55 protein-coding genes (2 of these 55 running past the window's edge) are annotated in these 56,567 nt (G+C 62.7%); 26 read left to right on the top strand and 29 right to left on the bottom strand.

What is annotated here, in order from left to right:
- The 3 genes in view from VIL88_RS17345 to VIL88_RS17335 are tightly spaced (at most 20 nt apart) and all read left to right on the top strand, a layout consistent with a single transcriptional unit that may run on beyond the window.
- Positions 1–739, top strand: the 3' portion of a protein-coding gene (locus VIL88_RS17345; protein WP_331990871.1) for a carbohydrate ABC transporter permease. Its footprint begins 164 nt before the window's first position; only the last 739 of its 903 coding nucleotides appear in the window; its start codon lies off the left edge, out of view; its stop codon occupies positions 737–739.
- Positions 740–754: 15 nt separating this feature from the next.
- Positions 755–1,831, top strand: a complete 1,077-nt coding sequence (locus VIL88_RS17340) for a sn-glycerol-3-phosphate ABC transporter ATP-binding protein UgpC (protein ID WP_331990870.1) — start codon at positions 755–757, stop codon at positions 1,829–1,831.
- 20 nt (positions 1,832–1,851) lie between these two features.
- Positions 1,852–2,580 carry a ThuA domain-containing protein gene (locus VIL88_RS17335; RefSeq protein ID WP_331990869.1) on the top strand — a complete coding sequence of 243 codons (729 nt, stop codon included), beginning with the start codon at positions 1,852–1,854 and terminating at the stop codon, positions 2,578–2,580.
- A 5-nt stretch (positions 2,581–2,585) separates the two neighbouring features.
- Here the strand turns inward: VIL88_RS17335 and VIL88_RS17330 are convergent, their stop codons facing one another.
- The 3 genes from VIL88_RS17330 to VIL88_RS17320 form a co-directional block, all read right to left on the bottom strand.
- Positions 2,586–2,903: a hypothetical protein gene (locus tag VIL88_RS17330; RefSeq protein WP_331990868.1), complete on the bottom strand. Its 318-nt coding sequence runs from the start codon at positions 2,901–2,903 to the stop codon at positions 2,586–2,588.
- On the bottom strand, positions 2,900–3,394 hold the full coding sequence (locus VIL88_RS17325) for a YidB family protein (RefSeq protein WP_331990867.1): 495 nt from the start codon (positions 3,392–3,394) through the stop codon (positions 2,900–2,902). Before VIL88_RS17325 ends, VIL88_RS17330 begins: the two co-directional genes overlap by 4 nt.
- A 62-nt stretch (positions 3,395–3,456) precedes the next feature.
- Positions 3,457–3,855, bottom strand: coding sequence for a VanZ family protein (locus VIL88_RS17320; protein ID WP_331990866.1), 399 nt, complete (start codon positions 3,853–3,855; stop codon positions 3,457–3,459).
- A 187-nt stretch (positions 3,856–4,042) separates the two neighbouring features.
- Between VIL88_RS17320 and VIL88_RS17315 the strand changes: the two genes are divergently transcribed.
- Both VIL88_RS17315 and VIL88_RS17310 read left to right on the top strand, forming a co-directional pair.
- The gene (locus VIL88_RS17315) at positions 4,043–5,464 is read left to right on the top strand and encodes an exopolysaccharide biosynthesis polyprenyl glycosylphosphotransferase (RefSeq protein WP_331990865.1); all 1,422 of its coding nucleotides are present in this window, start codon (positions 4,043–4,045) and stop codon (positions 5,462–5,464) included.
- Between the two features lie 42 nt (positions 5,465–5,506).
- Positions 5,507–6,388: a DUF72 domain-containing protein gene (locus VIL88_RS17310; RefSeq protein WP_331990864.1), complete on the top strand. Its 882-nt coding sequence runs from the start codon at positions 5,507–5,509 to the stop codon at positions 6,386–6,388.
- 3 nt (positions 6,389–6,391) lie between these two features.
- On the opposite strand, the gene cysW is transcribed toward VIL88_RS17310, so the two are convergent.
- The 4 genes from cysW to VIL88_RS17290 all read right to left on the bottom strand — a co-directional run bounded on the left by cysW (position 6,392) and on the right by VIL88_RS17290 (position 9,615).
- Entirely contained in the window at positions 6,392–7,258 is an 867-nt protein-coding gene (gene cysW, locus VIL88_RS17305; RefSeq protein ID WP_414650161.1) for a sulfate ABC transporter permease subunit CysW, read from the bottom strand.
- Positions 7,242–8,087: a sulfate ABC transporter permease subunit CysT gene (gene cysT / locus VIL88_RS17300; protein ID WP_331990862.1), complete on the bottom strand. Its 846-nt coding sequence runs from the start codon at positions 8,085–8,087 to the stop codon at positions 7,242–7,244. Before cysT ends, cysW begins: the two co-directional genes overlap by 17 nt.
- A gap of 214 nt (positions 8,088–8,301) precedes the next feature.
- Positions 8,302–8,532, bottom strand: coding sequence for a hypothetical protein (locus VIL88_RS17295; RefSeq protein WP_331990861.1), 231 nt, complete (start codon positions 8,530–8,532; stop codon positions 8,302–8,304).
- 54 nt (positions 8,533–8,586) lie between these two features.
- Positions 8,587–9,615 carry a sulfate ABC transporter substrate-binding protein gene (locus VIL88_RS17290; RefSeq protein WP_331990860.1) on the bottom strand — a complete coding sequence of 343 codons (1,029 nt, stop codon included), beginning with the start codon at positions 9,613–9,615 and terminating at the stop codon, positions 8,587–8,589.
- Positions 9,616–9,981: 366 nt separating this feature from the next.
- Here VIL88_RS17290 and VIL88_RS17285 point away from each other — a divergent pair, with 366 nt between their 5' ends.
- The 4 genes from VIL88_RS17285 to VIL88_RS17270 are packed head-to-tail and all read left to right on the top strand — an operon-like array spanning position 9,982 to position 15,286.
- Positions 9,982–11,139: a glycosyl transferase family 1 gene (locus VIL88_RS17285; protein WP_331990859.1), complete on the top strand. Its 1,158-nt coding sequence runs from the start codon at positions 9,982–9,984 to the stop codon at positions 11,137–11,139.
- Positions 11,136–12,134, top strand: a complete 999-nt coding sequence (locus VIL88_RS17280) for a glycosyltransferase family 2 protein (RefSeq protein WP_331990858.1) — start codon at positions 11,136–11,138, stop codon at positions 12,132–12,134. The genes VIL88_RS17285 and VIL88_RS17280 overlap by 4 nt, the downstream gene beginning before the upstream one ends.
- Before the next feature lie 5 nt (positions 12,135–12,139).
- On the top strand, positions 12,140–13,030 hold the full coding sequence (locus VIL88_RS17275; RefSeq protein ID WP_331990857.1) for a glycosyltransferase family 2 protein: 891 nt from the start codon (positions 12,140–12,142) through the stop codon (positions 13,028–13,030).
- Between the two features lie 33 nt (positions 13,031–13,063).
- Entirely contained in the window at positions 13,064–15,286 is a 2,223-nt protein-coding gene (locus VIL88_RS17270; RefSeq protein WP_331990856.1) for a Wzz/FepE/Etk N-terminal domain-containing protein, read from the top strand.
- Between the two features lie 16 nt (positions 15,287–15,302).
- Here the strand turns inward: VIL88_RS17270 and galU are convergent, their stop codons facing one another.
- Positions 15,303–16,214: a UTP--glucose-1-phosphate uridylyltransferase GalU gene (gene galU, locus VIL88_RS17265; RefSeq protein ID WP_331990855.1), complete on the bottom strand. Its 912-nt coding sequence runs from the start codon at positions 16,212–16,214 to the stop codon at positions 15,303–15,305.
- Between the two features lie 438 nt (positions 16,215–16,652).
- Between galU and VIL88_RS17260 the strand changes: the two genes are divergently transcribed.
- The 7 genes from VIL88_RS17260 to VIL88_RS17230 all read left to right on the top strand — a co-directional run bounded on the left by VIL88_RS17260 (position 16,653) and on the right by VIL88_RS17230 (position 23,239).
- Positions 16,653–16,835 (top strand): hypothetical protein, encoded by a 183-nt coding sequence (locus tag VIL88_RS17260; RefSeq protein WP_331990854.1) that lies wholly within the window; start codon positions 16,653–16,655, stop codon positions 16,833–16,835.
- A gap of 423 nt (positions 16,836–17,258) precedes the next feature.
- A complete protein-coding gene (locus VIL88_RS17255; protein WP_331990853.1) occupies positions 17,259–17,924 on the top strand; it encodes a sugar transferase in 666 nt (221 codons plus the stop codon).
- Positions 17,925–17,936: 12 nt separating this feature from the next.
- Entirely contained in the window at positions 17,937–18,320 is a 384-nt protein-coding gene (locus VIL88_RS17250) for a hypothetical protein (protein WP_331990852.1), read from the top strand.
- A 24-nt stretch (positions 18,321–18,344) separates the two neighbouring features.
- Entirely contained in the window at positions 18,345–19,538 is a 1,194-nt protein-coding gene (locus VIL88_RS17245; RefSeq protein ID WP_331990851.1) for a glycosyltransferase family 2 protein, read from the top strand.
- A complete protein-coding gene (locus VIL88_RS17240; RefSeq protein ID WP_331990850.1) occupies positions 19,535–20,812 on the top strand; it encodes an O-antigen ligase family protein in 1,278 nt (425 codons plus the stop codon). The genes VIL88_RS17245 and VIL88_RS17240 overlap by 4 nt, the downstream gene beginning before the upstream one ends.
- Positions 20,763–21,764 carry a glycosyltransferase family 2 protein gene (locus VIL88_RS17235; protein WP_331990849.1) on the top strand — a complete coding sequence of 334 codons (1,002 nt, stop codon included), beginning with the start codon at positions 20,763–20,765 and terminating at the stop codon, positions 21,762–21,764. Before VIL88_RS17240 ends, VIL88_RS17235 begins: the two co-directional genes overlap by 50 nt.
- Positions 21,761–23,239, top strand: coding sequence for a lipopolysaccharide biosynthesis protein (locus tag VIL88_RS17230; RefSeq protein ID WP_331990848.1), 1,479 nt, complete (start codon positions 21,761–21,763; stop codon positions 23,237–23,239). Before VIL88_RS17235 ends, VIL88_RS17230 begins: the two co-directional genes overlap by 4 nt.
- Here the strand turns inward: VIL88_RS17230 and VIL88_RS17225 are convergent.
- The 8 genes from VIL88_RS17225 to VIL88_RS17190 form a co-directional block, all read right to left on the bottom strand.
- A complete protein-coding gene (locus VIL88_RS17225) occupies positions 23,236–24,129 on the bottom strand; it encodes a polysaccharide pyruvyl transferase family protein (protein ID WP_331990847.1) in 894 nt (297 codons plus the stop codon). The genes VIL88_RS17230 and VIL88_RS17225 overlap by 4 nt on opposite strands.
- Positions 24,130–24,141: 12 nt before the next feature.
- Positions 24,142–24,915 carry a family 16 glycosylhydrolase gene (locus VIL88_RS17220; protein WP_331990846.1) on the bottom strand — a complete coding sequence of 258 codons (774 nt, stop codon included), beginning with the start codon at positions 24,913–24,915 and terminating at the stop codon, positions 24,142–24,144.
- Positions 24,912–26,141 carry a polysaccharide biosynthesis/export family protein gene (locus VIL88_RS17215; RefSeq protein WP_331990845.1) on the bottom strand — a complete coding sequence of 410 codons (1,230 nt, stop codon included), beginning with the start codon at positions 26,139–26,141 and terminating at the stop codon, positions 24,912–24,914. Before VIL88_RS17215 ends, VIL88_RS17220 begins: the two co-directional genes overlap by 4 nt.
- A gap of 126 nt (positions 26,142–26,267) precedes the next feature.
- The gene (locus VIL88_RS17210; RefSeq protein WP_331990844.1) at positions 26,268–26,969 is read right to left on the bottom strand and encodes a hypothetical protein; all 702 of its coding nucleotides are present in this window, start codon (positions 26,967–26,969) and stop codon (positions 26,268–26,270) included.
- A 219-nt stretch (positions 26,970–27,188) separates the two neighbouring features.
- Positions 27,189–27,476, bottom strand: a complete 288-nt coding sequence (locus VIL88_RS17205; RefSeq protein WP_331990843.1) for a hypothetical protein — start codon at positions 27,474–27,476, stop codon at positions 27,189–27,191.
- 120 nt (positions 27,477–27,596) lie between these two features.
- Positions 27,597–29,132, bottom strand: a complete 1,536-nt coding sequence (locus tag VIL88_RS17200; RefSeq protein WP_331990842.1) for a hypothetical protein — start codon at positions 29,130–29,132, stop codon at positions 27,597–27,599.
- Positions 29,129–30,076, bottom strand: a complete 948-nt coding sequence (locus tag VIL88_RS17195; protein ID WP_331990841.1) for a glycoside hydrolase family 5 protein — start codon at positions 30,074–30,076, stop codon at positions 29,129–29,131. The genes VIL88_RS17200 and VIL88_RS17195 overlap by 4 nt, the downstream gene beginning before the upstream one ends.
- Before the next feature lie 191 nt (positions 30,077–30,267).
- Complete coding sequence (locus tag VIL88_RS17190; protein WP_331990840.1) at positions 30,268–31,734, bottom strand: GumC family protein; 1,467 nt, start codon at positions 31,732–31,734, stop codon at positions 30,268–30,270.
- Positions 31,735–31,935: 201 nt separating this feature from the next.
- On the opposite strand from VIL88_RS17190, the gene VIL88_RS17185 reads away from it, so the two are divergent.
- Complete coding sequence (locus VIL88_RS17185; protein ID WP_331990839.1) at positions 31,936–33,030, top strand: glycosyltransferase family 4 protein; 1,095 nt, start codon at positions 31,936–31,938, stop codon at positions 33,028–33,030.
- A gap of 44 nt (positions 33,031–33,074) precedes the next feature.
- On the opposite strand, the gene VIL88_RS17180 is transcribed toward VIL88_RS17185, so the two are convergent.
- The 5 genes from VIL88_RS17180 to VIL88_RS17160 form a co-directional block, all read right to left on the bottom strand.
- Positions 33,075–34,523, bottom strand: coding sequence for a glucosamine inositolphosphorylceramide transferase family protein (locus VIL88_RS17180; RefSeq protein WP_331990838.1), 1,449 nt, complete (start codon positions 34,521–34,523; stop codon positions 33,075–33,077).
- Positions 34,524–34,530: 7 nt separating this feature from the next.
- Positions 34,531–35,871 carry a hypothetical protein gene (locus VIL88_RS17175; RefSeq protein WP_331990837.1) on the bottom strand — a complete coding sequence of 447 codons (1,341 nt, stop codon included), beginning with the start codon at positions 35,869–35,871 and terminating at the stop codon, positions 34,531–34,533.
- Between the two features lie 8 nt (positions 35,872–35,879).
- The gene (locus VIL88_RS17170; RefSeq protein ID WP_331990836.1) at positions 35,880–37,031 is read right to left on the bottom strand and encodes a GNAT family N-acetyltransferase; all 1,152 of its coding nucleotides are present in this window, start codon (positions 37,029–37,031) and stop codon (positions 35,880–35,882) included.
- 6 nt (positions 37,032–37,037) lie between these two features.
- Positions 37,038–37,868, bottom strand: a complete 831-nt coding sequence (locus VIL88_RS17165) for a WecB/TagA/CpsF family glycosyltransferase (RefSeq protein WP_414650160.1) — start codon at positions 37,866–37,868, stop codon at positions 37,038–37,040.
- 188 nt (positions 37,869–38,056) lie between these two features.
- Positions 38,057–39,715 carry a Na/Pi cotransporter family protein gene (locus VIL88_RS17160; RefSeq protein WP_331990835.1) on the bottom strand — a complete coding sequence of 553 codons (1,659 nt, stop codon included), beginning with the start codon at positions 39,713–39,715 and terminating at the stop codon, positions 38,057–38,059.
- A 221-nt stretch (positions 39,716–39,936) separates the two neighbouring features.
- On the opposite strand from VIL88_RS17160, the gene ugpB reads away from it, so the two are divergent.
- The 7 genes from ugpB to VIL88_RS17125 all read left to right on the top strand — a co-directional run bounded on the left by ugpB (position 39,937) and on the right by VIL88_RS17125 (position 46,706).
- The gene (ugpB, locus tag VIL88_RS17155) at positions 39,937–41,262 is read left to right on the top strand and encodes a sn-glycerol-3-phosphate ABC transporter substrate-binding protein UgpB (protein WP_331990834.1); all 1,326 of its coding nucleotides are present in this window, start codon (positions 39,937–39,939) and stop codon (positions 41,260–41,262) included.
- A gap of 65 nt (positions 41,263–41,327) precedes the next feature.
- Positions 41,328–42,212, top strand: coding sequence for a sn-glycerol-3-phosphate ABC transporter permease UgpA (gene ugpA / locus VIL88_RS17150; protein WP_331990833.1), 885 nt, complete (start codon positions 41,328–41,330; stop codon positions 42,210–42,212).
- Positions 42,213–42,222: 10 nt separating this feature from the next.
- The gene (gene ugpE / locus VIL88_RS17145) at positions 42,223–43,071 is read left to right on the top strand and encodes a sn-glycerol-3-phosphate ABC transporter permease UgpE (protein ID WP_331990832.1); all 849 of its coding nucleotides are present in this window, start codon (positions 42,223–42,225) and stop codon (positions 43,069–43,071) included.
- Positions 43,072–43,073: 2 nt separating this feature from the next.
- A complete protein-coding gene (locus VIL88_RS17140) occupies positions 43,074–44,132 on the top strand; it encodes a sn-glycerol-3-phosphate import ATP-binding protein UgpC (RefSeq protein ID WP_331990831.1) in 1,059 nt (352 codons plus the stop codon).
- Positions 44,133–44,169: 37 nt separating this feature from the next.
- Positions 44,170–44,916, top strand: a complete 747-nt coding sequence (locus tag VIL88_RS17135; RefSeq protein ID WP_331990830.1) for a glycerophosphodiester phosphodiesterase family protein — start codon at positions 44,170–44,172, stop codon at positions 44,914–44,916.
- 7 nt (positions 44,917–44,923) lie between these two features.
- Positions 44,924–45,706, top strand: coding sequence for a DeoR/GlpR family DNA-binding transcription regulator (locus VIL88_RS17130; RefSeq protein ID WP_331990829.1), 783 nt, complete (start codon positions 44,924–44,926; stop codon positions 45,704–45,706).
- 70 nt (positions 45,707–45,776) lie between these two features.
- Positions 45,777–46,706, top strand: a complete 930-nt coding sequence (locus VIL88_RS17125; RefSeq protein WP_331990828.1) for a dihydrodipicolinate synthase family protein — start codon at positions 45,777–45,779, stop codon at positions 46,704–46,706.
- Here VIL88_RS17125 and VIL88_RS17120 read toward each other — a convergent pair.
- Positions 46,703–47,233, bottom strand: coding sequence for an AAA family ATPase (locus tag VIL88_RS17120; protein WP_331990827.1), 531 nt, complete (start codon positions 47,231–47,233; stop codon positions 46,703–46,705). The genes VIL88_RS17125 and VIL88_RS17120 overlap by 4 nt on opposite strands.
- Positions 47,230–48,060 carry a hypothetical protein gene (locus tag VIL88_RS17115; protein WP_331990826.1) on the bottom strand — a complete coding sequence of 277 codons (831 nt, stop codon included), beginning with the start codon at positions 48,058–48,060 and terminating at the stop codon, positions 47,230–47,232. Before VIL88_RS17115 ends, VIL88_RS17120 begins: the two co-directional genes overlap by 4 nt.
- Positions 48,061–48,203: 143 nt before the next feature.
- Here VIL88_RS17115 and VIL88_RS17110 point away from each other — a divergent pair, with 143 nt between their 5' ends.
- Positions 48,204–51,152: a PAS domain-containing protein gene (locus VIL88_RS17110; protein ID WP_331990825.1), complete on the top strand. Its 2,949-nt coding sequence runs from the start codon at positions 48,204–48,206 to the stop codon at positions 51,150–51,152.
- A gap of 7 nt (positions 51,153–51,159) precedes the next feature.
- Here the strand turns inward: VIL88_RS17110 and VIL88_RS17105 are convergent, their stop codons facing one another.
- Positions 51,160–51,414, bottom strand: coding sequence for a hypothetical protein (locus VIL88_RS17105; RefSeq protein WP_331990824.1), 255 nt, complete (start codon positions 51,412–51,414; stop codon positions 51,160–51,162).
- 148 nt (positions 51,415–51,562) lie between these two features.
- On the opposite strand from VIL88_RS17105, the gene VIL88_RS17100 reads away from it, so the two are divergent.
- Complete coding sequence (locus tag VIL88_RS17100; protein ID WP_331990823.1) at positions 51,563–51,718, top strand: hypothetical protein; 156 nt, start codon at positions 51,563–51,565, stop codon at positions 51,716–51,718.
- On the opposite strand, the gene VIL88_RS17095 is transcribed toward VIL88_RS17100, so the two are convergent.
- The 5 genes in view from VIL88_RS17095 to VIL88_RS17075 are tightly spaced (at most 9 nt apart) and all read right to left on the bottom strand, a layout consistent with a single transcriptional unit that may run on beyond the window.
- The gene (locus VIL88_RS17095) at positions 51,715–52,950 is read right to left on the bottom strand and encodes a Gfo/Idh/MocA family oxidoreductase (protein ID WP_331990822.1); all 1,236 of its coding nucleotides are present in this window, start codon (positions 52,948–52,950) and stop codon (positions 51,715–51,717) included. The genes VIL88_RS17100 and VIL88_RS17095 overlap by 4 nt on opposite strands.
- Positions 52,947–53,972 carry a LacI family DNA-binding transcriptional regulator gene (locus VIL88_RS17090; RefSeq protein WP_331990821.1) on the bottom strand — a complete coding sequence of 342 codons (1,026 nt, stop codon included), beginning with the start codon at positions 53,970–53,972 and terminating at the stop codon, positions 52,947–52,949. Before VIL88_RS17090 ends, VIL88_RS17095 begins: the two co-directional genes overlap by 4 nt.
- Before the next feature lie 3 nt (positions 53,973–53,975).
- On the bottom strand, positions 53,976–54,932 hold the full coding sequence (locus VIL88_RS17085; protein ID WP_331990820.1) for an ABC transporter permease: 957 nt from the start codon (positions 54,930–54,932) through the stop codon (positions 53,976–53,978).
- 9 nt (positions 54,933–54,941) lie between these two features.
- On the bottom strand, positions 54,942–55,877 hold the full coding sequence (locus VIL88_RS17080; RefSeq protein ID WP_331990819.1) for an ABC transporter permease: 936 nt from the start codon (positions 55,875–55,877) through the stop codon (positions 54,942–54,944).
- On the bottom strand, positions 55,874–56,567 hold the end of the coding sequence (locus tag VIL88_RS17075) for a sugar ABC transporter ATP-binding protein (protein ID WP_331990818.1). It continues 806 nt past the right edge of the window; 694 of the gene's 1,500 nt are visible here — the last part of the coding sequence; the start codon falls outside the window, past its right edge — the gene reads right to left on this strand; it ends in the stop codon at positions 55,874–55,876. Before VIL88_RS17075 ends, VIL88_RS17080 begins: the two co-directional genes overlap by 4 nt.

The following is a 56,567-nucleotide window of genomic DNA, read 5'->3' as shown; positions in this document are numbered from 1 at the left end:
CGATCACTACATCAAGGTGTTTGCCGAAGAGAACGGCGTCCGCTGGTTCGCCAATTCGCTCTTTACGGTACTCAGCGCCACCATCCTCGTGATGATCATTTCGGGCCTCGGCGGATATGCGCTGTCGCGCTCCAAGGCCTGGTGGAAGCAGCCCTTCCTTTACGCCATCCTCCTGATCCGCGTCCTGCCGTCCACGGCGCTCCTTGTGCCGCTCTACAAGATCCTGCTCACCGCCAACAACGGCATGGGCAACATGCTGCGTCCGCTGGTCGGGGAAAACTACCGCAGCTTCATGCAGATCTTTGGCTTCATTGACGGCTATCTCGGGCTCATTGTTGTCCTTGCCACCGGCCAACTGCCGCTGGCGCTCTGGATCATGAAGGTCTTCTTCGACGGCGTGCCCAAGGACTATGAAGAGGCAGCGATCCTTGATGGCGCAACGCTGGTGCAGCGCATCCGGCGTGTCCTGATCCCCCTGGCGCTGCCGGGCCTGGCAGCCGCCGGCCTCTTCACCTTCATGTCGGCCTGGGGCGATTTCCTCCTGCCGCTGATCCTCCTTTCCTCGCCGGAACTGCAGACCCTACCCATCGGTCTCTTCCGCGCCTTTTTGCGCGTCAACGAGATCGACTACGGCCTGCTGGCGGCCCTCGCCACCATCTATCTCATTCCCGCCGTCATCGCCTTCAGCTTCGCGCGGCGGTTCCTTGTTCAAACCTTCTCCGGCGGCGTCAAAGGCTAAGCAATGACCACTCCCATGATTAAGCTGTCCGGCGTGCGCAAAAGCTTTGGCGCGGTCGAGGTGATCCAAGGCGTCGACATCGAGGTGGAAGACGGCGAATTCACCGTCTTTGTCGGCCCCAGCGGCTGCGGCAAGTCCACGCTCCTGCGCATGATCGCCGGCCTTGAATCCATCGACGGCGGCGACCTCATCCTCAACGGCAAGCGCATCAACGACGTCCCGCCTGACCAGCGCGGGATCGCCATGGTGTTTCAGTCCTATGCGCTCTACCCGCATATGACGGTCGGCCAGAACATCGGCTTCTCCCTCGATCTCAAGAAAGTGCCGAAGGCAGAGATCGCGCGGGAGGTCGGTCGCGTTGCCGAACTGCTGCAGCTTTCCGATCTTCTTGATCGCCGCCCGGCGGAGCTCTCCGGCGGCCAGCGGCAGCGCGTCGCCATCGGCCGCGCCATCATCAAGCGCCCGCGCGTCATCCTGTTCGACGAACCGCTGTCCAACCTCGACGCCGCCCTGCGCGTGCAGATGCGGGCCGAACTGCAGAACCTCCATCAGGAACTGCGCCCAACCATCGTCTATGTGACGCATGATCAGATCGAGGCCATGACCATGGCCACGCGCATCGTCGTGCTCAACAAGGGCAAGGTCGAGCAATGGGACACGCCCATCGCCCTCTACACTGATCCGGTGAATACATTTGTGGCGAGCTTCATCGGCTCGCCGCGCATGAACCTGGTCTCCGGCAGCATCGCCGGTGACACGGCCGGGCAGGTCTTCAAGGCCGATGCCGGCTGGACGGCGCGGCTGGATGGCCATTCGGTCGCCGGCGCCATCGGGCAACGCGCAACGCTTGGCATTCGTCCAGAAGACATCCGGCCAGTGGACGATGTCGCTCAAGCCGATCTCAGCGGTGCCATCGCCATTGTCGAGCGCCTTGGCGCGGAAACCTACCTCAACGTGCGCGACGGTCAGGACACGCTGCTGGTGCGAGCACAGGGAGACCTTGCCCTCAGCCCCGGCGCCCCCGTGCAGCTGGCGCTTAACCACAGTGCCTTTCATCTTTTCGACCAGTCGGGCCGCGTCATCGCCGCCTGACCTCAGCTACGGAGCAGATTGTGACTATCCGCCTCACCATGTGGAATGAAGGCCGCCACGAAAAGAACGACCCGCCGGTCGCCAAGATCTATCCCGACGGCATGGACGGGGCCCTGGCCGCTGGATTCAAGAACCGCGACTTCACCATCGAGCGCCGCACCATCGACGATCCGGAACAGGGACTGACGCAGGAACTGCTCGACCGCACCGATGTGCTGACCTGGTGGGGCCATGTGGCCCATGACGAGGTCAAGGACGAATATATCGATCGCGTGCAGCAGCGCATCCTCGCCGGCATGGGCCTGGTGGTGCTCCATTCGGGCCACCATTCCAAGATGTTCCGCCGCATGATGGGGACCAACTGCAACCTGTCCTGGCGCGAACTGCCCGAAGGCGACCTCGAGCGCGTCTGGGTTACCAATCCCAACCATCCGATCGCCGAGGGCGTGCCGCCCTTCTTCCAAATCCCCCAGTCAGAGATGTATGGCGAGCCCTTCGACATCCCGGCCGCCGACGAGATCATCTTCATGAGCTGGTACAAGGGCGGCGAAGTGTTTCGCTCCGGCCTGACCTTCTACCGTGGCCTCGGCCGCATTTTCTACTTCTCGCCCGGTCACGAAGCCTTTCCGATCTACCACAATCCCATGGTGCAGCACGTTATCGGCAATGGCATCGAATGGGCCATGCGTCCGCACAGCACTGCCCGCAAGCTGGATAACTGGCATCGTAAGGATCCTATCCACCGCTGAACCGGCTACTTGGCCGCTGACATCGCCTCCACGGCGGAGCCAAGATCGCGCTCGAGCAGGGATAACTCGTTGAGCGCGACTTCCACTCCGCGGGCAAGGTCGTCATCGACGACCTTTGCCTCGTCCACCGAGGCCGTGAACGCCTCGCGTTCCGCGACGACGGAACGAAGCGTCCGCTCGGCCGCCGCCAGGTCATCATGGTTGGGCGTACCGGTCTGCCGGACTTCGCTGGCGGCGCCCACGAAATGTGCAGTGTCGGCAGTCCATCCCGCGATGGACTGCCGCACCAGTTCAAAACGCAGCTTGAGTTCGTCGGGAGTCAAGCGCGGGCCCAGCCGTCGGTTTCGTCTGTCGTCGGCAGGCGTCCTTCGGGCGTCAGGCGATTCACGGCCTGCGGCAGGTTGGTGCTGAGGCGCTGCATCAGTTCGCTGCGCGACAGGCCGGTCTGCTGCTGCAGGTGCTCGATCACGTCTTCGCCCAAGGCCGCCTCCAGGTGAGCAGGCTGCACCGGCTTGTTAGGCCCGGTCTGCACCCACGAATCGGCCTCATCGCCATGGCCGGTCTGCTTGAAGCGATCCAGCAAACCACCAAGGCCTTCGTTGATCACGCTGCCGCCCTGGCGGCCACTCAGCATGTCACCAAGACCGCCGAGCATGCCGCCCAAGCCGCCCGCACCCGCTGCACCGGACGTCCCGCCCCTGTTGGCGGACATGTCGCCAAGCATGCGGCCGATCTCGTCCTTGTGCTGAAAACCTTTGACTGCCAACAGGCCCAAAAGGGCAATGCCAGCCGAACCCATGTTCAATCCAGCCATGTGTCGTCTCCTCTTTCACTGGAGGAGAAAGGGCTCGGATCGTCGTTAGTTCCCCACGCAGGCTAGCCGCGATTCACACTTTGGGGAGGGAGTATGGCGCGCCCGAGAATGGCTCCGGCCACCACGCCCGCCGAGCCGCCGACCAGCTTTGCGGCCAGGTCGATGATCCGTCCGTGGCGGCTGGGGGTGATCAGTTGGAGTGCCTCGAGCGAGATGGCGCTGACGAAAATCACTGCCAGGACCAGCACGATGTGCCGCGGATAGGCGGCAGCCAAAAGAAAGCCGCAAAGGGCGAAAGCCATTAGCCGCTCCCACTGCACTGGCAGTGGGGAATGGGGGCGGAACTCGATCGGGGAAAGAGTGGCGAGCAGCACGATGGCAAGCGCAGTCCAGGCAGCAACGCGAAGAATCGTCTTGGCCGGCCGGCGCCACTCGGGGCGTATCTGAAGGCTGAGGTTCATGACAATTCCATAACGGAAACGTCGCGCCCTGCCAAAGCGCAAAGTGCTAACAGTCTGAGCACCAAATGACAGCATTTTAGCCATTAACTGCGTTTGGCCGCAGCCGATGCGGAGGTGCAAAGCCGATGCTAGGTGTTAACCCGTCATTAAGCTTATCCTCCCGAATCCGGGTTGGCGGAGGCGTGCCATGCTGCAAGATAGCATCAGCTACCCCTATCGCGACGCCAGAAGGCGGCGCCGGTATGCCTTTGCCAGTCGCACTGTTCTCGCCTGTGCGCTCTCCGCTATCGAGGGCATTGCCTGCGCCGGCATGCTGGTCATCACGGCCTGGCTCTTCCGCTCCGGCACCCTCGCCTGGACCGATCAGCTCGTCGCAGCGGGCATTGCGGGCCTGGTCTATGCCGTGCTGGCATTCGGGACGAACCGGCAGGCACTGAGCTATCCCGGCATCCCGCGCTACGCTTCGGCAAGGGCTGTCCTGGGCCTGTTGATGTCCGTAGCCACTGCCGATCTTCTGTACCTGGCCTCTCCCGGCGCCTTGGCAAACCAGATGCCGCTGCACTGGGGGGAACTCGCCCTGAGCGCCCTTGTACTTGTGCCCTTGCGGTTGGCGCTTTATCGCCGGCTTTCGGACATGATGTTGGCTGGCCAGTTGCAGATCGAGCGAATCGCCCTGGTTGGCCGGGCTGAAGCCCTGCAGAGCTTCCAGAGCGGCTATCCGGTCTGGCAGCGCGGCGCGCAGGTCGTCGCCATGCAAGCCGTCAGGGAAGGCGCCGAGACCGTTCCTGCGGATTTTGTGCGCACGTGCATAAAGCGGGGCTGCGACTCGGTGCTTTTCGTCGGCGACCCGGCCGATTTGCGCGAAGTTTCGGCAGTTCTGGCGGAATGCAGGCACTATGCCATCAACGTCATGTTTGCGCCCATCGCTGAGGAACTCGGGCGGTTGCCGACCTTGCTGGATATCCTGCCCTTCGGACCCGCTAACTCCGTCCGGGTGCTGAGCAAGCCGCTGGATGACCTCGACCGCTCCGTCAAGCGGCTGTTCGACCTGGCACTCGGAAGTGTGATGCTGGTCGCTCTCCTGCCCCTGCTCCTCATCACCGCGCTTGTGGTGAAGCTGACCAGTTCTGGGCCGGTTTTCTACCGCCAGGAACGCCGCGGCTTCAACGGCGAAGTGTTCTGGATTCTGAAATTCCGCTCGATGTCGGTGCTGGAAGACGGACGCGCCATGACGCCGGCCCGGGCCAATGATCCGCGGATCACCCCGTTCGGCCGGTTCCTGCGCCGGACCAGCATCGACGAGCTTCCGCAATTGCTGAACGTTTTGCGCGGCGACATGAGCCTGGTCGGGCCTCGCCCCCATGCACTCTCGGATGACGCGGCGCTGGCCAAGCGCTTCGCCGTCTATGCCGGCCGCCAGCGGATCAAGCCAGGTATTACCGGCTGGGCGCAGGTGAACGGCTATCGCGGCGATACGTCCACGCGCGAGAGTCTCGAAGGACGTACCCTCCACGACCTCCACTATGTGGACCACTGGTCGCTTGGCTTTGACGTCCGCATCCTGTTTTTGACCGTGTTCTCCCGGCACACCCGGCAGAACGCGCGCTGACCATGTCGCTGAACCATTGACGCGCAGCAGTGTTGTTTCCGCATGGCCGGAGCGACACTGACACTCGAAGAACGCCGCGCACGCAAGGCGCAGCGGCGCATCAAGCAGCGTGAAATCACCATCCTGCGCGCCAGCAAGATGCACAAGGCACGCCTCCTGGCTGAGGAGAGCGGTGTACCGCCGCAAGCATTCGAGCCGCCGGCACTCAACATCGGCTGCTCGGGCTGGTTTTACTGGCACCTCAAGGGCAGTTTCTACCCCACGCAGATGCCGACCAAGGAGTGGTTCGCCCACTATGCCGAGCACTTCAGCACGGTGGAGCTCAACGCCCCATTCTATTCCTGGCCGACCATCAACACCGTCCTTACCTGGCGCAAACAGGCCGAGGGACGGCAGATGATTTATACGGTCAAAGCGTCCGAACTCATCACCCACATCAACAAGTTCGAAGGCACCGAGGGGCTGGTGCAGGACTTCGGCTATATCGCCGATCTGCTGGGTCCGCTCATGGGCTGCTTCCTCTTCCAGCTGCCGCCCAGCGTGCACTATTCGCCCGAGCTGCTGACCGCGATCCTCGCGCAGCTGGACCCGCGGCATCGCAACGTCGTGGAGTTCCGCCACCCCAGCTGGTGGAACGACCAAGTCTACGCAGCTTTCCGTGAAGCGGGAGCTATCTTCTGCTCCTGCAGCGGTCCCCGCCTGCCCGACGAGTTGGTCAAGACAGCCGGGGACATCTACATCCGCTTCCATGGTGTGGAGCGGTGGTATCGCCATGACTATAGCGAGGCGGAGCTGACGGTGTGGGCCGACCGCATTCGGCAAGCCGAGGCCAAGCGCGTCTGGATTTACTTCAACAACGACTTCGACGGCTACGCCATCAAGAACGCCACCATGCTGGCCGAGATGCTCAAGGACTTGGCCTGAGCGCTAATGCCCCCGTCCGGTGGCCGCGAGTTCGTCGCCGAAGCGCCATTCGAGTGCGGTCTTGAGCACCAGCGTCACCAGGGCCAGCAGGGCCAGGAGCGAGGCCAGCGCGAAGGCCGCGGCGCCCTGATATTCGTTGTAGAACATCTCCACCTGCAGCGGCATGGTCGTGGTTTGGCCGCGGATCTTGCCCGAGACGACGGCGACAGCCCCGAACTCGCCCATCGCGCGGGCATTGCAGAGCAGGACGCCGTAGAGCAGGCCCCACTTGATGTTGGGAAGCGTGACGCGCCAAAAGGTCTGCCAGCCGGAAGCGCCGAGGGACAAGGCGGCTTCCTCGTCGCCTGTCCCCTGATCCTGCATCAGCGGGATCAGCTCGCGGGCAACAAAGGGAAAGGTCACGAAAATCGTCGCCAGCACAATCCCGGGCACGGCGAAGAGGATTTCGATGCCGTAAGATTTGAGCCAGGGTCCCAAAAGGCTGCCCGATCCAAACAGCAGCACATAGACGAGGCCCGAGATCACCGGAGAGACCGAAAACGGCAAGTCGATCAGGGTGGTCAGGAACGCCTTTCCCTTGAACTCGAACTTGGCGATCGTCCACGACGCCGCGACGCCGAACACCACGTTGAGCGGCACGGCAATGGCCGCAACCAACAGCGTCAGCCGGATCGCCGACTGCGCATCAGGCTGCTGCAGGGATTGCCAATAGGCGCCGATCCCCTGGCGGAGCGCCTCGGAAAAGACGGCAACCAGCGGCAGGACGATGAAAAGCGCCATGAAGGCTACGCCAAGGAGGATCAGCGCCCAACGGACCGCCAGGGGCTCGCTGGTCGGCGAGGAGCGGCGCACACTAGCTGCCATAGCCATACCTCTTGCGGCTCCACGCCTGGATCAGGTTGATGAGGAAGAGCATGACAAAAGAAATCGCCAGCATCACCGTCGCAATCACGGCAGCGCCGACATAGTTGAACTCCTCAAGCCGGATGACGATCAGCAAAGGGGCGATTTCCGACACAAATGGAATATTGCCGGCAATGAAGATGACCGAGCCATACTCGCCAACTGCTCGCGCAAAGGCGAGGGCGAAGCCGGTCAGGATGGCTGGTGCCAGGCTTGGCAGCAGCACCCGTGAAATCGTCTGGAAGCGATTTGCTCCCAGGGTGGCGGAAGCCTCCTCGACCTCGTGGCTGACTTCTTCGAGGATCGGCTGGATGGTGCGGACGACGAAAGGCAGGCCAATAAAGATCATGGCGATGATGATGCCTATGGGTGTGTAGGCGATGCGCCAGCCCAGCGGCGCCACCAGTTGCCCAACGAAGCCATTGGGTGCGTAGATTGCGGTCAGCGCAATGCCTGCCACGGCAGTGGGCAGGGCAAAGGGCAGATCGACCATGGCGTCGAATATGCGCCGCCCGGGAAAGCGGTAGCGCACCAGCACCCAGGCGATCAGCGTTCCGAACACGACATTGACGCTGGCGGCGACAAGCGCGGTCACGAAGCTGGTGCGCAGGGCCGCGAGCACACGCGGGTCGCTGGCGGCGGCCCAGAAGCCGCCCCAGCCGAGGCCGGACGCTCGCACCACGAGGGCCACGAGCGGAATAAGGATGATCAGCGAGAAGTAAGTCAGGGTAAATCCCAGGGTCAACCCAAACCCGGGAATGACACTGGGCTGGCGAAGGCGCCATCGTGCTGCCATGCTGTCCCCTCTCGCCCAACAGGCACCATCAGGCGTGCCGTTCTCAACGGCCGCAACTCTAGCCAGAAGGTCGACTTACTCAAGCCGACCGCACCGCAACCTTCTGCTGGTTTGTAGAAAAAGCTTCTTGCGGCGGCGATATTGCATGAACAGACTTGCGCCAGTGCTGGGCGCTGAACTTTCGGCGTTCAAGAATGTCCTGTCGCCCAAGCCACTAGACCACCGAATTTTCCGGCAAGGCGTCGCCGTCGTGAGCGCCATCGTCGCAATTAGGCTCGGGTGCCTTGCCGTGAAGATAGCAGGCGTCCTGCTCTAGCCGGCTCAAGGGTACGGCACCGAAATTAACATCGGGCACGCCGCCAAAGAAGCTTGCCTTGGCGGGCGCCTCACCGGCGGCATGACGCCGGAGCTTGCCGGGGTGAAGAATGCCAAAGAAGTGGACCATCTTGCTCTCCCATGGAAAACAAATGACCGGCTCGGATGGAGCCGGCCACTTGGATCACTGCGTCGGACCGGAATAGATCTGGTCGAACACACCGCCGTCGCCAAAGTATTTGGGCTGCGCCTCGCGCCAGCCGCCGAAATCGTCGATGGTAACGAGGTTGAGTTCGCCGAAGCGGGCAATGTCTTCGGCCGCAGCCGCTTCCGGCTTGAACGGACGATAGTAGTTGGCAGCAGCGATCGCCTGCCCTTCATCGGAATAAAGGTAATCGAGATAGGCTTGCGCCACCTCGGTATTTCCCTTGCGCTCGGCATTGCCAACGACAAGCGCAACCGGGGGTTCGGCGAGAATGGAGATCGATGGCGTCACGATATCGAACGCATCGGGGCCCAGTTCCTCCAGGGCGAGATAGGCCTCGTTTTCCCAAGCCAGCAAGACGTCGCCGATGCCGCGCTGCACGAAGGTGGTCGTCGCGCCGCGCGCGCCGGTGTCGAGCACGGGCACATGGCGGAAGAGTTCTGCCACATAGTCCTGCGCCGCGGCCTCATCGCCGCCATTGGCATTGCGCGCCCAGGCCCAGGCGGCGAGGAAGTTCCAGCGGGCACCGCCCGAGGTCTTCGGGTTGGGTGTGATGACCTCGACACTATCGGCAATCAGGTCGTCCCAGTCCTGGATGCCCTTGGGATTGCCCTTGCGCACCAGGAAAACGATGGTCGACGTGTAAGGAGCGTTGTTGTTCTCGAGCGTTCCGCGCCAATCGGCCGGGATCAAGGCCGGGTTGGCGTCGGAGATGGCGTTGATGTCGCTTTCGAGCGCCAGCGTCACCACGTCGGCCTCCAGCCCGTCGATCACGGTGCGGGCCTGGGAGCCGGAGCCGCCATGGGTCACCTGGATGGCCACGCTTTCCCCCTTGGTCTCCTGCCAATGGGCGACGAAGGCTTCGTTGAACTCGCGGTAAAGCTCGCGGGTTGGGTCATAGGAGACATTGATCAGCGTCTTGTCCTGCCCATGGGCAGTGATCGAAAAGCCGACTGCAAGCGACGCAGCAAGAGCGGTGTAGGCAACAAGCTTGGCTGTCCGTTTCATCGGAGCCTCCGGTTAAGCAATGATGAAACACTATCAATCCGGTCGTGATTGGGAAGGCGCCGAATTGCGTGCCGGCCCCGCCGGAGGAGAAAATATTACCTGAAAAAGGCACTCCTGACTGCAAAGGCAGAACATCGTTCCTCGAGAGGAGCCACTAACACGTAAACCACCAGAGCGGCGGCAGCGCCTCTTTCGAGCTGTTTCGAACCAGCGAAGCACCCCGACCTGCTGTGCACGACATGTTTTGAGGCGGTTTCATGACATGCGTCCGGCGCATCACAGCGTCACTTCAGGCAAGGTTGACCCCCTCTTCCGCCCATTCTCAACTCCCCGTTCATCAAAGCCGCCGATGGGCAGGAGGCGTTCGTGCCAAAGATTCTGTACCTGGTTCACAACCTTTCCGATCCATCCGTAGAGCGGCGGGTCAGCATGTTTTTGACCGGCGGCGCCGAGGTTCAGGTGGCGGGCTTTCGCCGCGGCGACGCACCGCCGCCGCGCCTGCCAGTGGAGACGGTTCTCGAACTCGACATTACCCATGACGGCCGCATGGTGCAGCGGCTGGCGGCGGCTGTGGGGGCAGCCTGGCGGGCGCCGGTCTGGGCCAAAACGCTTGCGACGCCTGACATCATCGTGGCGCGCAATCTCGAAATGCTCGGCGTCGCCAACCGGCTCCTGCAGCTTTGGCCGCGCCGGCCACGGCTGGCCTATGAGTGCCTCGATCTCCATCGGCTCATGCTGCGCCAGGATCAGATCGGTCAGGGCATGCGGGCGCTGGAGCAGCGCCTGATGCGGAACGCCGATCTTTTGGTCACCAGTTCACCGGCCTTCCTCCGAAACCACTTCTCCATCCACGGCAGTCCGCCCACGCTACTGGTGGAGAACAAGGTGTTCGCCCCGTCCCTCGCAGAACTTGGGACCAATCCCGCCCTGGTCGAGGCGCCTGACCCGATCAGGGTCGGCTGGTTCGGCGCCCTGCGCTGCCGCAAGTCGCTGGCGGCGCTCGATGCCGTTTCGCGCCAACTCGGCGGACGCATCGAAGTCGAGTTGCGCGGGCGGCCAGCATTGACCGAATTCGACAACTTCCACGGCACTGCCGAGGCTTCGCCGCATCTCCACTATGGCGGCCCCTACCGCTATCCCGACGATCTCGCCACGCTCTATTCACGCGTACACTTCGTGTGGGCGATCGACTTCTTCGAAGAGGGCCTCAACTCGAGCTGGCTGCTGCCCAATCGCCTCTACGAGGGGTGCCTCAACGGCGCCATTCCCATCGCCCTGGCCGGAACCGAAACCGCAGCCTTCATCGAGCGGCTCGGCATCGGCATCGTCGTGCCCGACATCGCGGTGGACACCTTGACAGCCCTCTTTGGGACCATGACCGCCGCCCGGGTCCGGGATCTCGCCGCCGCCGTCGCGCGCCAGGACAAGCGCCTGTTCCGTTGCGAGGAGCAGGAATGCCTCGAACTTGTCCGGCAGCTCGCAGGTCACAGCCCGGTTGCAGCAGAGCTGGAGGCCGCAGCATGAGCGCCCAGACCATCATCATCGTGCCCACGCTCAACGAAGCGCGCCATATCGGCCCCCTCCTCGACACCCTCCTGGTGGAAGCCGAAGCGCTGGACGCCCGCATCATTGTCGCCGATGGCGGCAGCACGGATGGCACGCGGGGCATCGTCGCCCGGCGCGCCGAAGCGGAACCCCGCGTGGTGCTGATGGACAATCCGCAGCGCATCCAGAGCGCCGCCATCAACCTTGCCGTTGGGCAATTCGGCGCCGGCATCGACTACCTTATCCGCATCGACGCCCACGGGGCCTATCCCGCCGACTATTGTCGCCAGTTGGTCGCAGAGGCCGAGGAGCGACAGGTGGGCAGCGTCGTGGTGCCCATGACCACAGTGGGCCATGCAGCATTCCAGCGCGCGGTGGCCACGGCGCAGAACTCGGCCATCGGCACCGGCGGCTCCGCCCACCGCACCGGCAAGAGCAGCGGCCCGGTTGACCATGGCCATCATGCGCTGATGCGGGTCGATGCCTTTCGGGAGGTTGGCGGCTATGACCAGAGCTTCCGCTTCAACGAGGATGCCGAGCTAGATCACCGCCTGCGCCAGGCCGGCCACACGATCTGGCTCACCAGCCGCACCGGCATGACCTACTATCCACGCTCGACCGCCAGGGGCCTGTTCCGGCAGTATTTCGGCTATGGCGGCGGCCGCGCCCGCAACATCTTCAAGCACCGCATGCGCCCACGGCTGCGGCAGATGGCGCCTCTGGCCATCCTGCCGGTCGTCCTGCTGGCCGCGCTGTCGATCTTGCACTGGGGCTTTCTCGTGCCGCTCGCCCTCTGGGGCATCGGCTGCCTTGCCCTGGGCATTCATGCTGCGCGCAAGCACTATCCCGAATATGGCATGCCCATGCTGCTGTCGCCGCTGGTCGGCGTCGCGGCCATGATCATGCATTTCGCCTGGTCGTCCGGCTTCTGGGCCCATGTGGCCCAGCGCCCCTTCCGCCGCGGCACGGTGTAAGCGTCATGGCCAGCATCGACATCTGCATCTGCACCTTTCGCCGCAGCTTCCTGCGCCAGACGCTGGGCTCGATTGCCCTGCTGGATGCCGGCAAACACACCATCCGCGTGGTGATCGCCGACAACGATCATGAACCGAGCGCCCTGGCTTTCGTGGAGGAGATGCGCGCGCAAGTGCCTTTTCCCATCCAGTATGTGCATGCGCCCGCCGCCAATATCTGCGTGGCGCGCAATGCCTGCCTCGATCATGCCGAAGGCGATTTCGTCGCCTTTGTCGACGACGACGAGGTGGTGACACCAGGCTGGCTTACTGCCCTCGTCGACAATGCTGAAGCGAGCGGCGCTGCGGCCGTGCTGGGGCCGGTTCGGGCCATCTATAGGCCCGACGCCCCCAAGTGGATGCGCCACGGGGACTTCCACTCCACCATGCCGGTCTTTGTCGGCGGCGCGATCCGCACCGGCTATACCTGCAATGTGCTGATCCGCTGGAGCCCGCCCTTCCGCTCATTGAGATTTGACCTGGCGCTCGGCCGGTCGGGCGGCGAGGACACGGCCTTTTTCTACCAGCTGACAGCTCTTGGTGGCCGCATAGATTTCGCGCCCGACGCGCTGGTGCAGGAGCCGGTGCCGGCCGAACGGGCCAGCATGGACTGGCTGGTCAGGCGCCGCCTCCGCTTCGGCCAGACCCACGGTATGCTTCTGGCCGGCTCACGAGCCAAGGCCCTGACGCTGGTTGGTGCCAAGATCGGTTTTTGCGGTGCCATGACGGCGCTGACTGCCCTTTCCCCCGTCCAGCGCCGCCGCAACTGGCTGCGCGCCGTCCTCCACATCGGGGTCGCGGGCGGCATCCTGGGTATGCGCCAGGCCGCCCATTACGGACATTCGACGCCTTCCTGAGGCGCTTCTTCTCGGCCCTAGCCGGAGTTATCCATGCTTGAAAAATCCACCTTTCCAGAGACGCTGGCGCCGCAGCAGGGCGATCTCAAGACCATAGATTTCGAGCGGGTCTTTTCCCTGCTTCGCCGCCAGGCTCTGGTGTTGGGGCTGAGCATTGCCGTCGCGCTGCTGCTGGCCGCATTCTATCTCTCCCTCGCGCCGCGCAGCTACCTCTCGGCGGGCCAGGTCCTGCTCGACCGCAATCTCGAACAGGCGGCAGGCGAGGCCGGCACTGTTCCCAGCAGCGTCGACATGGAAGCCCAGGTGCTCAACCAGATCGAGGTGCTGCGCTCCAGCCGCGTGGCCGCCGCCGTCGCCCGAGCCGAGAACCTGATGACGGACCAGGAATTCCTCAATCCGCCTCCTTCCTTCAGCCAGCGCGTCCGCGGCCTTGTGCCCTTCCTGAGTTCGCCGCGCCCGGTGGACGCGGAGGCAGGCCTTGAGGAAGTGGTTGGCATGCTGCGCTCCAATGTGCAGGTGGACCGCATGGGGCGCAGTTCCATCATCCGCATCGGCTATGAGGCCGCCACGCCCGAACTGGCGCAGCGCATCGCCCAGGCCTATGCCGATGCCCTGCTGCAGGACCAGCTCAATGCAGAGCTCGAGGCGACAAGTGCCGCGGCCGACTGGCTGCAGCAGCGCCTCACGGAAATCGGTGAAAGCCAGCGCAATGCCAGCCTTGCCATCGAGGAATACCGCCGCCAAACCGGCCTTTCCGTCGGCCAGGACCGCAATCTCACCCGTCAGCGCATCGAGAGCCTTTCGGGTCAGCTTGCAGAAGCCCAGGCGGAGACGGCGCGCTTGCGTGCCCTTTCTGATCAGGTGCAGACCGTCGTTGCCGCCGGGCCGGAGGCCGCTTCAAGCAATGTCTCGCTTCTGAGCGGCACGGCGGCTGATCCGTCCGAGATTGCCTTGCTGCGCACCCAGTCGGCGGCCCTGATCAGCCGCATCGCGGAAGTGGAGGCCAGCTATGGCGCCGATCACCCGCAGCTCGAAACGCTACGTGCCGAGAAATCAGCGCTCGACAGCCGCATCTATGCGCTGCTGCAAAATCTTGACGAGCAGTACCGGACGCAGCTCTCGATCGCCACGCAGCAGGAAGCCGGTCTCCGCCGCGACATCGACACCGAAGGGCAGAGCGCCGGCTCCATCAGCCAGGAGCAGGTTCGCCTCAACGAATTGCAGCAGCGCTCCGACGCCCTGAGCTCGCTCTACAACAGCTATCTCTTGCGCTACGAGGAATCTGTCCAGCGCCAGAGCTTCCCCATCCCATCCGTGCGCATCGTGACCGACGCACTGTTGCCCGAGCAGCCCGCCAGCCCCAAGACCATGGTCGTGCTGGCCGCCGCGTTCATCGGCGGCGCGTTCATTGGCACCCTCTTGGGCACCATCAATGAATTGCGGGAAAGCGGCTTCCGTGTCGGCTCGCAGGTGCGCCGCCATCTTGGACTCCGCTTTCTCGGCTATGTCCCCCGCCTGCAGTTCGAGCGTGGCGCCGCAGCAGCCGACCAGCGCCGCACCATTCGGACCATGGTCCGCAGTGCCTTCGACCGGCGCATCGGCCGGCGCTGGGGTGGTCCCTATATGGAAACGCTCAAGGCCGCGCGGCTTGTGCTGCAGCCGGCGGCAGATCGGGGCACCACGGTTGTCGGCATCATCTCGGCGCTTCCGGGAGAAGGGAAGTCAACCTTCGCCTCTTCCTTCGCCGAAATGCTGACCGCCTCCGGCTCACGCGTCCTGATGATCAATGCCGACGAAAACAGCGCCGCATCCCCGGTACGCCTTCCACGCGCTGAACTGGGCGACTGGCGCAAGGTCACGGCAGTAGATCCCGAGACGGGCCTCGTAACGCTTTCGGCTTCCGCACCGGAAGCGGGCGCTGGCGATCTTTCAGGACTCGTGATGCAAAAGGTGCTGGCGGAAGCGCGCGGTCAGTTTGATTACGTCATCATCGACCTGCCCGCTCTGGGCCTCGTGATCGATGCGCTTGCCGTGCTGCCGCTGACCGATGGCAGCATCCTGGTCGCCGAATGGGGCAAGACGCCCCGTCGCCTGCTGACTGGCCTCTTGGAGCGGGAACCTGAACTTGCCGACTATATTGTGGGGGTCGTGCTCAACAACGTTGACCTCAACGCGCTGCCCAAATTTACCGATGCAGGTGGGCTGGAGCGGTTCGCCTACAGTGCCGAGCAGAGAATGGAGGCAGCGCCCAACTAGGGGCGCCGCTTAATGCTTATTCGGCCGCGATCTTGAAGCCTTCCATCAGCGTCGTGTGCAGCCCGATCTTGGACAGGGCTGCCAGGAAGTCGTCGCCGATGTCTTCGCGATCGAGCGCATAGGCGACGTTGGCGGCAAGGAAACCTATCTTGGAGCCGCAGTCGAAGCTCTGGCCCTCATACTTCACTCCGACAAAGGGCTGCTGCTTCATCAGGGTCTGCATCGCATCGGTGATCTGGATCTCGCCGCCGGCGCCACGCGGCTGGTCGGCCAGAAGGCTGAACACCTCCGGCTGGAGGATATAGCGGCCCGAAATGATGAGGTTTGACGGCGCATCGGCGGCTGCCGGCTTTTCCACCATGTCGGTGATGCGGAAACCGGTGTCGTCGCCCTCGCCGCGTCCGACGACGCCATAGGACGACACTTCGGCCATTGGCACTTCTTCGACGGCCACGACGTTGCCGCCGGTTACCTCGTAGGTATCCATCATCTGCTTGAGCACGCCACGCTCGGCCTTGAACAGCATGTCGGGCAGCAGCAGGGCGAAGGGTTCGTCACCCACGATTTCGCGCGCGCACCACACGGCGTGGCCGAGGCCCAGAGGCTCCTGCTGGCGCGTGAAGCTGGTGCGGCCCGCTGACGGCAGGTCGCGCTGCAGTTCCTTGAGCACCTTGGTCTTGCCACGGGCTTCCAGCGTCGCCTCGAGCTCGAACTGGCGATCGAAGTGATCCTCGATGACGCCCTTGTTGCGGCCGGTGACGAAGACGAAGTGCGTGATGCCCGCCTCGCGTGCCTCATCCACCGCATACTGGATGAGCGGACGGTCCACCACGGTAAGCATTTCCTTGGGCATCGCCTTGGTTGCAGGCAGGAAACGTGTTCCCAGTCCTGCGACGGGGAAGACAGCAGTCTTGACGCGTTTTTGCAATTCACTCTCCTTTTTGAGGTCGGCGGAGGAATTGGACCACGCCCGTTCAAGTCCAGCTACCTTATTTTCGACCTGGAACTGCATGGCTCGATTGCAGTTATGCTGTTGTCTGCACTTGCCTAGATTGCAGGCAAATGCGGCGATCTTGGTCATATTTCACGCTGCGCATGGCCGCATCTTTTCCGCAGGATACGAACGTCTTGAAGTATAAGTGAGAAGCTTCCGCACCGGCGCAAGTAGAGCAGGCCGAATTGTTGCTGACGAGGCCTGGACAAAGCGGGGTCAACGGAGACGTGAACGTTTGTCCTATTTCGCCGGTGCCGTGAGGGTTGTATTTACCCCCGGTGTGCTACGGAGGCCCCTGGGGATGACGATCAGCCCCCGCCCTGCGAGAAACGTCGCTGCAGGAAACGGCCGGGCCGGCTACGGGAGGGTTTGGTGAAGCCAAAGGGGAGCAAAGACAGTCCGGCGCACAAGGCGCCGCTGACCGCTTCTCCTCCGGTGCAGCACCGCTCGGGCTTGGCTTGGCCCTGGGGTCTCGTTGCGATCGGCACGATGGCCCTTGCTTGGGTTGGCATCTACCTGCTGTGGAACGGCATCGTATTCCTGTTCAGCCTGTAGACTTCGCGTACTTCCCCTCCTGTTAAATCGTTACTTCACTGTGCACCCGCTGCGCAGTGCCGCGTGCAGCTTAAACTTTCAGTCACCGACCGCAGCATTCCTATTTGACTTGGAAGGGTGATTTGCCTTGGCTGGGCCGGGTCGCTTTTAGGTGAATTTGTGACTAACGCAGCGCATTGCAGCTATGCGCATCGGGCGTTGCCACCTCTTTCCGATCATGTTTGCCTCTCGCTCATGGTGACGCAACCGGGCCACGGAAGCGGCACCTCAAAGGCGGTTCATCCGGCAGAAGGCCGGACCTAGATCGATGTTTGCCAGGCATTTCCCCGCGTCAGCCATGCGCTTTCGCGAAGGATACCTCCTGTCCAGAAGGACGTTCACCGCCGCCCCTATCGTAGGCTTCAAACTTCGCGAGAGAACATCATGTCGATCACAAATGCTGAAGTCAGTCCTTCCGATTTCCGTCGGGGCAACCGGCGGGGCATAGGCGCCAAACGGGCTTTCGACCTGAGCGCGGCGACGCTGCTGCTGCTGTTCGCCCTCCCCGCCATGTTCTTTATTGCGCTCATCATGTTCTCGACCGATCGCGGGCCGATCCTGTTCTCGCATGAACGCATCGGGCTCGACGGCAAGCGCTTCCGCTGCCTCAAGTTCCGCTCCATGGTCGTCAATTCCCAGGAGGCGCTGCGCCGCCACCTCGAACTCTTCCCCCAGGCGCGCGCCGAGTGGGAGGCCACGCAGAAGCTGCGCGACGATCCGCGCATCACCCCGCTCGGCCGCTTCCTGCGGGTCACCAGCCTCGACGAGTTGCCGCAGCTGATCAACGTGATCCGCGGTGAGATGAGCCTGGTCGGCCCGCGTCCCATCGTTCAGGACGAGGTGGTGCGCTATGCCGAGCAAATCGAGCACTATGCAGCCGTCCGCCCCGGCATTACCGGGCTCTGGCAGGTCAGCGGCCGCAGCGATTGCGACTACGACCAGCGCGTCCAGCTCGACACCCGCTATGTACGCGAATGGTCCTTCTTCGGTGACCTCGTGATCCTGATCAAGACCGTCAAGGTCGTGATCCTGCGCACCGGCAGCCGCTAACAGGAGAGTCCAATGGTTCTGCTTTCCCTCCGCCCCCGTGCCTTCCGCGCCCGCAATCCAGGCCGCGACGCCGAGACCGATGAAGCGCGCCTCGGAACCATCACCAACGCCATTTCCATGGCGCTTGCCGATGCCCGCCGCGAGCGCGACGGGCTGGCCCAGCGCCTCAACATGTACAATGCCCAGGCGGCCGCGCTCCTCGACAACGTCCCCGAATACGGCCGGCGCGACCGCTCCGAAGAGGCGGCGATCGGTTCGGCCGAAACCAGCGGTGCACGGGCACGTCAGCGGATCGTTCAACTCGACATGCAGATCAAGCGTCTCGAAGAGCTTCTGGGCCAGGTGGGCCAGAGCTTTGCCGCCAACGAAGCGGCCCCGAGTGAAGGCGTCGCCTGAGGGCGTTGCCGGACGGGCATGGTCATGCAGCCACTTCACCCGCTTAGGTCGGGCACGCCGCGCCTTTCGGTGCTGATGGCCAACTACCAGGCCGGCGACAAGATCGTGCCGGCGCTCCGCTCGGTGCTCGGGCAGAGCATGGGTGACCTCGAAGTCATCGTCAGCGACGATGCGTCCGGCGACGATAGCCTGGCCCATGTGCGCGCCCTGATGACCGACGACCCACGCATCCGCCTCCTTGCCAATCCGCTGAACCGCGGCCCCGCCCATTGCCGCAACCAGGCCCTCGACGCGTCCCGAGGTGAGTGGGTCGCCATTGTGGATTCCGATGACATCATCCATCCCGAACGGTTCGAGCGGCTGCTCGCCCTTGCCGGCCAGCGCCAGGGCGACATCGTCGCCGATGACCTCCTGCTGTTCCACGAAGACCAGAGCCCGCCCCGCCTGATGCTGGGCAGGCAAGGGCGCGGCAGCTTCACCGTTTCACCCCGCGACTGGGTGCTGGCCGGCCTTGATGGAACGCCGGCGCTCGGCTATCTCAAGCCCCTGATCCGTGCCGACCTCGTCCGCGACACCCGCTATGACGAGACCCTGCGCATCGGTGAAGACTACGACTTCGTCCTGCGCCTTCTCCTGCGCGGCGCCCGGATGGTCGTGCTGCCCGAGCCTTTCTACCTCTACCGGCGCCACGCCCAATCCATTTCGCACCGGCTCTCGGTCCCAGACATGGAAGCAATGGTCGCGCGCCAGGATGCACTGGTGGCAACGCTTGCGCCGATCCCTGCGGAACTCGCCGCCGCCTTTGCTAGGCGCCGGAAAGTGCTGACCTCCGGCCTTGCCTATGAGCAGCTGGTCGCCAGCATCAAGCGCCGGAAGGCAGGTGCCGCCGTTAGCCATCTTGTGCGCGATCCGGGCCACCTCCTGCGACTTTGGCGCTCCTTTGCCGAAGGGCGTTCGCGCCGCCAGGCGCCCGAGCCGCACGGCCCGGTGGCGCAGACCCTGCGGCTTGGCCGCAAGGGCACGGCCGGAGCCGACCATGTGGTCCCCGACTATGTCCCGGTCGACCAGGAAGACTGGTCCGCGCCGCGCGGCAACCTCCTCTGGCAGACGCTGGCGGCGCATGCGCGGGCCCGCTGCATTCCGCTCGATGCGGCCGGCCGCTATGCCGCTGGCTTCATTCCCGAGGTGCAGCTTGAGGAACAGGGCGCCGCCCTATGACCATCACCCTCAACCAGGCCCACATCCTGATCTTTGGCGCCTTTGCCGCTCTTGTGCTCAACGCCATGTTCGGCTCGCTCGCCGCGCTGACCTTCATGGCTTGCGGCGCGCTGCTGATCGTTTCCAACATTCCGGCCAGCATCGATAGCCTCCGCCGCTGGTGGTTCGTCCTGCTTCTGCCCGCCTATTGCATGCTCACGGCGCTGTGGTCGCTCTACCCAGCCAATTCGCTCCGCTACGGCCTGCAACTCGCCTTCACGCTGATGGTGGCCATTGTCATCACCGGACGTATCTCCACCGCCTCGCTGATGCGCCTCATGTTCGTCGTCTACGGCATCGGCGTCATTGCCAGCCTCCTGTTTGGCCGCACCGGCATGGGCGGCGCCTGGGTGGGCGCCTTCGGCAGCAAGAACGCCGTCGCCGCTCATATCGCGGTCTTCGCCCTTCTCTCCGTTGCCGTAGCGGCAGACGGCAAGTCGCATTGGGTGCTGCGTCTCCTAGGGCTGGCTGGTGCCGCCATTTCCCCGCCCCTGCTGGTGTTGGCGCAGTCCGCTGGGGCGAGCCTCATGGTGGTGCCCTGCATCGGCATTGTCCTCCTCAGCATCCTGTCCGCGCGGCTGAGCAGCATGCAGCGGCTGTTCGTCCTGGCCATGCTGGCGCTGCTTGCCGCAGCTTTTGCCCTCGTCGTGGCCACGGCCGGCGATACGCTCCTTGCAGGAATCCTCGAGGGCTCAGGCAAGGATGCCAGCTTGACAGGTCGCACTGACCTCTGGGCCACCGGCCTCTCCTTTATCGCCGAACGTCCCCTGCAGGGCCTGGGCTACCGCTCCTTCTGGGTGGTCGGCTTCGCCCCCGCCGAGGAGCTCTGGGCCATGTTCGGCGTGCCGTCCGGCGCGGGCTTTAATTTCCACAACACCTATATTTCCAACGCTGTCGAGATCGGCCTCATCGGCCTCCTGCTGCAGATCGCCATCATCTATGGCGGCTTCATCCTGATGGCGGCCTATACCTTCGCCCGGCCCACCGCGCCCAATGCACTGCTGCTGGGCCTTCAGACCCTGATGATCATGCGCAGCTTCATCGAGGTCGAGGTGTTCTTCGAATTCTCCATTCGCTCCATCATGGGCGTTGCCACGCTCATCTATGCCGCCGCCGGGCTCATCGCCCTGCGCGGTCCTGCTTCGGCCGCCCGCCGGCCGCGTCCCTTCCGAGGAGTTCTGAGCCATGTCGCCGTACCAGCCCAACCTCGTTCACTTCCGCACCCCCACCTATAAGCGGCCGGAGGCGCTGCGCCGCGCCCTCGAGTCGATGATCGCCCAGACCGTGACCACCTGGGTCTGCGACGTCTTCGATGACGACCCATCCGAGGCAGGCCGACACGTGGTTGCGGAACTGAACGACCCGCGCATTCACTACACGGCCAACAAGCCGCAGCTCTTTGCCTCGCGCAACATCGACCACTGCTTCACCGCCGATAATCCCCATGGCGCCGAATATTTCTGCGTCGTGGAAGACGACAACTTCCTGATGCCCAGCTTCTGCGAGGCCAATATCGCCCTCACCAAGCGCGAAGGCGTCGAGATCGTGTTGCGCAACCAGCTGATCGAACATGCCAGCGGTACCGCCGCCGCCAGCGTCGGCACCATCGGTGTGCTTGACGACCTCTTCACCGAAGGACGCTTTGACGCCGACGAGTTCCGCCTGGCCATGCTGGCCGGGATCGGCGTCTCCAATGGCGGCCTGTTCTGGTCCGTCAGGGCGCGATCGCAGCTGGAGATCCAGTATGAATGCACCGCCACGCTCCAGGAATATCTGCGCACCTATTCCATCGTCGAGCCCATCTACGTCTCGATGGAGCCGCTGGCGATTTGGGCCGAGAACGGCGAGCAGACCACCCGCAATGCGGAGCTCTCCGCCGGCTACCTGCGGCGCGAGCTCGACCTAAAGCGGGCGGTCCAAGCGCTGCGCCAGATGGTCTGGAACCAGAGCAGCGTCCAGCAGCGCGCTGCCTTCATGACCAATCCGCGCTTTGCCGCGCCCGTTGACGTGCGCGCCACTCATGTCGGCAAGGCGCTGATCGCCGAAGTGCTCGAAGGTCATGTCTCGCCGGCCGACAAGCTGCGCCTTACGGCACGCGGCATGCTGATCCGCACCCTTGGTCGCCTGACCCCAGAGTTCGACCGCTTCGTCGCTTCCCGCCAGGCGGGGTTGATGCAGCGCGCATGACCATTGCTACGGAAAGCCACGCACCCCGCGACCACCTGACTAAGGGGCGTGCAACCGCGGCCATCAAGGGCACGCTGTGGTCGCTGGTCAGCAGCTTCGTGCCCGGTGCCCTTGGGTTCCTGGTGTTCCTGGCGACCTCGCGCGTCCTGACCCCCGCCGAGTTCGGCATCGTGGCTTTTGCCGTCAGCATCGCGAGCATCGGCGTCGCCGTCGCTCCGGCAGGCTTTCGCGAGGCGCTGATCCAGCGTGAAAAGATCACACCGGCGCATCTCGATACCGTCTTCTGGCTCTGCGTCGGCGCGGCGCTCGTCATCTACGGTCTGCTGTGCAGCGCAGGGCCCTTCCTCGCCAGCGCCTTTGCCCAGCCGCAGCTGGTGCTGCTGATCCCGCTGGTGGCCGCCCGCGTCATCTTCGAAATGGCAGCCGCCGTACCCAATGCGCTCATCGTGCGCACCATGTCGTTCAAGATGCTGGCCCTGCGCACCACCATCGCCTCCGTGGTGACGGCGCTGGTCTGCCTCGGGCTCCTCTGGGCCGGGTTCGGCCTCTGGGCCCTCGCCTTTTCGCAGCTCGCGGGGTCGATCGCCGCCTGTATCGGCGCCCTGATCGGTGCGCGCTGGCTGCCGGGCTGGCAGTTCGACCGATCTGCCCTGCGCGACCTCCAAGCCTATGGCCTCTTTTCCAACGGCAGCCATTTCATCACCACGCTCAACCTCGATCAGTTGCTGATCGGCGCGCTGATGGGCCCGCAATGGCTGGGCATCTACAGCTTCTCGCGCCGCATCTTCCAGATCCTGACCGACCTGATCTCGGGCGCGCTGAACCTTGTTTCCTATTCCCTGCTTTCGTCGATGCAGCGCGAACCGGAAAAGCTCCGTTCAGCCTATATGCTGGGCACTTTCGCCTCGTCCGTGGTGGCCTTTCCGGTCTTTGCCGGGCTGGCGCTGATCGCACCCGACTTCATCCCCTTCGCCTTCGGGGAAAGCTGGATTTCAGCCGTACCGGTGGTGCAGGCCTTCTGCGTCCTGGGACTCCTGACCGCCGTGGGCATTCTCCAGTCGTCGCTGATCCGCAGCCAAGGCCAGGCCGATATCTGGTTCTACTATATCCTCGGCAAGCAGGTCGCGACGGTGTTCTACATCTTCCTGTTTTCCAGCTGGGGCGTCGTGGCGCTGACCACCTCGCTGGTCATCCTCAACTGCCTCCTCTGGCTGCCGACCCTGCGCATGGTGGTCAAACTGCTCGGCGTTTCTGTCTGGACCTATCTGGCCTCTTTCGCCCTGCCTGTGGCCGCGACCATGGTCATGTGGGCTTGCGGCTGGTGGGCACAACAGCAACTAGCCGACACCGACGTCGTCACCCGGCTGGGCGCAACAATAAGCGCCGCAGCCTTGGGCTACGGCGCCATAGTCTTGATACTGGGCAGGCGGCGGCTCGAAACCCTCCTGAGCTTCGTCCGCCGCCGCCGGTCCTAGGCGACAGCCACTCGGCTGCGGACGAAATCGTCAACCGCCGTCTGCGCCCGCTCGGTCACCTGCTCGATCATGGCATCGCGGCTAAGCTGCGGCTCGAGCTTTGCCATGCTCAGCAGATGCTGTGCGGCCATGTCGGTCAGCACGCGGTTGGGAATGGCGGCCAGGGGCGACTTGTTGAAGCGCCCTACCTTGCCAAGCGCGCCGCCGCGCCCGGTCTTTTCGATATAGAATTCAAGAACGCTGCTGGGCTTGAGCGTATTCAGCCGCACGTCGAGATCGAGCGCACCCGCCCAGTCGAGCCACTTCTTGTGATGACCGCCATAGATCGGCTTGGCCCCGATCCAGGGCGTGCGCAGGGCGTCGGCGACGATGGCGCCATGCATGGCTTCGGTGATCAGCAGCCGCGCACCGCGCAGCTGGCTCAAGACCTTCTCCACCGGGTCCGTGGCGTCGATCAGCGTCATGCCGGCCTTGCGGCAGGCCGCGGCCCAGTTGCCGCGCTCAAGGCTTTCGTAATGCGGCATGAACGCGATGCCGACGCTTTCGTCCGGTGCCGGAAGATCCATGTTCCGGAGCAGGATCGCGCTGTCGCAGATCGAGAGCGCCGGGTCGATCTTGAGCGTCTTGGCCGTGTTCGGCCCCCGCACGAAGCGGATGTCCCAGGTGCCGTCATGCACGTCGGGCAGGCCCATATAGCCGGCATAGCCCGAACCCATCACGAACTTGCGCGACTTCGCCGGCAGGTGATCGCCAATGATGGAGCCGATGCCGACGAAAAGCTCGCTCTCGTCCTCATCGAGAAAGCCCTGCGGCAGCAGTGCCGGCCAGACATGCAGGTTCAGCTCGTCGCCGAAATTGGGCACCGTGCCGCGAAAGAACACCAGCTTCATGATTAGTCCTCGTTAGTCTTGGCACAAGATGGATTGCTCGAAGGCACAGTCGGTGCCCATCGGCGTATAGGCGACCCAGTCCACTTCCATGGCGATGGGCGCAGAGACGGGCGCGAAGGCGCCCATCCATTCGGTCAGGGTGTCGGACCCCCAAAGGCTGAAGAAGATGCGCTGGGCATTGCGCGGCACCATCTTGGGATTGTCGATGGTGCGGACCAGCTGGCCGTCGATAAAGTAGCGGACCCGGTCCGGCTCCCAGGTAAAGGCAAAGGTGGTGAAGCCGGAATCGGAAGGCCGGGGAAGCGCATGCGACTGCCCCGCGCCCATCTCGCCATCGCCGCTCACGCCATTGACCCAGGTGGTGGTGTCGACATGGCCGGTGTCGCGCAACAGGATTTCGAAATCGATCTCGTCATGCGGCTTGCCCTGCTGCGGACCGATATAGCTGAAGAAGGCGGCATTGAGCCCCGATACGGCAGGTGTCTTGAGCCGTGCCTCGAAGGTGCCATAGCCATAGGCCTTGCGCGTCTGGATCTCGCCGCACCGGTATTGCCTGTCGCCTTTGGGCCCGGGTGCAAAGCCTATGCGGAGCGCGCCGCCACTGACCGTCGCCTGGTCCGCCGACCAGGTGCAGTTCTGGTGGGCACCGTTGCTCCAGCCGTCGGACACGTACCAGCGCTCCTGGTCGAGCCTGTCAAAGCTTTCGAAAAATGCGGCCTCCTGCGCAATTACCGGCTGGGCCAGCAGCGTGGCGCCAAGGGCGAAGAGAAAGGGCTTGAAGGTCATTGGGCTAACTCCAGTCGGGCCACCACCACATCGCCGGCGACAAGGGGGGTGTGAAGGTCCGCGGCGATTTCCTCGCCGTCGCGGATGATGGAATAGCTATAGCTGGGGCCCTCCTGGGCGGGGATAACTGCGCCGGTGGAGAGGGCCGCTTCCTGGACCAGCGCCTGCTGCGTGCCGATCTTGATCCGGAGGGCCGCGATCTGCCCGTCCACGGTCTGCCGTTCGAGCGACAGATCCGAGATGCGCTGGTCGGTCAGCCGTGCCTGTTCGCGTTCGGCTGCGGCAATGTCCTGCTGCGCCTGGAGCGTCGCCGTCTGCGTATCGAGCAGGCGCGCCTCGAGGTCTGAAACATTGGTCTGCAGCGAGGTCACCCGAGAAGCGAGCGCCAGCCCGTCATCGGAAAGCGAGGTGATCTTTTCGAGCTGTTCGCGCGCGCTGGCCAGCTGCGTCTCGCTGCCCGCCTCTTTCTGGGCGAAGGCGGCAATCTGGCTGTTCAGGAGGGAGACCTGATCGGCAAGCGATTTGGACTGCGCCTCCGCCTGGCGCCGCTGCGCCTCAAGAATCTGCATTTCGGCCGCCAGCAGGGCGTCGAGGTCCTCGGCTCCTTCTAGCTCTGGGGGAACGGTGATCTCGGCCGCCCTCGCCAGCTCTGCATCGAGCCGGGCGCGGCGCACCAGAAGGCGGCGATATTCTTCCTCGAGCACGGTCAGGGCGCCGGATGTGGTCAGCATTTCCCGCTCCGGGCGTGAAACCGCTTCAACACTACGCCGTTCGCCGCCCGCCAGTGCCAGCGCCTTCACGACCGTCAGGTTTGGCGCAAAGGGATATTCGCCGGGCGTACCGACATCGCCCGAAACATAGATCGGACCATAGGCCGCGACTTCCACTGTCACCGTCGGCGCGGTGCTCAATCCCAGCGCCTGCTTCAGCGACTCGCCAAGCGCACCGGCCAGTTCGGCCGTGGTCTTGCCGACACTTTCGGTCGGCCCGACCATCGGGAAGTTGACGCTGCCATCGGCGCCCACGACATATTCACCGCCCAGAGCCGTCCATTCCTGGAAGCTCGAATCGGCTGCCTTCCACTGCACCACCCTTATGGCGAGCTTGTCGGACACACCCAGCGTATAGGAGGAAGCGGCCTGTGCGGCGCCGAGCCAAAGCAGGGCGAGAGCTAGGCCCGCGGCATGACGAACTATGGTCCCGATGTGTCGCGGGGTTGCATTCATGGCCCCATCCTTGTGGCTGATCGTGATCTCAAGGATTGTTGAGATCGATCACGCCCGCAATGGGGCAAGGGTGGCTAAACCTTCCCGCCTCGCCAAACACCCAAAAAGATTAATCTCTTGTTTTAGCTATTCTTTTTCCGCGCGATCAAGAGCTGCCACCTCGCTCAGGACTGCTATGCGTGGGGCGGCCAACTCTGCTTCGCTGAGCGAGGCCCGGCGGCCGGTGCTGCGGCGGATCACGGTGCCCTCGGGCGCAAAGCCCAGCGAGGCAAGGCGCCGCCGCTGTTGCGGCGAAAGGGCGATCCAGACGAGGCGGCGTTCGGCATCGGTCAGGGCGCCGAACTCCTGCTGATGTGCCTTGCTCCTAGTCTGTACCTCGAAGACGCCGGCGCTGGTTTCCTCGCCAATCTGCACCATGGCTGCAAATAGCCGCGCGGCGCCTTGTGGCGACAGCTGCAGGTTACGGTCGAAATAAACAACAACCTCTCCCAGCTCCGCCTCGGGCAGCGCCGTCTGGACGCGCCGGATCAGGTCGTGGCAGGTCTGCTGCTTGAGGCGCGCCGTGAGGCCATGGGCATAGCCACGCGCCGTCTTGGGCCCGAGTACCTCCCCGTCGATCTCACCGCCGATATTATAGCGGGCGACGCAGCTCTCGCAGATCCAGGCGGTGCGCCCTTCGCGGAACACCTCATAGGTCACCCGCTGCAGCGTACGGCTGCAGAAATCGCAGGTGGAGCTAAGGGTCACATCGTCCCTGATCTCCCAGGTGTACCGCCAGTCCTGTGGATTGCCCACGTATTCGGCCAACGTATAGCGGTTCTGGACCAAGCTCACTCACTCACAACTGGGGCCGGTTGGGCGGGAGCGCCCCCTTGGCAGGTACGCGAGGATCGGAAGCGAATCATAAACGGAATCCACGCAATTGTACGGAGCGCCTGTGACAACGGAATCCGGCCAGAGCATGGCTGCCACGCGCGCTGATATCGCCGGAGACAGAGGTCCCCGACGACGCTGGAGGTTGAAGCGAAGGTGCCGCAGGAGCGAACCTTATTCGTCCCGCTTCTGCTCGATCAGGTCGCCGACAGTGTCGAATTCGTCGGGATAGGCGTTGACGATGTCCTTTGGATTGCCGGCGGCAAGACCATTGTCCCGCTCCCGCAGATGCTGGAACATCTCGCCCGGATTGCTGTGCGTGGTGCCATCCTTGAGCACATATTCCTTGTGCCCGTTGCCCTGCGGCTCGTGTCCGGAACTGCCTTCGCCCTTGGGGTCAGCATAAGCGGCGGAGCTTGCGAGGAGGGCGGCGCTAAGTGTCAGCGCGTAGATCTTCTTCATGGTGGTCTCCTGTCGTTCGCCGAAACGTTTGGCCGACGCACCATAGAGACCGCAAAATGACGCCGCGCTGACACGGCCTGTCAGCTTCCGGCCCTCATGGCAGCCATGCTGCCGGCGGGTTCATCCCTTCTCGACATAGGGCTTTGCATCTACCCGGTTTGGCTGAAGCTGTTCTCGAAGGTGAGCCCCAAGCGTGTGTCCAGTGATCAGAAGACATAGTCCTAGCGCGAGTGGAGAATAAAATGCCTCCTCCTGTAGAACTGCATTGGCACTGATGACAATGATGCCGACGCAGCCAAAGAGGAACCCGCGATTATGCATGGTGCGGAATAGGCGCCAACAGGTACAGGCAAGAACAAAAAGGAACCCAAAGAACACAAATGAACCAATTCCCATTTGGTAGAGCATCACCCCGACGGCGCTCTCAATTGGAACAGAGGTGAATCCTTCGGCTTGGGCCACATCGAAGTCAACGTGCTCCGTTGTACTGGATAGATTGCCGCCCAAGCCAATGCCATGGCCGAACGGGTTACTGGCGAACTCGCGCAGACCGGAGACAAAGCCCAAGACATGGTAGTCTCCTCCCGGATAACCGATTGCGATGGCTAGACCAATCCAGCTGAATGCGGCCATCATCAGCAACACCAACACTATCCTTGCGGGAAAGACCCCCAAGCCGATCTGAACGCATAGTGCTAGAAGGAAAAGGATCATCGCGCCCTTTGAACCAATGATGAGCATCAAAGGAAACGCCAGCAGAGGCAGCCCCCACTTATTGCGCAGCACGAAGTAGGTCGACGTGATGGAAAGCAGGTAAGCAAAGCTGATTGGATGGAAATTGGGTCCACCAATCCGGAACACCTTCGGAAGCAGGCCTGCCAGGTATGGCGTGTTGAAAAAGTTGGCGGTCATTGCATCGTGCAGTCCCAGGTAAACATACCCAGTTTGCTGCAGCGCCTTTTCCCAAACACCGGTGTCGAATTGGCGGCGCATTGCGCGTTCGATATAGAGATCGCCCCCAAACAGCCCGAGAAAATCAAAGGCAAAAAAGAGTTCAAGATACCCGTAGCTGATGAGCAGGATAGTTAGCCAAGTCAGCGGTCTTCTGAGGTCGATTTTGTAGAGGCTGGTCGCCACCAATGCCACATGGAAGCACGCCAGCGGTGAAATGGTGTTGCGGAAGTAGACGATCGCGTCCCGAGGCAGCCCTGATACGGCGCCCAAAGCTGTGTAGAAGCACACGACCCCAAGAACGGCAAAGCTGAGCAGGAGCCACACCCGGATGTGCGATGTCATCGCCGTGCGGCGGAAGCTGGCAAGGATGAACGCGCCATACAGCGTCATCAAAATCGCGAAGTTGGCGCCGCGAAGCGAGTCAAAAACCTCGTCGTTGCTGACGAGCCCGGAATACGTCGCAATGATTACGTTCTGCAGCGCGAACGAAGTAAGGATGATAGTGAGGGCGCTCGCAGGATGAAGAACTACAAGCCCTAGGGTCAACAGGAACGTTGCGACCAAGCCGAAGGGCATGGAGGCGATGAAGGACGATACAGCAAGCGTGGTCAGCGCCACGCCTGCCAGTAGATACACTAGGCTGAGCGCCCCCGCCTCCACCCTGTACGACTGCGGTAACGCGGGCGATGTGGTGCTTTTCATGAGGCAAGTTCCTCGCCGACAAGAGCCGCAACGAGATCGACGTCAAATGTTCGGTAGTCGGCTCGATCGCCCATGAGGCCGAAACCATGATCCAGCTCCCAAAAGCTCCAACCGAACCCGTGCCGTTCTGCCGCCCGTCGTACGGCAGCCGTCCAGGTGATGCGGCTCTTGGGCGGCACGCACGCGCTGTAAACGCCGAACTCATTTATCACCACGGAGACACCATGTGCTGACGACCATTCAGCTAAAACGGCGAAGTCATTCTCGATCCGCTGCTCGGTCCAGGGCGTCTCGATTTCATGGTCAAGGATATCAAGTGCGGCCTGATCTCCTTTGCTTAGGAGCTCTTCGCGCAACGCTTTGACGGATTGTGACTTCGAGCTGGCCGGAAATGGCAGATCGTGCAACAGCGCAAAGCCGGAATCGTCCCATTCTGCACATTGATGAGTGAACGCGAGCGGAGTGTAATAGTGAACCCCAACTATGCTGTTGGCATCCTTTGGCACCGGACAACCCAATGTTTCCCCGATGCTCTGATAGGAGCTTGCCCCCCATATCACGGCATGATCCGGACAGCTCCGTCGAACGATGTCGATAAGTTCCTGGCGCAGGGGCAGCCAGTGCTCCTGAGCGAGTGGCGGCTCGTTCAAAAGTTCTGGGAAGACCTGGTCGGCCGACGTGTCACGAAGTACCGGCGCCAATTTGGTCCAGGCGGCTCGGACGAGCCGGCTTCCCTCACCCGGAGAGTTTACAAGCGCCTTGTAAAGTCCGCTACCCAGATGAAAATCTACTGTGGCCCCGAGACCGGCCTTGCCCAGCTGCTCCAATGCGTCCTGAAGTGCTCCTGCAGCGCGCCGCCGAACAGCATTGTCTCCCGCCCAGTTGTCACTGTTTACAGGCAGCCGAACAGAGCGGAAACCCAAGGCGGCAAGCGTCTCGAGCACTTCCGCACTCGGACCCAGGCCGCCGTCGGCAACAGCCCATTCCGGTACGTTGACTGACCGCGATAGGAACTCCAACTGACTGGACGTAGTAGACTTGGACCAACCAAACCGCGTAGGGACGGCAAAGGCTGCCACGCCGATCAAACCAATCGCGGCTCTTCTAGACCAGTTGGGTGGCGACCGGTCCACGTCTACCTCAGTTGAGCATAGCGACCGGGACGCCGCGTGGACACGCTAGCGCTGCCGGAGACGGTCGAGCCCGCATAGACGGGGCTACGGTGGCGAATGTCCTCTCGTATTGCCTCCGCTTTGCTGTACGGAACGTCTATCTCCTCATTCTTCCCTGCCCTTGGGACAAGAGCCAAGGCGCACCCCACTGAGAACCCGGTGATCGTAGCCAGCAAAAGTAACAGACTGGGACGTGGCCATGTGGCCTGTGCAGGCGGATGAGCAGGACTGATCGATCGCGCGTTGCTCAGTTGCATGCTTTCAAGCTGTCCGGTTTCCTGACTGCGCATCAAGAACTGGTCGAGGACGGCACGCTTGGCCTCTGCATCTCTCTGGAGCTGCCTCAACTCTACCGCACCCAAATTGGCCAGGTTCGAGGTTGATCTGAGTTGCTCAAGGTCCGCTTCGAGTTTTGCGACGTTGCCAGCCGCGGCTTCTGCACGCGCTTTGAGTTCGTTTGTGATACGCTGCGCCTCTGCAATCAGTGATCGTTCGGTCCGCTCAACCTCGGCTGCCAGGCTCACGATCGTTGGATGCCGCGCTCCGAGTGTTGCCTGGGCGCTCGCAAGGGCGTTTAGGCGGGCATTGTACTCCGCGCGTAAGCTTTCAGCGGAAGGTGAAGACAAAATTTGCGCAAGTCGATCCACGCCGGCGGGACTAAGGCCGACTGCTAGAGCCTGTTCATAGGCTGTGTTGGCTTGCCGCTCGATATCTTGCGCAACAACCAACTGGCTGTTGACCTGATCGATGCGAGCTTGGGTCTGCGTACTCCCGCTACCGCTGTCGAAAAGATTGTTCTTGATCTTGTAGTCCTCGACAGCGCGCTCTGCGAGGCTCACCGCAGCTTGCAATCCCGAGATGCGACTGGTCAGCAGATCGGTGACCTCAGCGTTAGCCGTGGCCTTCTCGACCTTCTGGCGGCTCGTATATTCATCGACGACGGCGTTGGCGATCCGGGCTGCCTTGCTCGGATCAGATGAGCGGAAGGAGACATTTATGATGTAGGTCAAGCCTTCGCGCTCAACGCTCAGGCGCGACGCGAAACTGTCAAACATCATAGCTGCCGTGGGCGGCTTGGAGCCGCCGGTGATCATTCCAATGAGCGATGGAATGGAGCCCGACTGGGAGAACTCAGGATCCTGGTCCAGCTTCTCTGCAAGGAATACCTTTTCAAGTACCTCGCGCGACTGGATCACTGCCACTTGGCTCGAGATGGCGGCACTATCGCTGCCGATACCTGGTAGAACGCTGCTTGCTTCGGTGGTTTGTGCTTCACGCGGATCGACGAGCAGGACGGCTGTTGCTGTGAAGCTTGGTACAGTCGTGACTATGTATAGCAGCGCCAGCGCAACACAGGCCAGAGTAGTCGATAAAATAAGGACGCGCCGCCTCCACAGCACCTCAAACATTCCTCTGATGTCAAAGAGCAATAGAGGTGCTTCTTGTTGGGTGGTACTGGGCTGGCTCATCGTTACACGGACCTCGCTTTCCTTCCGGTTATAGCTGACCACATGACCGCGCCAACGTTCACCATCCGTTAACCTTACTGCTGAAACCTTTACTCAAATGTCGTTTGTAGCGCTTCACTGACTGCCATAAATCCACATGCGGTCTTTCAACAGGGTTTGTTTTTGAAGATCATTCAAGTTCAGACTCAGGCGGAAGCCGCAGGTGCTCAGCGGGTTTCCGACATGGTCGGCGCTGGTCTGCGCGCCAAGGGCCATGAGGTGCGCACGGTCTTTATGTATCGCAAGACCGATGTCTATGACGGGGATCCTTATGCCCACTTCATCCTCGGCCAGCCGCCCGAGGGAATGGCAGACTTGTTCCGTTCTGTCGCTGGTTTGCTCCGATACATCCGCCGTGAACGACCAGATGCGGTCATAGCCTATCAGTATCACGGGGTGGCATTCGGCACCTTGGGCGCACGCTTGGCCGGTGCGCGGCACATCATCGCCAACCAAAGTGGTGAGCCGCAAAAGCAAGGCCTCTTGGGGCTGATGTCGCGGATCGATCACCTCTATGGCGCACTGGGACTTTATCACCATAGCGTTGTGAACTCCTCCTGGACCGAGAAGCAATTTGGCAATCACGTGCCTAGCTACCGTCGGCGCTTGCGCCGCATCGACCATGGCGTCACGCCACCAGCCGCGCGCCTGGATCAGGCCGCTACGCGCCGACGTTTTGGACTGCCCGATGACGTATTTCTGGCGATCTCAACCGGCCGGATTACTCGTGACAAGAACCAGCGCGCCCTGGTGGCGGCCCTTGCACTTGTTCCCGATCTGCACGTTGCCTTGGCGGGCATTGGCCCTGACGCCCAGCCCCTAAAGGATCTTGCGTCCGAACTCGGCGCGGCCAACCGCCTCCATATGGTGGGCGAGGTTCCGCCTGCCGAAATCCATCACTTTCTGGCTGCCGGAGACGTTTTTGTTTTCCCCACCCGCTTCGAGACCTTTGGTCTGGCGGGTGCAGAGGCAGCGATCCTGGGAATGCCCGTGATCGCCAGCGACATACCGGTTCTCCGCGAAGTGCTTACGGCTCCCGACGGAACCCCTGCCGCGGTTTTTGTGCAAACCGAGAACGGCAGAGATATCGCAGCCGCCATCGAAACGCTTCGCAGCAACCCCGAAGGCGCTCAGGAGCTTTCCGCGGCAGGCAAGCAACTGGCCGTAAGATACGCGCCCGCCACTATGTGCGACGGCTACGCTGCGCTTCTTTCCTAAGTGAAACATACTGCAAGCGCCCGGCCGGCAGCCCCGTTGCCTGGCTAGCGAGGGCGTGGGACTGCTGCAATGCCGTCGATTACTTCAAGTGAGCCAAAGCGATTGAGGGTGTGTATCTGAGGATAGGGCCAATAGCCTTTGGTTTCCACCGGGCGGGGTACCCCGACAACCACCTCTTCCGGCGTCAGGCGCATGATCTCGGCCATCCCCAAACCGCCGCCGTATCCTAATGTTCCGTTCTGCAGGGGAAGGATTAGCTTGCTGCCGGAGCGGACAATGGCGCCACCCGGCCGGGCCGCTGCCCTGTCGATGGTTATCGGATTTTGTGGATGGGGCCTCCAAGGGCCGGTCAGCGCGTCCGCGCGAAATACCACCATTGTGTCCGACGAACTGCCTCCCAGGCTGTTGTCGGTGGCAAAGAGCCAAAGACAGCCGTCGTGATCTAGCAAGGTCGCATCTGAAAGGGATGGCCCTTGAGCGAGGACGGCGTAGCGCTCCCAGCGCCAGGGAAACTCGGTGCAGCGATAGAGCACCAGTTCCCGCCCAGCACTGGCTTCCGGCAGCATCCAGATCTGGCCATCGCGGGAAAAGACTTGCGGGTAGGAAAGGTGGTGCGGCTCCTCCACGATCGGCACCGGCACGGAGGGCTCGCCTCTTGCATCGATATGGCTTACGGAGATCACCGCCTTGCCGAGAGCATGAACATAGTCCTCGACGAACATGTAGTGCCTTCCCTCCCAGGTGAACGGGAATGGATCTGCATAAAAGCGCGCCGCATCGTCGGGTAGCACGTGCCATGGGGAACCAGCCAGGGTTGCTGTTTCAGCGACGCCAAGCCCCTCGGTAAAGCGAAAGCCCACCCGCCAGTGCGCTTGCTGAAACCGTCGGCGGCGCAACAGTTCGCGCCCTAGGCGCGGTAAGTTCTGCGACAGGTAACCTGCCAGGAACGGACCTTGACCAGCTTTGCCTTTCGGCGTTGAGCGACCGGCTGCACCGGCAAGAACGGACTGCACCGTCTTGGTCATGAGGGTGACGGCCCGCGCCAGGACATCATCAAGGCCTCGCGCCATGATTACGCGATTGTCCACCATTGGGTCGGCATGGGCAATGCGTCCACCGCTACGGAATATCTCGATTGTCGGCAGGATGCCGAAGGCAATCTCGGTGGCCCAATTGGGCAGCGGGTCGGCGTTCTCCCCGGCTCCAAAGCTCAGCGTCGTTGATGAATTCTGTCCTGGTGCCAGAGCAATGCTGAGTTCGCTCGGATTGCGGCCTTCGGTGACGGGCATTGGCTTGAAGTCTGACAGCCAGGCGTCCGCTTTCCGAAACGCCTTCTTCTCAGCAAGAAGAACGGCATCAAGGCCGAGAGGCGCTCTTCCGACGTGACCATGAACAATCTGCACCTGGTGCCCCTCCGCGCACAAAGCGCTTCTCAGCGATTCGTGCCAAGTGCGGGTCTGGCCCATCGGCAGGATCAAATCGATGATCGCCATGTCAGCTCTACTCTCCGGCCGATGCGGCAGGTGATTTCCATCCCGGCAGATGGACGAGCCCACCGAGGCGCATGACACTTACGTCAAGTCCGGTTAGTGCCATAGCCTGCCAGCGCAGCCGGAAGCCCAGCCAAAGCGAGGACAGCATCACTGCTGTCACAGCTCCGGATACGCCAAAATTAGCCACAAGGAGCGCGAAGCCGACAAGCCGAATGACAACTCCGACTGCAAGAGTGTTCAAGTAACGTTGTTCGTGGCCGGCCAGGTTGAGCAGGATGGGCGCTGGACCCATCGCTGACACGAAGGCGGTACTGGCGCTCAGCACAAGAAGGTTGACGAGCCATTCCTGCTGGTCCACGCCGAAAAGCTGGAGCAGGTATCCACCTGCCGCAACAAGTCCGAGCAGGCCTATGCCCACGGCAAGTACAACCACCACAGCGGTGGTATCCAGCAGCCTTTCCATCTGGCTCTGCTTCTTTCCGAAGAACAGATCCGGAAGATGGCGGGTGGTGCTGAGGTAGATCGCCGTCGACAGGGTTGAGAACATGTTGGCCAGGCGAGTGATTACAAAGTAGCCACCGGCGCTTGCAGGATCCAGCATCACGCCCACGATAAGGACGTCCAGGTACTGGTTGCATACTTCGAGCGACTGGGAAGCCCAAAGCCGAACGGTACTTGGAACAAGTTCGCCGCTATCCCGGCTCGGCTCCACCGAGAAGAGGGTCGGATGCAGCTTCTTCAGCGTCTGGCGGAACAGCAACAGGTGCCATGAAGCTGCGCCAATGCCGCCGGCGGCCATCAGCATCAGGACCAAGTCCATTCCAATCGGGTGTCGGAGAACATGACCGATGATAAGGGCGACTATCGGTGGCACCATCCCCGCCAGGACCACCGTTGCATCCGCTACAAATATGCCTGAGGAGGACCGGATCAGATGTGAAGTGACATTGGTGAGTGACAGCGAGGCCAGGAAGAAGGTCGCCGCCACCGCTTCCAGCGGCTTCAGAAAGAACAGGGCGACCAATAGGAAGCTCCCGCTGACGATCAGCAGGCCACAGGCAACTACCTTGCTGCTGAACTCTAAGCTCGCTCTCAACCGGGGCAGATCGTTGGAAGCCGACAGTTCGCTCCACCTCCGCATGAGCAGAACTTGCTGTCCCACAACCGCGACAATAGCAAAGAGCCCGGCAGCGCTGAACACCATCGAGAAGGCGCCAAAATCATGGGCGTCGAGCGTTGCGCCAAGCAAGGCGATAAGGGCGAAGTTTGCCGTCACCGTCCCGGCCTTGAGCACAATAGAACCAGCGATGCTCCTCAGCACCTCGGAATTGGGGAGACGTCCGATCAAGGGTAAGGTCATCGGGCTAAAGCCATCATAGACCGGACCTCTGTCAGCCTGCGAAGCAGGTTGCCAGCCCTTGGGTTGGCATGGATAAAAAGGCGGAACCAGCGGCGCAAGGTAGCGTCCACCACGACGGGAACGCCTCGGAAAGTAAGGGCAGTCTGATACTCAAAAAGCTCTACACGGTCGGTATCGAAACGCTCCTTGTATCCCGACGATCCGACGCTGAGATCGAGCAGCTGATAGCCTTGGGATGAAGCCCATTCCATCGTTCGATAGAATGCAACCAGACCGGGCGAGCCGACCATCCATTTGGGATCAGAGGACATCGTGGAGATCAGGAGGGTCAGTATCTCCCGATCATAGATGCCATAGATGGCCGCAATGACCTCTGTATCGACGCAAAGGGCAAACATTCGAACAATCGAATTTTGGGCAAGCGCCAGCTCTGTGTAGAAATCTCGATAGGCAAGGTTCGCCAACGGATCCCGTCGACCCATCTCAAGGAACCTTCTCTCGCGAAACTGGAACATTGTGTCGAGCAGCTTTGCCCGTCCATCTTGGTCGTTCACAACGTGGAAGCTCAGTTTGCCGTGACTTTCGAGTTTGCGAGACTTGCGGCGGACGTCACGGCTGCAGGAAAACCGCTTTGCCTGTACTTCGGCACCTAATTCAGTGGTGAAGGCTGCAGCTCCCATTGGCTTCAACCAACTCGCACCTGTCAGCGCATGCGGACGTCCGTAAAGCCGCTGCGGCACTTTCTTGAGCGTTATAGCGTCTGCTGTCGGCAGAGCGGCACGAACGGCGGCCCACAAGGCGTCCGGATCGAACGGGTGGGCAGGGGCGAGCGTGGGAGCAAAATAGTCCACCACGTGGAAGTCCAAAGCCTCGATGACCCGCACCCCCAGGCGCTTCACCAACACGAAAGGAAGGATTGCAACGAGCGCTCCGCATTCTGCCTTCACACCGATAAGCACCGGTTCGGCCCCTTGAGAACGGGCAATAGTTTCGAGGAGTGCACTTATAAAAACCGGCGCCTGGAAAGCGCTTGTTGGCTGCAGTTCTGTCAGGGCGAGATCGAGCGGGGAGCCAATGCGGAAGGCCGAGTAGGTGGGCTGTTCACCGACCTTCCGAGGCTCGATATGGTTGAGTAGCTCAGTTCTCACGGCGAATTACTCAGACCTGGTCAGAAGCAGATATGCGGATAAAGGATTGGTCGTGAGGTAGCGCCAGAATAGTCGCTTCGGCTCAAGCCATATGCGGAAGGCCCATTCGAGCCCTGTGCGCTGTACCCAAAGGGGAGCCCGCCGCTTGGACCCGGAGAGAAAGTTGAAGAGACCTCCAGAGGTCTTGATAACTCCAACCTTTCCTAGTTTGGTCCCATGCTCGGCAACGAATTCCTGTTCCCGCGGCACACCAAGCGCCAGCCATAGAATGTCCGGCGCCAAGTTGTTGATCTCGGCGAGTTTCGCATCCAACTCCGCGCCAGACAGGAACCCATGACTACGTCCTGCAATCCGCAGACCGGGATATGCCTCCCGCACTTGCTCGACCGCCTTCTGATTTTCGTCTGGCGTCGCTCCCAGGAAATAGAAACTATGGCCGCTTCGCACTGCCAGCCGAGCGACATCATGGAAGAGGTCAGTGGTCGCCACGCGCTCCGGCAGCGGCTGCCGGCATAGCAATCGCGAGGCCAGCACCATGGGCTGGCCATCGGCCACGATCTGATCGGCTGACCGAAAAAGTTGGGCGATCCGCTCGTCTGCGGCAGCCCGGGCAATGACTTCGCCATTGCCCGATGTCAGGTAAATCGGACGAATACCGCGCAGCTTGCTCCGGCTGGCATCGATCATCTGGCGCGCCGCTTCCGCTCGCGTCACCACCGCAATCGGCAAGCCGCCCAAGACAATGCCTGGCGCTTTTGCAAAGACGGGCAGAGTATCCCTTGGCGCGGACGTCGCTTCGGCTTGCTTATTTTTAGTGTAAGACAACATGGCGTCCATGGTTCAATGGACCGGCACCATGGACCACTCGCGCACGCCGTGAAACGCGAACCTTTACCTTTGGTTAAGCATAAAATTTGACGTATTTCGCGCATTGCGTTGAGAACGGCTGCGAGCGTTGGAGGGCGTGAAACGCCGCCACGGGGGTGAACGCCACCTGAACTCAGGACCTTAGCCGTACGCTCGTCCTAGCCCGACTGCACCAGTCGTGAGCGCAGGAGTTCGCCGTTGTCGCTGAGGATGGAGTAAGCGATGCTGGTGAGGAGAGAATTGATGCGCCGTAGGGCGTGAACGGTTTCGAGATGAAGGTCGCTCGATTCGATGCTGGTAGGGTTGCCACCGCGCATCCGGCCGAAATGCTGCTCCATGCTTTGCCGCTCGAGGATGCCGATCTCGTCCTTCTCCGCCACCAGCTGACGCGCTGACTCGGTGTCCTCGGAAACAAGGACATTGAGCGCCAGCTGCATGTTCTCGAGCACCCGCGCGTGCAGGGTGGTCAACTCGTCCCAGCCCTGCTCGGAAAAGGCGAGGCGGCGCTCGGCCTTCTGCTCCGCCAGCTTCAGCAGCTGCTTGGCGATAATGTCGCCGGCCTGCTCGAGGCTGATGGCGAAGTTGGTCAGATTGGTTGCCCGGCGCGCCTGCGCCGGATCCATCGCGGTCCAGTCGAGACGGGTCAGGAACAGCTTGATCTCGCGATTGGCTTGGTCAACTTCGGTCTCCAGCGTCTTGATGCGCCGGATGGCTGGCTTGTCACCGCTCTGGAAGATTTCCATCACCGGCTGCAGCATCACCTCGACCATTTCGCTCATGCGCAGGAGTTCCCGCGTGGCGCTGGCCAGGGCGGCATCGGTGTTGCGATAGCTCGTGGATAACAAGGCCGTGCTGCGCAGCCGCGCCACGTTGAGATCACCCTCGGCGGTTGCGGCGGTCACATGCTTGTCCATCAGCCGGGCCACCGGACCCGTTAGCGGCAGGCCGACCAGCAGAACTGCCAGGTTGAAGGCGATGTGCAACACGCTCGCCTGCATGCCCACCGTGCCGGGCAGGTCGAAGAGATGCGCTTGCGAGATCTGGAACAGCAGCAGGCAGAGCACCGCAGCACCGCCGCGAAACAGCAGGGCGCCCATGGCGATGCGGGCGGCCCGGATGTCGCCGCCGCGCGTCATGCTCCAGGCGATCAGGGTGCCGCCGAGGTTGGCGCCGAGCACAAAGGCGGCGGCCACTGCGAAGGGGATTAGCCCCGCCGCTCCAAAGGTGATGATGACCAGAACGCTCGCGACCGACGAATAGGACATCCAGGTCACAAGGGCGGCGACCAGGAATCCGGTCCACAGATCGCCGCGCAGGTAGGTGATCACCGCACCCAGGACGTCGCTCTCCCGCCAGGGGGCGGTGGCCTCGCCCACCATCTCCAGGGACAAGAGGACGAAGGCAATGCCCAGCACCATGCGGCCCAATTGCTTGGTCTGCCGGCTCTGTCCTTTGAGGAACAGCGCGCCACCCGCAATGATCAGCGGCGGCGTGAGGAGGCTCAGGTCAAACGAAAGAAGGCTCGCAACAAGCGCCGAGCCCAGATAGGCGCCCAACATAAGCGCCAGGCCGGTGCGCCCTTCCATCAAGCCGCCCGATGCAAAGCTCGAGGCAAGGGCGGCAACGGCGGTCGAGCTTTGCAGCGCCACGGCCATGGCCGTTCCCGCGGCGGCCGCGCCAATGCGGCTGCGATTGGCATGGGCGAGCAGGCGCTTGAGCTGGACAGAATAGGCGCGCTCCACCGCGGTGCGCACCATGCGCACTGCCCACAGCAGCAGCACGATGGCAGCCACCAGGTGTACAGCGATGAAATACATCAGGCCTCCTCGCCCAGCTGCGCCGACTGTTGGCGGACCAGCCTCCTATGATGTTCATATGAAATCGAACGACGCAATCCTCACATGTTAGGCGCTCGGTCGATGCTCATTTCCCCACCCATGATGTTCACTTGAACATTTCGCTTGCAACGGGAACGCTGGCTGCTACCACTTAAGGCAAGCTCGGAGCGGGAGGCTCCGGGAGATAAAAGGGAGTGAGCATGTACAAGAACGCACTGTTCCTGTCGGCAGCGTTGGCTGCCGTCCTGTCGGCCTCGCCGGCCACCGCGCAGACCGAGATCACCTGGTGGCACGCCATGAGCGCCGAACTGGGTGAAAAACTCGAGGAAGTCGCCCAGGGCTTCAACGAAAGCCAGACCGAGTACAAGGTTACGCCTGTCTTCAAGGGCACCTATCCCGAGACGCTGACCGCTGCGATCGCCGCCTTCCGCGCCAATGAGCAGCCCGCGATCGTTCAGGTCTATGAGGTGGGAACCGGCACGATGATGGCCGCCCAGGGCGCCGTCTACCCGGTGCACCAGTTGATGACGGACAAGGGCGAGCCCTGGGATCCGAGCGGCTTCCTGCAGCCAGTGGTCGGCTATTACTCCGATACCGAGGGCAACATCCTGTCCATGCCCTTCAATTCATCCACGCCCATCTTCTATTACAACAAGGACGTGTTCGAAAAAGCCGGCCTTGACCCGGAAGTGGCGCCCAAGACCTGGGCAGAAGTCGAAGAGTTCTCACGCAAGATCGTCGACTCGGGCGCGGCCAAGTGCGGCTTCACCACCGCCTGGATCACCTGGATCCACACCGAAAACATGTCGGCGCTGCATGACCAGCCCTTCGGGACCCTCCAGAACGGCTTTGGCGGCCCGGCTGCCGAGTTCACCTTCAACAACGAAGTCACGGTCAAGCACTGGGACAACCTCAAGCGCTGGTCCGACGAGGGCCTGTTCCAGTATGGCGGTCCGGTGGGTGGCGCCGACGCGCAGCCCAAATTCGTGTCGCAGGAATGCGCCATGTTCATGAACTCCTCGGCCGGTCGCGCCGGCGTCATCCGCAACGCCACCGATTTCGAGGTCGGCTTTGCGCCCCTGCCCTACTATGACGACGTGATCGAAGAGCCCAAGAACTCGATCATCGGCGGCGCCACACTCTGGGTGCTGAACGGCAAGTCCGACGAGGTCTACAACGGCGTCGCCAAGTTCTTCACCTATCTCAGCCAGCCAGAAGTGCAGGCGGACTGGCACCAGTTCACCGGCTACCTGCCCATCACCAATGCCGCCTACGAACTAGGCCAGGAACAGGGCTATTACGAAGCCAATCCTGGCTCCGACATCGCTATCGAGCAGATCATGCGCGGCACGCCGAGTGAAAACTCCAAAGGCGTCCGCTTCGGCAACCTGACCCAGGCGCGCGACGCCGTGGACGCCGAGTTCGAGGCCTTGCTGGCGGGGCAGAAGACCGCCCAGGAGGCTCTGGATAGCGCCGTTGAACGCGGCAACCAGATCCTGCGCGATTTCGAGGCATCCAACAGCTAAACCCGGCTCGCGACGGGCCCGCGCCACGGTGCGGGTCCGCTCCAGCTGCAGTTCAAGAGCCGGCGATGCAATCGAAACGCACGATCTTTCCCAACAAGCTGCTTCCCTACGCGTTGCTCGCGCCGCAGCTGATCATCACCATCATCTTCTTTCTCTGGCCTGCCGCACAGGCGGTCAAATCCTCCTTTGAGCGTGAGGACCCGTTCGGCTTCAGGACCACTTTCATCTGGTTCCAGAACTACACGCGGCTCTTTGCTGAACCGGGCTACCTCAACGCCATGGGCCGCTCGGCCCTGTTCGCCATCGGCGTGACGGCGCTGTCGATGGGCGTGGCGCTTCTCCTTGCGATCTGCGTTAACCGCCTGCTGCGCTCGGGCAAGTTCTATACGACGCTGCTGGTCTGGCCCTATGCCGTGGCGCCCGTTGTGGCGGGCATCCTCTGGTGGTTCATGTTCAACCCCACCATCGGCATCGTGCCCTATCTGCTGGACGCTTTCGGCTATCGCTGGAACCACCGGGTGAACGGCAACGATGCCATGATCCTCGTGATCATCGCCGCCAGCTGGAAGCAGATATCCTACAACTTCCTGTTCTTTGTCGCCGGCCTGCAGTCGGTACCCAAGTCCTTGGTCGAAGCCGCCGCCATGGATGGCGCTGGTCCGTTCAAGCGCTTCTGGACCATTGTGTTTCCGCTGCTGTCGCCGACGACCTTCTTTCTCATGATCGTCAACATCAACTACGCCATGTTCGACACCTTCGGCATCATTGACGGCACGACAGGCGGCGGCCCAGCGGGCTCCACGACGACCCTGGTCTACAAGGTCTATGCCGACGGGTTCCTGGGGCTCAACATCGGGTCATCTTCGGCACAATCGGTCATCTTGATGCTGATCGTCATCATCCTCACCGTCGTCCAGTTCCGCTGGGTCGAACGGCGTGTGCAGTACTAGGAGGCCTGCCATGGTCGAAAACAGGCCCTTCCTCAATCTTCTGACGCACCTGGTGCTGATCGTCGGCGTCGCTACGGTTGTGTTCCCGGTCTACCTGGCCTTTATCGCCTCCACCCACGACGCCAATGCCTTCGCCCGTGGCTTGGCGCCGATGCTGCCAGGTCCGCACATGGTGGACAATTACGCGCTGATGCTGACCAATGGCCTTTCCTCGGCCGGCGCACCGCCGGTCTGGCTGATGCTCATCAACTCGACGGTCATGGCTCTGACTATCGCCATCGGCAAGATCATCATCTCGATTATCTCGGCCTATGCGATCGTCTACTTCAAGTTCCCGTTCCGGCTCTTAGCCTTCTGGATGATCTTCATCACCCTGATGCTGCCGGTCGAGGTACGCATCATGCCCACCTTCAAGGTCGTGGCCGATCTGGGGATGCTCAACTCCTATGCCGGCCTCACCATTCCCTTGATCGCTTCGGCAACGGCGACCTTTCTGTTCCGCCAGTTCTTCCTCACCATTCCCGACGAACTGATGGAAGCGGCGCGGGTCGACGGAGCAGGACCGCTCAAGTTCTTCCGCGACATCCTTCTGCCGCTCAGCCGCACCAACATTGCGGCGCTGTTCGTGATCCTCTTCATCTATGGCTGGGTGCAATATCTCTGGCCGCTGCTCGTGACCACCGACAGCCGCTACTACACCATCGTCATGGGCATCAAACGCCTGGCGGCCAGCGCCGACGCCGACCCTTACTGGAACCTCGTCATGGCCGCCGTGATGCTGGCCATGCTGCCGCCGGTCCTCGTCATCATCTTCATGCAGCGCCTCTTCGTCAAAGGCCTGGTCGAAACGGAAAAATAGTTATGGCAACCATCAACCTCGTCGACCTGCAAAAGAGCTATGGCGGCAATGTCCTCGCCGTCAAAGGCGTCAACCTTTCCGTCGCCGATGGCGAACTGATCGTCCTTGTCGGACCGTCCGGCTGCGGCAAGTCCACCCTGCTGCGCATGGTGGCGGGTCTGGAAACCGTCACCTCGGGCCGCATCGAGATCGGCGGTCGCGACGTGGTCAAGGCCGAGCCGGCCGAGCGCGACATCGCCATGGTGTTCCAGAACTACGCCCTTTACCCACACATGACAGTGCGCGGAAATCTCGAATACGGGCTCAAGAACCGGGGCACCCCACGGGCCGAGATCGACCGGCGCGTTGCCGAGGCCGCCGAGATCCTCGAGATCGGCCCGATGCTGGACCGCAAACCGCGCCAGCTCTCAGGCGGCCAGCGCCAGCGCGTGGCAATGGGCCGCGCCATCGTGCGTGAACCCTCGGCCTTTCTGTTCGACGAGCCGCTGTCCAATCTCGACGCCAAGCTGCGCGTGCAGATGCGGGTCGAGATCCGCAAGCTCCAGCGCCGGCTCAAGACCACCAGCCTCTATGTGACCCATGACCAGCTCGAGGCCATGACCCTGGCGGACCGCCTGGTGGTGATGAACAGCGGCCTCGTCGAGCAGATCGGGACGCCGACCGAAGTCTATGACCGGCCCGCCACCCTGTTCGTCGCCGGCTTCATCGGCTCGCCACCCATGAACCTGATACCTGTGGATGCCCTTGCCGGCGCAACCGGGTTTGACCTCAGCAGGCTTCCCCAGGACACCGACATTGTCGGTCTGAGGGCCGACGATCTCGTCATCCAGCCGACACATGGCGATGGTATCGAACTCGATGGCGTGGTCGAACTGCTCGAACCCATCGGGGGCGAGAGCCATCTCCATGTAGCATTGGCAGGCCAGACCCTGATCCTGCGCGTTCCCGGGCGGCCAAGCCTCGTGGAGGGTGCCGCGATCAGGCTCTACGCGCCGACATCGGCCATGCATCCCTTCAACAGCCAGACCGGCCGCCGGACGGATGGTACTGGCCAGAACTAACACCCCCTGCAGCGCAGGGGATCCTGAAAGAAGCGTCATGTCGAACAGCGTCAAAACCGGACCGCAGCGGGACGAAGTGCAGGCCCATCGCGGTGCCTCCGCCGTTGCACCCGAAAATACCCTCGCCGCCTTCCGGGCTGCGGCGGAGCAAGGCGCCCAGTGGGTGGAACTGGACGTGGCCCTGCTCGCCGATGGCACGCTGGTGGTCATCCATGATGACAGTGTCGACCGCACCACCTCCGGGACCGGCTCATTGGGCGCACTGAACAAGGACGACCTCGATCGTCTCGATGCCGGAAGCTGGTTCGGCGCATCCTTTGCCGGCGAGCGCGTGCCCACTCTTTCCGAGACGCTGCAGCTTCTCGGCCAACTCGGTCTTGGCGCCAATATCGAGATCAAGCAGCACGAGCATCACCGTTCGCTCGAACAGCTCACAACTTCGGTCCGGGCGGCGCTCAGGACGGCGGGGGCCACCACCCGCGTCATGATCTCGAGCTTTGACCCGGAGGCGCTTGCCGCCATGCACAGGCTGGAGCCCGGGCTCGAAATGGCCATGCTGTGGAGCAAGGTCCCTCCTAACTGGCAGGAACGGCTCGCTTCCATTCCCGCAACAACCATCCACCTCCACTACAAGGCGCTCAGCATCGGCTTGCTGGAAGAGGCGGGCCGGCTCGGCATCAAGGTGCGGGTCTGGACCTGCAACGAACCGGCAGTGCTGGCCTCGTTCTGGCCCGCAGGCCTTAGCGGCGTCATCACCGACAATCCCGCGGCTTTCCTGAACTGAGGGCGCGATGGGGCAACATACGCTCTCAGGGCGGCAACGCGATATCCTGGCGCTGATCGAGAGCGACGGCGCTCAGTATATCGACGACCTTGCCGCCCGCTATGACCTGACTACGCAGACGATCCGGCGGGACATCAATGCCCTGTGCGACCTCGGCTTCGCTCGCCGCTTCCATGGCGGCGTGGATGTTCCGGTCGAGGGGCGCAATATCTCTATCAATGCGCGATCGGTGCTCAACAGCAGCGCCAAGAAGCGCATCGCCCGCCGCATCGCCGAGACCATCGAGCCGGGCTCGACCGTGTTCATGGGCATCGGCAGCACCGTGCAATTCGTGGCCCAGGCGCTGACCGACCATCCGGGCCTGACGGTGGTCACCAACAATATCGATGTCGCCCTTTCCCTCTGCGAGGCGCCAAAGGTCGAGGTGCATGTGACGGGCGGGCTGCTGCGCCACAACGACCGGGATGTCATCGGCGCCGACGTGCTGCGGTTCTTCGAGAAATTCTACGCGTCCTATGCCGTCATCGGCGCCGGGGCGCTTCATCCCAGCAATGGTGTTCTCGACTTCAGCTATAGTGAAGCCCAGATCACGGCCGTCCTGATCGAGAACTCCCGCACCCCCATTCTTGCCGCCGACGCCAGCAAGTGGTCCCGTGACGCCTCGGTCAAGGTCGTGCCCTTCAGCAAGGTCGGCAGGCTCTATACCGACCGCCTCCCGGATGAAGCCGCGGCGCGGGCCCTGGCCACTGCGGGTACGGAAGTGGTCCTTTGTGCCGAGGAGCCTGCCTGATCCTGCCTCCGATCCTCGACAAGCGCTTGGCCGGATTGTAGTCGTCGCCGGCAATCAGGAAGCCTTAGCAATGCAAGCCCACAACCCAAATCTGTTCCGCGGCCTATCAGCCTTCCCGATCACACCCGCCGATACTGAGGGGCGGGTGGATACCGAGATGCTTGCGTGCCTCATGGAGCGGCTGTGTGAGGCCAAAGTGGACTCGATTGGCCTTCTGGGCTCCACGGGCATCTATGCCTATCTGCCGGTCGAGGAGCGGAAGCGTGCGCTTGAGGCGGCCGTCGAGGCTGTGCAGGGCCGCGTGCCAATTGTCGTCGGTGTGGGGGCGCTGCGCAGCGACAACGCCGTTGCCCTAACCAAGCATGCGCAGACCGCGGGCGCCGATGCGCTCCTGATGGCACCAGTGTCCTATACGCCACTGACGCAGGACGAAGCCTTCGAGCATTACCGCGCCGTCACCGCCGCTTCGGAGTTGCCGCTCTCCATCTACAACAATCCCAGCACGACCCATTTCGCCTTCGGGGCAGACCTTCTTGAGCGGCTGTCGCGCCTTCCAACTGTCGCGGCGGTGAAGATGCCGCTTCCACCCGACAACGACTTCGCCGGCGAACTCGCCCGTCTTCGCGACAGCACCGGCCTCGCCATCGGCTATAGCGGCGACTGGGGCATGGCCGGAGCGCTGCTGGCGGGAGCCGATGCCTTTTACAGCGTATTGGGTGGCATGCTGCCCCGCCCAGTGATGGCCCTTGCCCACGCCGCCAGAAACCGCGATGCCGCGGAGGCGGAACGGCTTGACGCACTGCTTCAACCGCTTTGGGATACCTTCAGGAGCTACGGCAGTCTGCGCGTCATGTATGTGCTGCTCGACATGCTCGGCCTGGGACTGGCTGAACCGCCCCGCCCTATCCTCCCGCTTTCGACGGAAGCCCGTGAAAAGATAGCGGCTGCTGTCGCGCCAATCATAGGTGTCGGGGAAGGCAAGGAAACACTTCTGGCTTAGGAAAGATGCTGCAGCACGAAGTCGGCGCGTTCGACGACCGGCACCTTTGGGACAAGTAGAGTGCGATAGCCAAGCGCATCGTAGGCCGTTAGCAACCGCCCGTATTCCGCCTCGGCATCGGCCAAGTCGTGCTGACGTTCGCTGTCGGTGACATAGATTTCCGGCCATGGCGGCGTCAGAAACACCGTCGCGTGGTAGCGCTCATATGGCTCGAGGAGATCCGCCGCCCGCTGGCCGGTCGCATGCTGGAGCGCCACGGCCGCATCGATCAGGCCACGATCAAAGAAGACCCAGCCGGGTTCTCCCGCCATGCGCCTGCGATCGTCCGCGGCAATGGCCATCGCCCGCTGCGCAAAGGCCTCGAGGTCGACCCAGGGCAGCGCCTTGCCGTCGCCGCGCAATTCTTCCTCAACGATGCGCCGGCCAGGCTCGGGGGCAACCTTGAAGCCCCGCCGCTGCAGTTCCGTCAGGAGCGTAGACTTTCCCCCGCCCGAGCAGCCGGAAAGTACAACGTGCCGCGTGCTCACGCGCGCTGCCTTCCCAATACCTTATCGAACCAACGCTGGATGCGCCCCGGCAGCCCTCTTCGATGCAGCTTTACCCCGAACAGGTCCTCCACCAGCGAACCGAACTTGGAGTTGACGCCGGTCACCTGGAAGCCAGGCCAACCCTCGGCCAGAAGACAGCCCATGGCCACCTGCTCGTTGTCCCACTTGCCATTGGGCAGCCAGCGCTGCTCCACCATGGCATAGAGCTTATCGGCAGCATCGATTGCCCCCGCGCCGGTGGCGTACATATCGCAGGCTGTAATCAAACGTGGAGACTGGCCAACAAGGTTGTTTGCATTGCCTTCCTTGATCTGCTTGAGCCCCCATTTGGTGGCCGGTGCCGCAAAGCCTGCATTGCCAAGCCGTTCGAGGCGACGCGAAGATAGCCGCCCTGCAGCCAGATCCTGTCGGAAGAAGCGCGAAAGGCCCGCGTCGATCCAGAGCATGCGACACGCCCCGCCCTCTTCCCGCGCCACGCGCTGCATCATGTCATACTTGCTCATGACTACCAGGGCATAGCGTGGAAGGGTGAAGGTCAGATCCTGGCTTTGCGAGCGGCTCCGGATGGCGTCGACCTTGGATTCCCATCGCAGGGGATAAAAGTTTTCCAGCGGCGTCCGCACCAGGCGATCACCCGGCTTCAAGGTAACCAGGCTCGCGTCGATATTGGGATCAAGGAAGATAGTGAAGCGCAGCGGCAGGCGCAGTGTAGCGTTAAGCCAGCCGATATACTGCTCGATCGGACGTCCCACCCGGCCGCGTCCGATGTCATAAAGAGCAGTGACGGCGATCAGTTCAGAGGTCACGAACGTGTCTTTCCTGTTTGAGTAGCGCAGGATCAATCACTTGTGCTCGTTGGAGGCAAGTCCACTGCTCCGGGCTTCACTTTGGATATAGACCGCCGGAGCGGAACTTGCCAAAGCTACTATGTTCAAGAGGTTAGCTCCACATGCCCAGCCACGCCGTTTCCAGCCATGACCTCTTTAGGGGGGCCAGCGAAATGGCGCGGCGCATGCGTGAGCATGACTGGTCCCAATCCCCCCTGGGTGAGCCTGGCACCTGGCCGCCGGCGCTGCGCACCACGGTCGGTCTCCTGCTCCAATCGAAGTTTCCGATGTTCGCCGCCTGGGGGCCGGAGCTGGGCTTTCTTTACAACGATGCCTACGCCGAAATCCTCGGCGCCAAGCACCCAGCCGCCCTTGGGCGCCGCTTCATAGACATCTGGAGCGAGATCTGGACCGATATTCTGCCGTTGATCGAGGCGGCGCTTGGGGGCGAAGCCACCTACCAGCAGGATCTGCCGCTGGTCATGAACCGGCGTGGCTATGACGAGCAGACCTGGTTCACCTTCTCCTACTCCCCCGTTCTGGATGACGCGGGCGCTATCGGCGGCATGTTCTGCGCCGTGACTGAAACCACCCAGCAGGTGATCGGCAAGCGCCGGGATGCTTTCCGGCTCACCCTGGAGCGGAAGTTGCGCGGGGAAAGCGACCCCGTCCAGGTCATGACCACCGCGGCAGAAGCCTTGGGACGGGAACTGGGCATTGCGCGGGTGGGCTATGGCGAGATCGACCCCGCCGAGGAATATGTCACCGTGGAAAGGGACTGGACAGATGGGCGGGTCGGCAGCGTGGCCGGCCGCCATCGCATGAACAATTTCGGCCCGGAGATCATCGCCGAACTGCGCGCCGGGCGCATGATGTGGGTCGACGATGTCGACCATGACCCGCGCGTCGGGCCATCGCGATCAGCATTTGCGGCGATCAATACCCGCTCAGTGCTGGCGGTTCCCCTGTTCAAGGATGGGCGCTTCGCGGCGATGCTCTTTCTCCACCATCCCGAACCGCATCATTGGACCGAGAGCGACACAGCTTTGGCACGGGAAGTGGTCGAGCAGACCTGGCAGGCGGTAGAACGGGCCACTGCCGAGGCCAAGCTACGCCAACTCAACGAGACCCTGGAGCAGCGCGTCGACGCGGCGCTGGCCGAGCGCAAGGTGCTTGCCGATATCCTCGACGGCACCGACATCTTTGTTCAGGTCGTCGACCGCGAATTTACCTGGGTGGCCATCAACGCGGCTGCGGCAACCGAGTTCGCACAGCTCTTCGGCGTTGCCAAACCCCGTGCCGGCGACAACATGCTCGCCGCCTTGGCCCAGCGCCCAGGCGACCGGGAAAACCTCCAAGCCATCTGGTCAAGGGCGCTGGCTGGCGAGCAGTTCGTCCTTGTCGAAACCTTTGGCGAGCAGTCACCCGATCAACGATCCTACGAGATGCAGTTCTTTCCACTGCGTGGCGCCGCAGGAGAGGTGGTCGGGGCCTACCAGTTCGTGCGCGACGTCACGCAGCGGCTGCGCGAGCAGCATAGGTTGCTGGAGGCTGAGCGCGCCCGCCGGGATGCCGATGCGCTCTACCGCGCCTACTTCGAGAATGCTCCCGAGGCGCTTTTTGTCATGGGTATCAGCGAGGACGGGGGCTTTGTCGCCGAAGAGGTCAATCCCGCTCACGAGGCCGGCGTGGGCTTCAAGATCGAGGACATCAGGGGCAAGCGCATCGAGGACTTCCTGCCCCCTTCAGCGGCGGAAAAAATTGCGGAAACCTATAGGCAGGTCGTCGCTACTGGCACGGTGCACCAATACCGCGAGGTCTATGATCTGCCGAGCGGCTCGCAATATTGGGACTCCTCCATTGTTCCGGTGCGTGATGCCGAAGGCCGCGTTACCCGGCTGATCGGCTCGAGCCGCAACGTGACGTCCCAGGTTGTCGCCGAAGAAACCCTCCGTCAGCACCAGAAGATGGAAGCGATGGGCCAGCTGACGGGCGGCGTGGCGCATGACTTCAACAACCTGCTGACGCCGATCCTGGGCACGCTCGACCGCTTGCAGCGCAAGGGCACGGGCGACGAGCGCGAGCAGAAGCTCATTGGCAATGCCCTCCTGTCCGCCGACCGCGCCAAGACCCTCGTGCAGCGGCTGCTGGCCTTTGCGCGGCGGCAGCCGCTCCAGCCGACGGCTGTCGATATCCCGACCCTGATCGAGGGCATGGTAGACCTCCTCACCAGCACCATGGGCCCGCAGATCCAGCTGGTGGTGAATGCCAGCCGCGGCCTGCCCCAGGCCAAGGCCGACGCCAACCAGCTGGAAATGGCCTTGCTGAACCTTGTGGTCAATGCGCGCGATGCGATGCCGGAAGGCGGCACTGTGCGGATCACGGCATCAGCGGAGACTGTGGGCTTTGGCGCCAGGTCTAGCCTCAAGGCGGGCAAGTACATCCGCCTGTCGGTCGCCGATACCGGCATGGGCATGGACGCACAGACCCTGGCGCGCGCCGTGGAGCCGTTCTTTTCCACCAAGGGCATCGGCCGGGGCACGGGGCTTGGTCTTTCCATGGTGCATGGCCTCGCCAGCCAGCTGGGCGGCGCCCTCACCATCCATAGCCGGCCCGGAATCGGCACCAATGTCGAACTCTGGCTGCCACAGGACGGCTCCCTGCCGCAGGCCGTCGAGAAGGCAGAGGTCCAGGGCGAAGCGCTGTCGGGCGCGCAGGGCCTGGCACTCCTTGTGGACGACGAAGACATGGTGCGCATGAGCACCGCGGACATGCTTGCGGAACTCGGCTTTCGCGTAGTGGAGGCCAGATCGGCCAACGAGGCGATGAGCTTAATCAATGATGGCTTGAAACCCGACCTCGTGGTCACGGACCATCTGATGCCGGGAATGACCGGTACGCAGCTGGCGCGCCACCTCTTGGAGCAGGTCAGCCAGCTAAAAGTGCTCGTGATCTCCGGCTATGCCGAGCTCGAAGGCATCGACCCGGATCTGCCCAAACTGAACAAGCCGTTCACGCGGCAGGAGCTTGCCGCGCAGGTCGGCTCGGTGATGCGCGGCTCGACGCAGTAGCGCGGCTTCAAGCGGCCCGGTGGCTGTCCGGGCAGCGGTGCCGCACGCCGCCGATAAGCTTGTTGTAGGCGACGATCAGGCTGCCGATTTCGCGCCATCGCTGCGGATGTTGCGGTCCCATGCGCACCAGGAATCGCGCTTCCTCCTGAAGGACGTGCAGCGCCTCCTCCGGCCGCGTCGAAAGCTCTGCCATCCAAGCCCACGCATGCAACAGCCGCGCCGACTTGCGCAGACGTTCGTCGAAGTCCTCACCCTGCTCCATAGAAGTCTCCCCACTCCCTCATCACCACAATCAGAAGGGTCAGGGAGGGTTCCACCGCATCTGGGAGCGTGGTTTACCCGAGGTTAACACGGAACAGCGTGGCACCGCGCGAGTTTGCTTCCGACGACAGCAATTCTGGAGCCGGCAAATGCCCGAGATAGGCCCCCACGACAACAAGCCACTCGACACCCGAGATGCCACAAACTCGTGGGCGGGGCCTCTGCCTCTAGTCCTGATGGTGGTGGTGCTCGTCGCTGCTATCCTCGCGATCGTTTTCGCGGTGATCTCCCAGACCGCCGGTTAGGGCCTTGCCACCACAGGCACATAGTCCAGCAGGTCCTCGTCGGCAAAGACGGTGCGCTGCTCCTCGGCGGATTTGTAGAGGGCCATCAGCATCTCGACCACGGCCAGACCATCCTTGAAGGTTTCGAGCGGCGCCTCGCCGCGGCGGAAGGCCTCGACCATGTGCCGGTTCTCGTCGGTATAGCCGTAGATGCCGGCCTCATCTTCGAGCACCGGCATCAGGCCTTGCTCGGCATTCTGCTTTTCCACCAGGTCTTCGCCCTCGCTGCCAGACACGGCGCGCGACATGAAGATCTTGAGCCCCGTCGAGAGCGACGAGAATTCCAGTGCATATTCGGGCCCGAGGAGTTCGAGCTGGATGCGCAGGCCAGGCCCGACATAGGCCCATGAGGTCGTCGCCTCCACCACCACCTCGTTGCCGTTCTCGTCTTCAAAGGTCAGCATGCCGCGGGCAAAGTCTTCCGACGGGCGGCGGGAATAATCCACTTCGCGGCCCATGCGGGCGCTGAGATCGGCGGCATATTTCTTCTGCGCCCATTTCAGGGTCGCCACAGCGCCGGTGGCGCTCTTGAACCTGAGCGTGGATCGGTCTGCACCCGGCGCGGTCAGCAGGAACCGCCCGACCTCGACCGAATGGCACATCATGTCGAGCAGCACACCGCCGCCCTGCTGTTGTCCCTGCCAGAACCAGGGCTCGTGTGGACCAGAATGCTCTTCGGCAGCACGGGCGAGGTAGGGACGCCCGGTCGCGGGCACGGCGCGGCGCCAGATGATTTCCTTGCCGCGCAGCACTGCCGTCGAGAACAGCTGGTTTTCAAGATAGCCGTGGTTGAGGCCTGCCTCCTCTACCAGTTGCAGCATCTCGCGCGCCTCGCGAATGGTGCGCGCCAGCGGCTTCTCGCAGGCGACAGCAAAGACCTTGGAGCGGCCCGACTTCACCGCATCGGCGATCTGGCGCATGGCATCAAGGCGCGTGTGGTTGGGGCAGAGGATCCAGACCGCATCGATGTCGTCGGCGGTCAGCATGGCTTCAAGGCTGTCATAGGCCCGGCACTGGCCGAGATCGAGCTCGGCAACGGCTTCGGCAAAGGCCTCGCGCTTCTTGGGGGTCGGCGAATAGACGCCCCGAACCTCGACATTGCGTACCCCCGTCAGCGAACGGAGGTGAAAATGGGCGATAAAGCCCGAACCGATGAAGCCGATGCGCAACGTCTGGCGCGGCGTGGTGGTCATGCCCCTACTCCCTTGAGGATTGTGTTGCGTGGCCGTGCGGTGCTGGCGCGCACGACAAGTTCGATCGGCGCCTCGTCGTGCCGCGTCCGCAGTTCCCTGCCTTCCAGCAGGTCGACCAGCATCTGCATGGCGCGGCGGCCGATTTCGCGGCGCGGCTGCCGCAGCGTGGTGAGCGGCGGATCGGAGGAGAGGGCGTAGTTCAGGTCGTCGAAACCGACGATCGAGATATCGCCGGGAACATCGAGCCCCCGCGCCCGCAACTCGTTGATGGCACCCACTGCCATTTCGTCGTTGCTCGAAAAAATGGCCGTGAAATCGGCGCCATCCCTAAACATGGCCCGCACGCCTTCGCCACCGGCGGCAAGGTGGAAATCACCGTTGAAGGTGAGCTGCGGATCGGGCCTGATCCCCGCGGCAGCCAGGGCATCCAGGTACCCCTGGTGACGCTCCGCCGACATCATCAGGCTCATCGGCCCGGTGATATGGGCGATGCGACGGTGCCCCAGCGCGATCAGATGTTCCACCGCCATGCGGGCGGCGGCCCGGTTGTCGATGGACACAACCGGCAAGGCGCTACCCGCTACCAGTTCAAGCGCGATGACTGTGGTGGGAAGATTGTGCTCAGGCAGGCTCTCCGGCAGCCAGCCGGTCATCAGGATCAGCCCGTCGGCCTGCCGGTTGCGCACCATGTCGACATAGCGCGCAACGCGCGTATCGTCATAGGCGGCATCGCCCATCAAGACGCTATAGCCGTTGGCAAAGGCGAGTTCCTCGACCCCCTGGTAGATGTCGAGATAGAACGGATTGGTAATGTCGCGAACCAGGAGGACGATGTTCTTGGTGGCGCGCCGGCGGAAGTCCACGGCCTGCCGGTTGGGGACAAAGCCGGTCGACTGCACGGCCGCCAGCACACGCTCTCGGGTCGCCTTGGCCACCCGCTCAGGATGGGTCAGGGTGCGCGACACCGTGGCCGTCGACACTCCCGCGAGATCGGCGACATTCCTGATGGTTGCGGCAGCCACGGTTCAAACCCGAAGTCGGTTGGTCCGGCCATACAGCAGCATCAGGAGGAGCAGCACGGCCCCGAAAATCAGCTGCCGGCTCCAGAACTCCATCTGCAGCGTTGTGAGCACGCTCTGCAGCAGCGTGAGCGCGATGGCGCCCAGCATGACGCCAAGATAGGTGCCCGAACCACCAGCAAGGGAAATGCCGCCGATCACCACGGCGATCACCGAGGGGAGCACATATTGGTCGCCCACCGACACAAAGCTGTTGCCGGTGTAACCGATCACCACCACGCCCGTGACGCCGGCCAGCAGGCCCGAAAGCCCGTAGAGGAGGGTGCGGATCAGGCGCACCGGAAGCCCGGTGAGCTCCGCCGCGCGCTCATTTGAGCCCATGGCATAGATGGCGTAGCCGAACTGCGTGCGCCGCAGCAGGAACCACATGCCGATGCCCAGCAGCAGCCAGAGCCAGAGCACGCCCGGAATGCCGGCAATGAGCGGGCGGTTGACGAAGCCCATCAGCGAGGGCGCCGCATTGCCGGACGGGATGCCGCGAGAAATGACGATCAGCGCCCCCTGGATCACGCCGGTCATACCCAGCGTCATGACCAGCGGCGGGATGCGCAGGAAGGTCACGCCCAAACCGTTGACCAGGCCCACGAGGAAGGTTATGCCGCCGGCCACGAAGATGGCCGGCAGGATGCCGCCATCCGCACCACCCATGACATTGCCGGCCAGCACAGCGCCCAGCGAGATGAGGGCGCCGACCGAAAGGTCGATGCCTTCCCGCCCGCCAATTACCACCAGGCTTTGCCCGGCGGCGACCATGCCCAGGATGGCCGACACCGTCAGCAACCGGATAATCTGGTCGCCGCGTGCAAAGCCGGGCGACAGCGTCTCGCCCACGGCGAGGAGGGCAACGATGGACAGCGTCGCTAGAACCAGCGGATTGGTGAGAACGGGTTTGATGCGGTCCATGCCGTTCTCCTAGCGTCGCGCGACCAGCACGCCGCCGGCCAGGGCCAGCAGCGTGATGAGGCCCTGGATCAGCGTCTGGTAATCGAAGGGCAAGCCGGCAAAGAAGATGACATTGCCGATCATGCCGAGCACCAGCGCCCCCAGCACCGAACCAAAGGCGCTGCCCGAGCCGCCTGCCAGGGCCGTTCCGCCCAGAACCACGGCCGAAACAGAAGCCAGCGCCAGGGTGCGCCCCATCAGCGGGTCGCCGCTCGCGGTCTCGCCGGTCAGGCAGAGTGCCGCCGCCGCGGCAAAGAGCCCGCTCAGCACATAGGCAAGGACGCGGATCTGGCCGGTCTTGAGGCCTGTCTGAAAGGCTGCGGTGCGTTGTCCGCCAACGGCCGACAGGTGTTTAAAGAAGGGGCGGCGGCTGATCACCGCGATCACGACCAGCGCCAGGGCAAAGATCCACACCACCAGCGGCACCCCCAGAACGGCACCGCCATAGGTGCGCCAGTATTCCGCCGGCACCGGCAGGCCCGCCGTCGGCATGATCAGGAGCGCCAGGCCCCCAAAGATGATGCCGGTCGCAAAAGTCGTGACAATGGGCTGAAACCTCAGACCCGAGATCAGCAGGCCATTGAACAGCCCACAAGCAGCGCCCGTCACCATGCCAGCAAGGAGGCCCAGCAGGACCCCCGATGCACCGCCACCCAAGGCTGCTATGATCGTGACGGTGACGACATTGACCAGCGCCACGACCGGCCCGACCGAAAGATCGATGTCGCCGCCCAGCACCACATAGGTCTGTCCGATCGCCACCAGCACAACCGGCAGGAACACCGACAGGTTGGATTTGAGGACATTCGGCGTCACGAGGTTGGGCTGGAGAATCCAGTTGATGACAAAGAACACCACCAAGGCGCTCAGGGTCACGAGCCAGAGGCGGTTGCGGAACAGGGTCATGCCGCCTTCCCGTATGCTGCGTTGGTGAGATGGAAGGCGGTCAGCGTCTCGCCGCTTAGTTCTGCGGCAACCGATCCGGAATTGAACACCAGGATGCGGTCGCAGAGGCTGAGCAGTTCGGCGTCTTCGGAGGCATAGAAGATGATGCCGACGCCTTGGTCGGCAAGGCCTCGGACCAGCGCAAAGAAGTCGGCCTTGGCTGCAAGATCAATGCCCTTGGTCGGATCGTCGAGCAGCAGCACGGGCGAATTGGTCGCCAGCCAGCGGGCGATGAAGATCTTCTGCTGGTTACCGCCAGAGAGCGAGCCGATCGGCGCCTCTAGCCCGGCATATTTGGTGTTGAGCGCTGCGGCCGCGTCGGTGAAGCGCTGCTTGAGGTTGTTGGGCCAGACAAAGAACCGGCGCTCCTTGACGAGGCTTGCCGAAGCAATGTTCTCGAAGATGGAGCGGCCATGGTAGGCGGCGTCGCGCCCCCGGTCGCCCGACACATAGGCAAGCCCCGAGCGGATGGCATCGGCCGGCTTGCGCACCGTGATCGCCTTTCCATCCAGCATGACCGAACCGCCGGACAACGCATCGGCACCGAAAAGGCCCCGGAGCACGGCAGACTGGCCCTGCCCTTGGAGGCCGCCCAGCCCCAGGATTTCGCCGGGCCGGAGGGCAAAGGATACGTCCTGCAGGCGGCGGCTC

This window comes from Devosia sp., assembly GCF_036563435.1.
Classification (GTDB): Bacteria; Pseudomonadota; Alphaproteobacteria; order Rhizobiales; family Devosiaceae; genus Devosia.
Note: the sequence above shows the minus strand (reverse complement) of the source record. Positions and strands in the feature narration are given on the sequence as shown.

Bases quoted from the DNA above. Each gene is read 5' to 3' on its own strand.
- VIL88_RS17340 (WP_331990870.1), top strand. From the start codon at position 755: ATGATTAAGCTGTCCGGCGTGCGCAAAAGCTTTGGCGCGGTCGAGGTG.
- VIL88_RS17325 (WP_331990867.1), bottom strand. From the start codon at position 3,394: ATGGCTGGATTGAACATGGGTTCGGCTGGCATTGCCCTTTTGGGCCTG.
- VIL88_RS17320 (WP_331990866.1), bottom strand. From the start codon at position 3,855: ATGAACCTCAGCCTTCAGATACGCCCCGAGTGGCGCCGGCCGGCCAAG.
- VIL88_RS17315 (WP_331990865.1), top strand. From the start codon at position 4,043: ATGCTGCAAGATAGCATCAGCTACCCCTATCGCGACGCCAGAAGGCGG.
- VIL88_RS17310 (WP_331990864.1), top strand. From the start codon at position 5,507: ATGGCCGGAGCGACACTGACACTCGAAGAACGCCGCGCACGCAAGGCG.
- cysW (WP_414650161.1), bottom strand. From the start codon at position 7,258: ATGGCTATGGCAGCTAGTGTGCGCCGCTCCTCGCCGACCAGCGAGCCC.
- cysT (WP_331990862.1), bottom strand. From the start codon at position 8,087: ATGGCAGCACGATGGCGCCTTCGCCAGCCCAGTGTCATTCCCGGGTTT.
- VIL88_RS17295 (WP_331990861.1), bottom strand. From the start codon at position 8,532: ATGGTCCACTTCTTTGGCATTCTTCACCCCGGCAAGCTCCGGCGTCAT.
- VIL88_RS17290 (WP_331990860.1), bottom strand. From the start codon at position 9,615: ATGAAACGGACAGCCAAGCTTGTTGCCTACACCGCTCTTGCTGCGTCG.
- VIL88_RS17280 (WP_331990858.1), top strand. From the start codon at position 11,136: ATGAGCGCCCAGACCATCATCATCGTGCCCACGCTCAACGAAGCGCGC.
- VIL88_RS17275 (WP_331990857.1), top strand. From the start codon at position 12,140: ATGGCCAGCATCGACATCTGCATCTGCACCTTTCGCCGCAGCTTCCTG.
- VIL88_RS17270 (WP_331990856.1), top strand. From the start codon at position 13,064: ATGCTTGAAAAATCCACCTTTCCAGAGACGCTGGCGCCGCAGCAGGGC.
- VIL88_RS17255 (WP_331990853.1), top strand. From the start codon at position 17,259: ATGTCGATCACAAATGCTGAAGTCAGTCCTTCCGATTTCCGTCGGGGC.
- VIL88_RS17250 (WP_331990852.1), top strand. From the start codon at position 17,937: ATGGTTCTGCTTTCCCTCCGCCCCCGTGCCTTCCGCGCCCGCAATCCA.
- VIL88_RS17245 (WP_331990851.1), top strand. From the start codon at position 18,345: ATGCAGCCACTTCACCCGCTTAGGTCGGGCACGCCGCGCCTTTCGGTG.
- VIL88_RS17240 (WP_331990850.1), top strand. From the start codon at position 19,535: ATGACCATCACCCTCAACCAGGCCCACATCCTGATCTTTGGCGCCTTT.
- VIL88_RS17235 (WP_331990849.1), top strand. From the start codon at position 20,763: ATGTCGCCGTACCAGCCCAACCTCGTTCACTTCCGCACCCCCACCTAT.
- VIL88_RS17230 (WP_331990848.1), top strand. From the start codon at position 21,761: ATGACCATTGCTACGGAAAGCCACGCACCCCGCGACCACCTGACTAAG.
- VIL88_RS17225 (WP_331990847.1), bottom strand. From the start codon at position 24,129: ATGAAGCTGGTGTTCTTTCGCGGCACGGTGCCCAATTTCGGCGACGAG.
- VIL88_RS17220 (WP_331990846.1), bottom strand. From the start codon at position 24,915: ATGACCTTCAAGCCCTTTCTCTTCGCCCTTGGCGCCACGCTGCTGGCC.
- VIL88_RS17215 (WP_331990845.1), bottom strand. From the start codon at position 26,141: ATGAATGCAACCCCGCGACACATCGGGACCATAGTTCGTCATGCCGCG.
- VIL88_RS17205 (WP_331990843.1), bottom strand. From the start codon at position 27,476: ATGAAGAAGATCTACGCGCTGACACTTAGCGCCGCCCTCCTCGCAAGC.
- VIL88_RS17200 (WP_331990842.1), bottom strand. From the start codon at position 29,132: ATGAAAAGCACCACATCGCCCGCGTTACCGCAGTCGTACAGGGTGGAG.
- VIL88_RS17180 (WP_331990838.1), bottom strand. From the start codon at position 34,523: ATGGCGATCATCGATTTGATCCTGCCGATGGGCCAGACCCGCACTTGG.
- VIL88_RS17165 (WP_414650160.1), bottom strand. From the start codon at position 37,868: ATGGACGCCATGTTGTCTTACACTAAAAATAAGCAAGCCGAAGCGACG.
- VIL88_RS17160 (WP_331990835.1), bottom strand. From the start codon at position 39,715: ATGTATTTCATCGCTGTACACCTGGTGGCTGCCATCGTGCTGCTGCTG.
- ugpB (WP_331990834.1), top strand. From the start codon at position 39,937: ATGTACAAGAACGCACTGTTCCTGTCGGCAGCGTTGGCTGCCGTCCTG.
- ugpA (WP_331990833.1), top strand. From the start codon at position 41,328: ATGCAATCGAAACGCACGATCTTTCCCAACAAGCTGCTTCCCTACGCG.
- ugpE (WP_331990832.1), top strand. From the start codon at position 42,223: ATGGTCGAAAACAGGCCCTTCCTCAATCTTCTGACGCACCTGGTGCTG.
- VIL88_RS17140 (WP_331990831.1), top strand. From the start codon at position 43,074: ATGGCAACCATCAACCTCGTCGACCTGCAAAAGAGCTATGGCGGCAAT.
- VIL88_RS17135 (WP_331990830.1), top strand. From the start codon at position 44,170: ATGTCGAACAGCGTCAAAACCGGACCGCAGCGGGACGAAGTGCAGGCC.
- VIL88_RS17130 (WP_331990829.1), top strand. From the start codon at position 44,924: ATGGGGCAACATACGCTCTCAGGGCGGCAACGCGATATCCTGGCGCTG.
- VIL88_RS17125 (WP_331990828.1), top strand. From the start codon at position 45,777: ATGCAAGCCCACAACCCAAATCTGTTCCGCGGCCTATCAGCCTTCCCG.
- VIL88_RS17110 (WP_331990825.1), top strand. From the start codon at position 48,204: ATGCCCAGCCACGCCGTTTCCAGCCATGACCTCTTTAGGGGGGCCAGC.
- VIL88_RS17105 (WP_331990824.1), bottom strand. From the start codon at position 51,414: ATGGAGCAGGGTGAGGACTTCGACGAACGTCTGCGCAAGTCGGCGCGG.
- VIL88_RS17100 (WP_331990823.1), top strand. From the start codon at position 51,563: ATGCCCGAGATAGGCCCCCACGACAACAAGCCACTCGACACCCGAGAT.
- VIL88_RS17095 (WP_331990822.1), bottom strand. From the start codon at position 52,950: ATGACCACCACGCCGCGCCAGACGTTGCGCATCGGCTTCATCGGTTCG.
- VIL88_RS17085 (WP_331990820.1), bottom strand. From the start codon at position 54,932: ATGGACCGCATCAAACCCGTTCTCACCAATCCGCTGGTTCTAGCGACG.
- VIL88_RS17080 (WP_331990819.1), bottom strand. From the start codon at position 55,877: ATGACCCTGTTCCGCAACCGCCTCTGGCTCGTGACCCTGAGCGCCTTG.